A 57,083-nucleotide genomic window follows, 5' to 3' on the forward strand; every position below is an offset into this window, starting at 1 on the left:
AATTGAACCTCGCTGCGCTGGCGGATCCGGATGCGACGACCGTGGTCTATATGGGAAAGCGAACCTTTGCCTCACTGGCGGAAAAGCTGCTGGACGCGGGATTGCCACCCCAAACCCATGCGCTGATTGCACTGGGGGTTTCTACGCCGGAGCAATCCTTGCATTGCCATACAGTTGGCGAGCTGCCGGAGGTGCTGCGCGCGATGGAAACCACCGCACCGGTGCTGATCCTCTATGGCCCGCTTGCCGATCAGCCTGCGGATCCGGCTCATGCCGGGTTGGATGCCCCCGAGAACAGCTGACCTTCACCGGTCGGAGGCAGTGATACGCGCCCGATCCTCTGCTGATCTCTGCTGGTGCCGCGCCCGTGGATATGTGCCAGGCTTTCACGCTGCTGCCGACCTTCCCGGAGGAAGCCTCTGAAGTGCATTTCATTCCGGGCTTCACGCTGTCTCTGATCCCGGATGCGGTGCCTGCGGTTTCTTTCCGGCAGCGGCCAAGACGATCTGTGGCGTCCACTGCTGCGCGTGGGCGACACTGCAACTTTACGACACCGCCTGATCCTTGGCACATGACTGAACCGGCACGGCCCCACCTTAGACGCCGTGTTTTCATTTGAAAGGCCCGCAATGATTGAGCTTACCCTGATTGGTATCGGCACCGGCAACCCGCAGCATCTGACCTTGCAAGCGGTAGAGGCGCTGAATGCGCAGGATCTGATCCTGATCCCCAACAAGGGCGCGGGCAAGGACGATCTGGCAGGGCTGCGCCAAGCAATCTGCGCCGCAGCGATCCGCGAGGGCGGCCCGGACCACCCCGCGCCCCGTATCGTGGAATTTGACCTGCCGGTGCGGGATGAGGCGACGCAGGATTATCGTCAGCGGGTCGATGACTGGCATGACGCCATTGCCGAGATCTGGTGGCAAACCATCACCACCCATCTGCCCGAAGGTGGCAAGATCGGCTTTCTGGTCTGGGGGGATCCGTCGCTCTATGACAGCACGATGCGCATTGCTGACCGGCTCAAGAGGCGGGCCGAGATTGCCCTACGCGTCATTCCCGGCATCACCTCCATTCAGGCGCTGACAGCCGCCCATGCGATTCCGGTCAATACCATCAATGGCCCCTTCACCATTACCACCGGGCGGCAGCTGCGTGATGCGGGCTGGCCGGAGGGGACCGAGACGCTGGTGGTGATGCTGGATGGCGCCTGTTCGTTCCGCTCGCTTGATCCCGCAGGCCTTCAGATCTGGTGGAGCGCCTACGCCGGAATGGAAAATGAGATTTCGATCTCAGGTCCGTTGGGAGAGGTCAGCGATCAGATCATCGAAACCCGCGCCAACGCCCGCGCGGATCATGGCTGGATCATGGATATCTATCTACTACGGCGGGACTGACAGCCGCCGCACGCCTGTGCGGCCCATGACATGAGACAACAGCGGAAACGATCCATAAAAAGACCGCAAGAGATGGGTCGACGAGACACGTTGTCAGGAGTGGCAACCAGCGCTCGAGGCGGCTGGAGTGGCGGGGAGACAGGGATTCGAACCCTGGGAACGCTCTCACGTTCAACGGTTTTCAAGACCGCCGCATTCGACCACTCTGCCACCTCCCCGGTCGGCGCAGGGTTTAGGCGCTGGTTGCCCGTCTGGCAAGAGGGAATTGCATCCTATCCTGTTTCGCGGTGCCCGCCGCCTGTCCCGGATACCCTGCGCCGGGTGCTGACTGTGACGGGCTGGCACAGGGATCCGCAATCGCCGAAAACTTGCCGAGCGCGCTGTGGCAGGGTTTCCTTGCGTTGGCGTGGCGGCTATGCTGCGCCCATCATAAGGGCGCCGGAACAACCGGTACAGGAACAGCTGACGCCGAAGCAATCGGCACGGAGCGCAGGACAGCGCGCATAAGAAGGCGCAAAGCGCCGTCAGATACGGGCAAGGAAGCACACATGGTTCACGCTATGTCGACACGCAAACACAGCGCCAAAGGCCAAGGGTCTTCGCGCCGGGGCCGACGGCTTGCGGCGGCCTTGGCCGGGCTAATGATCCTCGGCGCCTGCGAAGAGGGCCCCGGGTTGGCCTTCCTCAAACCAAAGCCACAGGAAGACGGCGCCGTGACCCCCTCCAGCAGTACCCGACTGGTCGAACGCGAGGTGGAGGCACCGGAGGTGTTTCAGGTGACCGAAGCGGGTCTTTGGGATGGGCGTCCGTCGCTGGGCGGCGTTTGGGTCGCGCATCCGGATGCCGAAGATCCCGAACAGGTGATCATCCGCAATCAGGCCAATGGCAAATTTGTGATCGGTGCGCTGTTCCGGCGTGAGCGGGAAATTCCCGGTCCCCGGCTGCAGGTGTCCTCGGATGCGTCCGAAGCTCTGGGCATGTTGGCGGGCGCACCGGTTGAACTGAATGTAACCGCGCTGCGCAGCGAAAAAGTTGCCGACCCGGAACAACCTGCGGACGTCACCCTTGAGGATGCGGATGTTGCCCTTGCCGATGGCGGCGATATCGACACACAACCGCTGGACCCGATCGCTGGTGCTGCGGCAGCCATCGACGCGGCGGCCCCGACCGCTGTTGCGCCTGCGCAATCGACCACAGCGGCGGCAACCTCTGCGGCGACCAGGGCGGCTGCAGCCAGCTCGCCCCTGACCAAACCCTATATCCAGATCGGTATTTTCAGTGTTGAGGCCAATGCCAAACGCACCGCCGATCAGATGCGCAATGCCGGGCTTATGCCCTCAGTCCTGTCCCAGTCCAGCAACGGCAAACCGTTCTGGCGGGTGCTGGTCGGGCCTGCCCAATCGAAATCCGAACGCAGTCAGCTGCTGAAGAGCGTCAAGGGCGTCGGCTTCTCCGATGCCTATGCGGTCACCAATTGACCTCGCTTGTGCGGCTCTGCCTGACGTGACCAACCGGAAAGACGATCTCGTTATGACCTTTCTCCCCTCTCCGCTTCGCTCTGCTTTGAAACTCACCTGTGCGGCTGGCCTGTTGGTCAGCCTCTCAGCGCTGTCGGCTGCGGCCTTTGATACCCGCGCCCGCGCCGCCTATGTGCTGGATCAGGAGACCGATACAGTGCTGCTGGCCAAGAACGCCGATCTCGCGCTGCCGCCTGCGTCGATGTCGAAGCTGATGACGCTTTACGTGGCGTTTGAGGCGATCCGCGATGGTCGCCTGACACTGGATGAGCGGCTGCCCGTCAGCCAGCATGCCATGAGCTACAAAGGCTCGACCATGTTCCTCAACACCCAGGATCGGGTCCGGGTGGAGGATCTCTTGCGCGGGATTATCGTGCTGTCGGGCAATGACGCCTGCGTGGTGTTGGCCGAAGCGCTGAGCCCGGATGGTACCGAGGCGGGTTTTGCCCGCTACATGACCAAGCGGGCGCAGGAGATGGGGATGGAGAACTCCACCTTCGCCAATTCCAATGGCTGGCCCGCCGCCGGACACCGTATGTCGGTGGAGGATCTGGCGATCCTTGCTGAAAAGCTGATCGAGGATTTCCCGCAGTATTATCCGCTGTTTGCCGAGCGGGAGTTTGAATTTGACGGCCGCGCGCCCTCCAATGTGCGCAACCGCAACCCGCTGCTGGGTCTCGGTATTGGCGCGGATGGTCTGAAGACCGGCCATACCTCGGAGGCGGGCTATGGTCTGGTCGGCTCCGCAGCACAGGGCGACCGGCGGGTGATTTTCGTGATCACCGGTCTGGACAGCACCACCGCCCGCGCAGAGGAGGCTGAGGCCCTGGTTAACTGGTCGTTTCGCCAATTTGCCAAAAAAACGGTGGCTAAAGCGGGTGTTCCGGTCGCGGAAGCCGAGGTCTGGCGCGGGGCAGAGGCAACCGTAGGGCTGGTACCAGCGGAGGATCTGACCGTGTTGCTGCCCGCCCTTGCCGGTCGTGAAATCACTGGCGAGGTGGTCTATACAGGGCCGATTGATGCGCCCATCGAGAAAGGCCAGAAATTGGCAGAACTGGTGCTGCAACCAGATGAGTTGCCGGAGGTGCGTCTGCCGCTGGTGGCGGAGAAGGACATTCCGACCGGTGGCTTCCCGGTGCGGGTGAAGACCGCTGCCGAAGTGCTGGTGAAACGTTTCCTCAGCGGCCCTGAGGCCAGCCAGTGATAGCGGCCAAAACCGGCGTCGCAGTGGACGCCTCCCCTGGCCTGTTCGTGACCTTTGAGGGCATCGACGGTTCTGGCAAATCAACACAATGTCGCCTGCTGGCGGAGGCCTTGCAGGCGCAGGGGTTAGAGGTTGTTCTGACCCGCGAACCCGGCGGTTCAGATGGCGCGGAGGAAATCCGCCGTCTGGTGCTGGAGGGGGACCCCGACCGCTGGTCTGCGGAAACCGAGCTGTTGCTGTTCACCGCCGCGCGGCGCGACCATATGGAACGGCGGATCCTGCCTGCGCTGGCGGCGGGCAAAGTGGTGGTCTGTGACCGCTTTGCCGATAGCACGCGGATGTATCAGGGGCTGTCGCGCGGCGATCTGCGCCAGAGTGTGGATCAGTTGCACAGCCTGATGATCGGCCGTGAACCGGATCTGACCATCCTGATCGACATGGACCCGGCCAAGGGGCTGGCGCGCGCCAAGGGCCGCCAGGGCAGCGAAGAGCGGTTCGAGGATTTCGGTCTGGATCTGCAACAGCAGATGCGCGCCGGGTTTCTCGCATTGGCGGAGGAATTTGCCGACCGGTTTCGCGTGATTGACGGGGACCGCCCGATGGACAGCGTCGCGCGCGATGTGCTGGAGGTTGTCTCCACCGCCCTGCCCGCGTCTGAGGGGGACGCAGGCGCATGAGCAAGGATGAGCCCCCCCTGCGCGCGGATCAGACCGCGGGTGCGCCGCACCCGCGTGAGACGCAGCAGCTGTTCGGACAGGCGCAGGCAGAACAGGATTTCCTGACCGCCTTCAACTCGGACCGGCTGCATCATGGCTGGCTGCTGACCGGACCTCAGGGCGTCGGCAAGGCAACGCTGGCCTGGCGCATTGCGGCGTTTTTGCTATCGCAGCCGCCTGCGGAGGATGCGGGGCTGTTTGGGGCACCACCGCCTGCCACCTCGCTGGATATCGGGATGGATCATCCGGTGATGCACCGCATTCAGGCGCTGGCGGAGCCGGGGCTGGCGTCGATTACCCGCAGCGAGAACGACAAGGGCAAGCTGCGCGACCAGATTGTGGTCGATGACATTCGGGCGCTGAACAAGTTCTTTGGCCTTTCGGCCACAGACGGCGGGCGCCGGGTGGTGATTGTGGATGCCGCAGATGATATGAACACCAGTGCCGCCAATGCGCTGTTGAAGATGCTGGAAGAGCCACCTGCCCGCACAACCCTGCTGCTGGTATCGCATCAACCTTCGCGACTGTTGCCGACGATCCGCTCACGTTGTCGGCTGTTGCGGTTTGCACCGCTGAGCGCTGAGGACATGCAGGCGGCCCTGACGCAGGCAGGCGCTGAGCTGCCAAAGCAAGCTGACCATCTGGCCGCGCTGTCCAATGGCTCGGTCGGGGCGGCGCTGAGGCTGCTGAACCTGGGTGGTTTGCAGGCCTATAGCGATGTGGTGCGGCTGCTGGACAGCCTGCCCCGGCTGGATCGGCAGCGCGCGATGGCGCTGGCGGAACAGGCCGCAGCACGGGGTGGTGCAGAGAAATTTGAGCTGCTGCTCACCCTCATTGATACGGCGCTGGCCCGGCTGGCGCGTACTGGGGCCACGGGAGGCGCACCGCAGCCGGAAGCCGCCCCGCAGGAGGCAGCTGTGCTGTCGCGGCTTTCACCGACGCCGCAAAAGGCGCGTGCCTGGGCGGATCTGGCGGCGCAGGTCACGGCCCGCATGCGCCATGGTCAGGCGGTCAACCTTGACCCCGCAGCACTTGTCCTAGATACGGTTTTCAAGATGCAGGACACTGCGGCGCGCTAATTCGGAGTACCGAGCCCCGCAGGACGCGACAGAGAGCAGAGATGACCGAGAGCCTTTCCCCCACGCCCCCGTCCATTACGGACAGCCATTGCCATCTGGATTTTCCCGATTTCGAAGGCGAATTGGACGCACTGATTGCACGGGCGGCAGAGGCCGGTGTGACCCGTATGGTCACCATCTGCACCAAGCTGCGCAACGAATCCACCGTGCGCGCCATCGCCGAGGCGCATGCGCCAGTGTTCTACGCCGCGGGCACCCACCCGATGAGTGCTGCAGATGAGCCGCTGGTGTCGGTTGATGAACTGGTGGCGCTGGCGCAGCATCCCAAGTTTGTCGGCATTGGCGAGACCGGACTGGACTATCACTATACCGCCGACAGTGCGGAGGTGCAGAAGACTTCTCTCAGAACCCATATTACGGCGGCGCGGGAAACCGGCCTGCCTCTGATCATCCACGCCCGCGCAGCGGATGAGGATATGGCCGCCATCCTGCGCGATGAAATGGCCAAGGGCGCCTATAGCTGTGTGATGCATTGTTTCTCCTCCTCGCCTGAGCTGGCGCGAGCGGCGTTGGATCTGGGATTCTACCTGTCAATGTCGGGCATCGCCGCCTTCCCCAAGAGTCAGGAGTTGCGCGATATCTTTGCCGCCGCCCCGATGGAGCGGATTCTGGTGGAAACCGACGCGCCCTATCTGGCGCCGCCGCCCTATCGCGGCAAACGCAATGAGCCGGCCTATACCGCCCATACCGCCCGCGTGGGTGCCGAGGTGTTTGGTGTGGATTACGCCGATTTTGCCGCACAGACGCAGGCCAATTTTGATCGGTTGTTCTGGAAAGCGGCGCAATATGAGGCCGCCGCCTGATGGGCGTGCTGCGCTTTACCATTCTGGGCTGTGGCTCCTCTGGTGGGGTGCCACGGCTTGGCGGGCATTGGGGGGAGTGCGACCCGGACAATCCCCGCAACCGCCGCCGCCGCTGCTCGCTTCTGGTGGAGCGGGATGGTCCCGATGGAACCACGACAGTGCTGATCGACACCTCCCCCGACATGCGCAGCCAGCTGCTGGACAGCGGCACCGGGCGGCTGGACGGGGTGGTCTACACCCATTCCCACGCCGATCATGTGCATGGTATTGATGATCTGCGGATGATCGTCTTCAACATGCGCGACCGCATTCCGGTCTATGCGGATGGGGATACGCAAAACGCGCTGCTGTCGCGGTTCGGCTATGCCTTTGTGCAGCCCGAAGGCTCCCCCTATCCGCCCATTCTGGACCTGCGCGGTATTGATGGCCCGCTGACAATTTCCGGTCCCGGTGGCGATATCACCCTGCGCCCGTTTGAGGTCAATCACGGCTCCATCGACGCGCTTGGGTTCCGTATTGGCGATGTCGCCTATCTGCCGGATGTGGCCAAGATCCCCGATAGCGCGCTGGCGGAATTGCAGGATCTGGACTGCTGGATCCTTGATGCGCTGCGCCGCAAACCACATCCCACACATCTGTCGCTGGACGAGGCGCTGGAATGGATTGAACGCATGGCGCCGAAGCGCGCGGTATTGACCAACATGCATATTGATCTGGACTACTCGCAGGTCGCTGCAGAGACCCCTGAACATATCGATCCCGCCTATGACGGGATGGTGATCGAATACCCAATCTGAGCCGCCACATCAGGCGCCCACGATCCCGCCCATAGGAAGGCACATCATGTTTCAGAGCCTGATCGATGTCATCCTGCCGGTGTTTCTGGTCATTGGGGCGGGCTATGTCGCCACACGGCGCGGATATTTTCAGGCCGGCCATGTAGATTCGCTGATGAAGTTCACGCAGAGTTTTGCCATCCCCTGCCTGTTGTTTCGCGCCATTGCGACGCTGGATCTGTCAGACAGTTTCGATCCGCGTTTGCTGATCAGTTTCTACACCGGCGCGGCGGCCTGTTTCTGTCTGGGGATGACTGGCGCGCGGCTGATTTTCAAACGCGACTGGGAAGACTGCGTGGCCATTGGCTTTTGCTGTCTGTTCTCGAACTCGGTGCTGCTGGGGCTACCGATCACGGAACGCGCCTATGGTGCCGACAATTTGACCAGCAACTACGCGATCATCGCCTTCCACTCCCCGTTTTGCTACGGGCTGGGGATCACAGTGATGGAGGTTGTGCGCAACAAGGGCGCAGGTGGTATCGCTACGGTGAAGTCGGTTTTCAGCGCGATGTTCAAGAATGTGCTGATCCTCGGCATCGCTCTGGGATTTGTGGTGAACCTCTCGGGCCTGTGGATCCCTCAGGTGGTGGATGAAGCGCTGGCGCTGGTCATTCGCGCGGCGCTGCCGACGGCGCTGTTTGCGCTGGGGGGCGTGCTGGTGCAATACCGCCCTGAAGGCGACCTGCGTGCCATCGGATTTGTCTGCGCGATCTCGCTGATGGTGCATCCGGCGCTGGTCTGGAGCATGGGCAGCGCCTTGAAGGTGCAGCCGGATCTGTTCCGCTCAGCCGTGCTGAACGCGGCGATGGCGCCGGGGTTCAACGCCTATATCTTTGCCAATATGTATGGGCGCGCAAAGCGGGTGGCGGCCTCCTCGGTGCTGATTGCCACGGGGGCCTGTATCCTGACGGTCTGGCTTTGGCTCCTGATCCTGGGCTGAGCCACGCAAAAGGGGCGCCGCAGCGCCCCCCCGTGATCTGTTCCCATGGCGACGATCAATCGCCATCTGCCACCCCACGCTGACGCAGCCGCGCTCGGCGGGCCCGGTAGCTGGGCAGGATCACCAGAACCGCCGCCAAGCCCAAGAGCCCAATGGTCATCGGGCGTTCCATCAGGAAGCCAAGCCCATCATAGAGCTGCATCGAGCGGGAGAAGTTATCCTCCAGCATGGATCCCAGAATGAAGCCGATCAGCAAGGGCGCCAGCGGGTAGTCGGCAAAGCGCAGCACCGTGGCGCAGATCCCCAGGCCGACGAGGATCAGCAGTTCGGTCGCATTGTTCTGGCCGATATAGGCCCCCATCAAGGTGAAGAAGAAGATGAAGGGGATCAGATAGTTGCGCGGCACCGCCAGAACCTTGGCGATATAGGGGATCAGCGGCAGGTTCAGGATCAACAGGATCAGGTTGCCGACATACATTGAGATGATCACCGCCCAGAAGATCTCCGGCTCATCCACCATCAGGCGCGGACCGGGCGAGACATTGAGCGCGATCAGCGCCCCCAGAAGGATTGCCGTGGTACCCGAGCCGGGGATGCCAAGCGTCAGCAATGGCACAAAGGAGCCTGTGCAGGCGGCGTTGTTGGCACTTTCCGGCGCGGCGAGGCCTTTGATGGCGCCCTTGCCGAACTCCTTCTGCTCCTCCTTCGGGGCGATATTGCGCTCCACCGCGTAGCCAAGGAAGGAGGCGATGGTGGCCCCGGCCCCCGGCAGCACACCGATCAGGAAGCCCTGGATCGACTGGCGGCCAATCACCGGCGCGATGGATTTGGCCTCAGCTCTGGTGATGCGCAGATCCTTGATCTCATTGCTGCCGCCTTCGGTCTTGGAGCGACCGGGATCCAGCACCAGATACAGCGCCTCTGGCAGGGCAAACATCGCCATGGCCAAGGTAATGAAGCCAAAGCCAGATTGCAGGTCCATGATGCCCATGGTGAAGCGAGGCATATTGAACAGCGCGCCCTCACCTACCGTGGCCATGATCAGGCCAAGGACGGTCATCAGCAGCGCTTTCACCACCTGACCGGTGCCTGCAAAGGCGGCGATGGCGGAGAGCCCGACGACCATCAGCGCGAAATACTCCGCCGAGTGGAACAGCAGGGCGACGCTGGCCAGTGCCGGGGCAAAGATCATCAGCAGCACCGCACCGATGCTGCCGCCACAGAAGGACGAAATCGCAGCCACGGTCAGCGCCTTGCCCGCCTTGCCCTGTCGCGCCAGCGGATAGCCGTCAAATGACGTCGCCACGGTTGAGGCAACGCCCGGCGCGTTGATCAGGATGGAGGAAGTGGAGCCACCAAAGATGGCACCATAATAGACACCCGCCAGCAGGATCAACGCGGCAGAGGGATCACCGATGGAGATCGCCACCGGGATCATGATGGAAATGATGCTCATCGGGCCGAGACCCGGCAACATGCCGATGAAGGTGCCGATGAGGCAGCCGCCGATCACCATCAGGATGTTACTGAAAGAAAAGGCCGTGCTGAGGCCGATCAGAATACCGTCCAGCATATCAGCCCCCATGTCCCAGGAAAAAGGGCAGCGGGCGCAGGTAGATACCCAGCACCTGCTGCACCAGATACCAGACCACACCCGCCGCGATGACCGCGATGGGGATCAGGATATGCAGCTTGCGCTCGCCCAGGATCATGGCGCTGATCACCAGAAACGCGACGGTGGAGATCAGAAAACCAACCGGACGCAACGCCAGCGCGTAAACCACCATCATCGCCAGAAGCGACAGCGCTTGCGCCAGTTTATAGTCCAGCAGGCGGCGGTAATCGATGTCACCTGCCTTTGGACCTGTATCCGCCTTCTGCGGTGATAGCAGGATGATCAGCGCGCAGATCACCGCCATCACCGACAATCCCTTGGGGAAGGTGCTGGGCCAGATGGCGTTGAATTTCATGAACGGCGGCAAGCCTTCGTCCATGGTGAAAAAGGCCGTGTAGCCATAGGCGAGGCTGATCATCAGAATGACCAGCGCGATCCATCGGTCGAGCGCCATCGGGCTCTCCCCCCTTTGATGAGATATATCGAGCGTGAAACCGGATGGCGGCGCGGCCTCCTCCTAAAGATGCGCGCCGCCGGTTTCTGGTGTCAGAGGTCGGGCGCCCGGCACAACTCGGACCGGACGCCTGTCTGCTCTGCCAGACTTAGAGGAAGCCGAGTTCCTGCATCAGGCTTTTGATGACCTCTTCCTGACCTTCGAGGAATGTCACGAAGTCATCGCCGCTGTTGTGGATGTTCACCCACCCGTTGCGGGCGCGAACCTCTTCCCATTCGGGGGTGTCATACATCTTGGCCAGGGCCGCACGATAGGCTTCGACCTTCTCCTCCGGCAGACCGGGGGCGCCAAAGAAGCCGCGCCAGTTGACGAAAGTGGCATCAATCCCTTGTTCTTTCATCGTCGGTGCATCGGCATAAGCGGGCACGCGGTCCTCGGCGGTGACGCCGATGATCTTCACCTCGCCTGCGTTGGCCAGATCAATCGCCTCGGAGAAGCCGGTGGAGAGTGCGGCGATTTCACCTGAGAGGAGTGCCGCCATGGCCACACCGCCTGCATCATAGGGGATGTATTTCACCGCTGTCGGCTCTTCGCCTGCGGCTTTCATCACCATGGCAGCAACGAGGTGATCCATGCCGCCGGGGACCGAACCACCGCCGATGGCGGTCTTGCGCGGATCGGCCTGATAGGCGGCGATCAGATCGGACATGGAGTTGATCTGGCTGTCCTTGCCCACAACGATGGCCGCGTAATCGCCAATGGTGCCTGCGACCATGGTGAGGTCCCGGAAGTTATGCGGGAAGACACCGGTGAGCGAACGGATCACAATCGGGGTGGAGTTCACCATCAGGGTGCCGTGGTTGCTCTCGGCGTTCTCAATCAGATAGCCGATCGCCTTGCCGCCGCCACCGCCGGACATGTTTTCAAAGGACGCGTTGCCGACAAGGCCCGCCTTGGTCAGCGCCTCACCAGTGCCACGCGCGGTGCCGTCCCAGCCGCCGCCTGCGCCGCCGGGGATCAGAAAGTGGATGCTGTCCACCATCTCATCCGCAGAAACCGGCGCAGCAAAGGCCAGCGTCGTTGCGGCGGTCACGGCCATCAGGGCGCGCCGGGTCAAAGTCATTTTCATCTGTTGTCCTCCCATTTGACAAATGGCGGCTTGGCCGCTCATGACTGGAAGGGAACACGTTAAGCTGACACAAACCTGTCACACCGCAATCTGCCGCCACCTGCCCTGCCCCTCCCACGGATAGAACCGATGCGTTTCCTGCTGGTCGAAGACAATCTGAGCCTCGCTGCCGCCATTGAAGACCGGTTGCAGATGGATGGCCATGTGGTGGATCATGCCCCGGATCTGGCCGTGGCAGATGAATATGCCGCGACGGCGGATTACGATTTGATTTTACTGGATATTATGCTGCCAGACGGGGATGGTCGAAGCTTTCTTAAGTCCCATCGCAGCCGCGAGGGCACAACACCGGTGATCGTCCTGACCGCGCGGTCCGAAGTTTCTGACCGGGTTGGTGTGCTGGATCTGGGCGCGGATGATTACATCACCAAACCCTTTGACTTTTCCGAACTGGAAGCGCGCTGTCGCGCCGTGTTGCGGCGCCATGGTGGCGGCAGTTCCAACCAGAAACGATTCGGGGCGCTGGTGTTTGATCCCTTAGCTGGCACGCTGATGGTGGGCGACAAGACCGTTTCCCTGCGCAACAAAGAGTTGCGATTGCTGGAGGTTTTCGTCAATGCGCCGGACAGGATCTTTTCCAAATCGAAACTGGTGGACCGGCTGTTTTCCTATGACGAAGACGTCTCGGAAAACGCGATTGAGGTTTATGTGGGACGGCTGCGCAAACATCTGGCGGGATCTGATGTGGAGATCACGACGGTGCGCGGGCTTGGCTATCGGATGTCGCTTGCATGAGCCGCGCGCTGCCGACCAGCGGATCCATCCGGCGGCGGCTGACGTTGCAGCTGGTGGGCAGTGCCGCTTTTCTCGCCTCCTTGTTGTTCTTCATCGTGCTGGTCTTCACACGGGATGTGTCGCAGCGCACCCATGACAGTATACTGCAGGCCTCGGCCACGTCGATTATGGACTCGGTGTCTGTACGGTCGGGCGACGTGACGGTCGATATCCCCTATTCGGCGCTGTCGATGCTGGGCAATGTCAGCGATGATCGGGTGTTTTACCGGGTCGCGCAAAATGACCGTATGCTCACTGGCTACGGCGACCTGCCGCTGCCTGATCTGCTGCCCCAACGAGGGCAGCCGCGATTTGATACTGCGCCCTACAAAGGCGATAGCATCCGCATGGTGACCCTGGCGCGTCGGGTGTCGCTGAACGGTCAGGTCTCCGATGTGGTGATTTCCGTGGCGCAGACCCGTGAAGGACAGGCCGCGCAATTGGCGGAGCTGACGCGCACCGCGCTACAGCTTGGCCTGGGTTTCTTCATGATCGCGGCGTTTTTGGCGATCTGGGCAGCACAGTCCAGTATTCGACCGCTGGCCGAACTGGCCGAAGCGGTGTCGCGCCGTGGACCGAAGGATCTGCGCCCGGTGCACCGACCGGTACCGTCGGAGATGATCCCGCTGGTCACATCCTTGAACCGGTTTATTGAGCGGCTGCGGATTTCCCTCTCTCGGTCAGAGGATTTCATCGCAGAAGCCGCGCACCGGGTGCGCACGCCGCTGGCCACGGTGCGCACGCAGGCCGAGATCACGCTGAGACGGGTCGAGCGGGACGAAAACCGCGCCTCGCTACGTGAGATGATCCGCGCCATTGATGAGAGCTCCCGCGCGGCGGGGCAGCTGCTGGATCATGCGATGGTGACCTTTCGCACCGACAGCCTCTTGCGCGAAGAGGTGGATCTGGGGGCCCTATCGCGCGATCTGCTGAACCGGCTCCGCCCCATTGCGGAACTGAAAGACATTGCGCTCCATTCCGACCTGCCGCAAACGCCGCCACTGTCCGGCGATCCAATCCTCATCCAGAACGCGGTGCGCAACCTGTTGGACAATGCGATCAAATATGCGCCTTCCGAGAGCGATATTCAGGTCATTCTGCGCAGGGAGGGGGCAGAGCTGCGGCTCAGCATCATTGATGAGGCGGGCGGGTTTCCCAGCGGCGATACCGATGCGCTGACGGCACGGTTTGCGCGGGGCAGCAATGCCGAGGGGACGATTGGGTCGGGCCTTGGCCTCACCATTGCGCGCGAGGTGGCGGAGGCCCATGGCGGCCGGTTGACGATTGCATCCAGCCAAGCCACCAATGGCCCCCCTGCCGCATCTCCAAGGCGGGAGGGATCATGCGTTTCCTTGTGTTTTCCAGTGTCATGACAGGCCTGATCCGCGCAGTCTGGCTGGTGGTTTTGACTTTGGCTCTGCCAGCGTTCTCCGCACAAGCGTTTGAGGTGGAGGATCAACGCCGGTTCGGCCCCGCCGCCGGTGAGGCGAGTGCGGATGTGTTGCGGGTTCTGTCCACCACGGACACCGATCTGCTGGCCCCACTGGTTAAGAGTTTTCTGCGTACCCGTCCGACGGTGGTGGTAGACTACGTCACAGTCAGCAGTTCAGAGCTTATGCGGGCAGTGGTCGAAGAAGATGCGGGGTTCGACCTCGCCGTATCCTCGGCACTGGATTTGCAGACCAAGCTTGCCAATGACGGGTACACCCGCGCGCATTCCCCCGCTGGGCGGCTGCGGATCCCGGATTGGGCGGTCTGGCGCGATCATGTCTTTGCTTTCTCGCAGGAGCCCGCGTCGATCGTGTTGTCGCCTGCCGCCTTTGACGGGCTGGAGATGCCGCGCAGCCGTCAGGCGCTGATGTCGCTCCTGCGCCGCTACCCCAACCGGTTTCGGGGTCGCATTGGCACCTATGATGTCGAGAAAAGCGGGCTTGGCTATTTGTTTGCCACGCAGGATCTGCGCACCTCGGAAAGCTTCTGGCGAATGATGGAGATTTTCGGCAGCCTTGATTTGCGGCTCTATTGCTGCTCCGGCGAGATGATCGAGGCGGTGGCGCGCGGGGAGCTGGCCATCGCCTATAATGTGCTCGGCAGCTATGCGCGTGCGCGGGACGATCTGGCGGAGCGGATCGAGATCGTCGATCCGCAGGACTATACCAATATGATGCTGCGCACGGCTGTCGTGCTGAGAGGGGCCGAGCGGCCCGATTTGGCGGGGGCGTTCATCGACCACCTGTTGCGCGCCGCCTGGGGCAATGGGCGCGATCCGGACTATCCTTTCCCGCGGTACGCCACCGCCGAGACCACCCCCACCGCCGCCTTGCGCCCGATCCAGATGGGACCGGGGCTCTTGGTGTTTCTGGACCGGTTGAAACGGGCGCGGTTCCTTGAGGAATGGCGCAGCACCGTCCTGCAGAAGTAGCGCGAGCACTTAACGATAGAGCAGCGACTGGCCGTTGTGAAAGAGATGCAGCTTTGCCGGGTCGGCATAGAGCCGCACAGAGGAGCCGCGCAGCCCCTTGTGAATGCCGGGGAGTTTGGCAATCAGCGGGTCCTTGCCCTCTCCCGCAGCGATGTAGAGCACGGTGACCTCGCCCAGGGCCTCCACGATATCAACGCGGCTGTCGATCAGCGCGCCGCCAGTGCCCTCCTCAACCAGATCCTCGGGCCGGACGCCGACGTTGACGGCCAGTCCCTGATCCTCCTCCGTAGTGGGGATATCAGCCGCGACCTCCTCCCCAGTGGTGAGCCGCACCGTGGTGCGCGGCCCCGTGGCGATCACTGTTCCGGGAATGAGGTTCATGGCAGGCGAGCCGATGAACTGGGCCACGAACTCATTCTCGGGCCGCTCATACAGCTCAAGCGGAGTGCCGACCTGCGCGATGCCCTTGTTGGCAAGGACCACAATGCGGCTTGCCAGCGTCATCGCCTCCACCTGATCATGGGTCACATAGATCATGGTGCTGTCGGGCATCGCCTCTTTCAGCTGGGCAATTTCGATCCGGGTAGCGACCCGCAGCGCCGCGTCCAGATTTGAGAGCGGCTCGTCAAAAAGATAGACCTTCGGATCGCGCACGATGGAGCGGCCGATGGCGACCCGCTGCCGCTGCCCGCCCGACAGCGCCTTGGGCAGGCGATCAAGATAGGGTTCCAGCTGGAGGATCTTGGCCGCACGGTCGATGGCGGCGTCGATCTCGTCCTTGCTTTTCTTCGCGATCTTCAGCGCAAAGGCCATGTTGTCGCGCACCGTCATATGCGGATAAAGCGCGTAGGACTGGAACACCATCGCAATGCCCCGCTGGGCGGGCGGGATGTCATTCATCACCGCATCGTCGATTTCCAGCGTGCCACCGCTGATCCGCTCCAGCCCCGCGATCATCCGCAGCAAGGTGGATTTGCCGCAGCCGGAGGGACCAACGAAGACGATCAGCTCGCCTTGCTTGATATCGAGATTGATATCTCTCAGGACCTCGACACCGCCCCCGTAGGTTTTGGCCACATTGGTCAATTTCAGGTTTGCCATCTACTGGTCCCTCCCTTGCTCGTCGTTTCTGTCAGACCCGCACCGCGAGGCAGGCCTGCCAAGGTGCCAGTGCAACCTGCCTGCCGCCGTCTGGCAGATCAGCCAGCGCGATGTCGGTCTCAGGCTTGCGCCACATGCCTTCCGGCAAGGAAATCTCTGCCGGGGTGTCCCCCAGATTGAAGGCGCAAAAGATCACCTCGGCGCGGTCCTGACGGGTGAAGAAGGCGACATTGCCCTCTGCCCGCAGCTGATCATGGGTGCCCACTGCCAATGCGGGATGCGTCTTGCGCAGGGCAATGGCGCGGCGGTAGTGGTGCAACATCGCCTCTGGGTCGGCCTCCTGACTGGCCACGCTCAGGTTCAGATGTTCGGGCGAGACGGGCAGCCATGGCTTGCCTTCGCTGAAGCCACCCTCGCCATTCGACGGCTCCCAGACCATGGGCGTACGGCAGCCGTCACGGCCCTTGAACTCCGGCCAGAACTCAATGCCATAAGGGTCCTGAAGGTCTTCAAAGGCGATGTCTGCCTCCGGCAGGCCCAGCTCCTCGCCCTGATAGATGCAGGCGGTGCCACGCAGGCACATCATCATAGTGGTGAACAGACGTTGTGCCGCCGGGTTGAGGCCCCAGCGGCTGCTGTGGCGGATCACATCATGATTGGAAAACGCCCAGCACGCCCAACCATTTGCGGCAACACGATCTACCTCGGCAAAGACCTCGGCCAGACGGGAGGCGGTCAGCACATCCTTGGCCAGAAGTTCGAAGGCATAGCACATGTGAACACCGGTGTTGGCCGCCGTGTAGCTGCCCATGATCTCAAGCCCGCGCTGCGCGTCGCCCACCTCGCCCACGGCGGCCTTGGCGGGGTATTCATCCAGCAGCGCACGAAAGCGGCCAAGGAAGGCCAGGTTTTCCGGCTGGTTCTTGGAGTAGAGATGTTCCTGGTGATTATAGGGGTTCACCGAGGGGGCGATGGTGGCGTTGCGTTGCTCCGGCGGCAGGGCCGGGTTCGAGCGCAGCTCTGCATCGTGGAAATAGAAATTGATCGTATCAAGGCGGAAGCCATCAACGCCGCGCTCCAACCAGAAGCGGGTCACATCCAGCAGCGCGTCCTGTACCGCAGGGCAGTGAAAATTCAGATCCGGCTGCGAGACAAGGAAGTTGTGCAGATAATACTGCTCACGCCGTGGATCCCACTGCCAGGCGGAACCGCCAAAGATTGACAGCCAGTTGTTCGGCGGCGTGCCATCGGGTTGCGGATCGGCCCAGACGTACCAATCGGCGCGGTCATTGTCGCGGTTCTGACGGCTTTCGCCGAACCATGCGTGCTGGTCGGAGGTATGCGACAGCACCAGATCAATCATCACACGCAGGCCCAAACGGTGGGCAGCGGCGACCAGTTGGTCAAAGTCGGACAGGCTGCCAAACATCGGATCAACATCGCAATAATCCGAGACGTCATAGCCAAAATCCTTCATCGGGGAGGTGAAGAATGGCGAAATCCAGATCGCATCCACCCCAAGCGCGGCAATATACGGCAGGCGCTGGGTGATGCCCCGAAGGTCGCCAATGCCGTCGCCGTTGCTGTCCTGATAGCTGCGCGGATAGATCTGGTAGATCACCGCACCGCGCCACCAATCGGGGTCAGCGGCGAGAACCTGGGCCGGGTCGAGTTGAGCTTGAGCGTTCATGTCAGCTGTTTCCATAGTCTTAGAGTAAGGGGCAGTGCCGGTCTGATCCGGCCTGCGGATCAGGTCACTTGACCGAGCCTGCAAGGAGGCCACGGACGAGGTATTTCTGCATCGCGAAAAAGACGGCGAGCGGCACCGCAATCGAGACGAAGGCGGAGGTTGCGAGGATTTCCCAATTGCCGCCACGGGTGCCCAGCAGCTCAACAATCTGCTTGGTCATCACCGTGGTTTCTCCGGTCGCGTCGATCAGGAACACCATCGCCACCAGAAGGTCGTTCCAGGTCCACAGGAACTGGAAGATCGCAAAGGAGGCCAGTGCCGGGAAGGAGAGCGGCAGGATGATGCGGACAAAGATCATGAAATCCGTAGCGCCATCCACGCGGGCGTTTTCGATGATGTCGCGCGGAATGCCGACCATGTAGTTGCGCAGGAGGTAAATCGCGAGCGGCAGGCCAAAGCCCGTGTGTGCCATCCAGACGCCGATGTAGCCCTTGCCGATGCCAATCTCATTGTGGAACTTCAGCAGCGGGATCAGCGCCAATTGCAAGGGTACCACCAACAGGCCGACAATCGCCGCCACCAGAAGGGCGCGGCCCGGAAACTCCATCCACGCAAGCGCATAGGCGGCAAAGGCCGCGACGAGGATCGGGATGATGGTGGCCGGGATGGTGACGGTCAGCGTGTTGAAAAACGCCTTTGCCATATTGTCTGTCGCATTGCCGGACACCAGCACGGTCTCATAATTTTCCAGCGTGAATTCCGGTGGCACGGTTGCCGTGACGAACACGCGGGGGCCGCGTTTGCCACTGATTTCCTCGGTGCTTTCAAGCCGGTAGGCGCCATCTTCGGTGACTGTCAGGGTGCCACCACGGCGCAGCTCTGCCGTTTCACCGGGCTGGTAAGCGGCGGGTTCGCGTGCCGAGGTGCCCCAGGCGGAGATCTCGCTCTCGGTGCCTTCGGCAAAGAGACGCCCCTCGATCACATAGAGATCGCCCTCCTGCACCTGTGCGCTCGGCGGATCGGTGCGCAGGGTCAGGTTCTGCTCACTCGGGAACATCGCGCGCCACCAGCCGCTGGTTGCGATCTGGTCAGAGGTGCGGAAGGAGGACACCAACAGACCCAGCGTCGGGAACAGCCACAGCCCCACCAACAGCACCACAGACAGGCGCAAGGCCCAGATCAGCGCAGGTTTTTCTCCGGCAATCATATTCATCGCGGTCTCCTCAGCGCATTTCGCGGCGGGCGTTGTAGACGTTCCAGACCAGGATCGGCAGCACCAGCAGCATGATGACCATGGCGCTGGCAGAGCCGACGCCCCAGTCATTGGCACGGAACAGTTTGTCGTACATGTAATTGGCCAGAACCTGCGTCTCCCACTGGCCGTTGGTCATGGCAAAGACGATGTCAAAGACCTTCAGAACGACGATGGTGATGGTGGTCCAGACCACAACGATGGTGTCCATGATCTGTGGCACTTTGATCTTGAAGAAGATCTGAAACGGTCCGGCCCCATCCACGATGGCCGCCTCCACGGTTTCTTCGGGAATGCCGCGCAGGGCTGCCGACAGGATCACCATGGCAAAACCTGTCTGGATCCAGATCAGCACCATCATCAGAAAGAAGCTGTTCCAGAACGGGATTGTCAGCCACTGCATTGGTGCGTCGCCGCCGAGGTAGATGTAGACCGCATTCAAGACGCCGATCTGGTCGGTGCCTTCGGGGCGGGCGTCATAGACCAGTTTCCAGATCACCGCGGCGCCAACAAAGGAAATCGCCATCGGCATGAAGATCAGAGATTTTGCGATATTGCCCCAGACCAGCCGGTCCGTCAGCTGCGCCGCCAGCAAGCCAAAGGCGGTTGAGGCCGCAGGCACAACGAGGAGCCACAGGAAGTTGTTCTGAAGCGCCTCCCAGAATTTGGCCTCTGCCAGCATCTGCTGGTAGTTGGCAAGGCCAACAAATTCCGACCCGCCCCCGGGCACACGTTCGGTCACCGACAGGCGCAGGGTTTCGACCACCGGATAGGCCAGGTAAAGCCCCAACGCGAGCAATGCGGGCAAGAGGAACAGCCAGGGCCGGATCATATTGGCGCGGCGGATGTTGCGGGCAATATGCACGCCCCGCGCTGGAAAGATCACCCGGTCCAGCACCAGATTGGAAAAGTAGAAATAGCCGACACATCCCCCGACGCCAAAGGCGATGGTCAAGAGGCCCTGAATGGCTGGATGCATGGGATATCTCCCTTTTGGGGTGCGTTGTGGATAGCGGACCCTGATCAGGCGGGCGCACCACGGTCCAACGCGGGCGCACTGATCACGGGGAAGGACAATGGAAAAGGCCGGGCCGACGCGCCGGGGGTCGGCCCTAGAGCGATCTTACTTCAGAGCATCCCAGGAGGACTGGATCTCGGCTGCGACCTCTTCCGCGGGGGTGCCGCCGGCATAGCCGACCATACCGGTCCAGAAGGAGCCCGCACCGACACCACCCGGCATCAAATCTGATGCATCAAAGCGGAAGGTATCGGCAGACAGGAGAATCTCCCCCATCTTCTTCAGCGTATCGGTGGCATAGACATCGGTGTTCACGCCCTTATGCGGGGTCAGGAAGCCCTGCTGCGCCATCCAGACCTCATGTCCGATGGGGGATTTCAGGAACTCCATCAGCGCGCGTGCGCCTTTGCTGTCATTGGTGATCGACCACAGGGTACCTGCGCCGAGAACCGGGCTGCCCAGATCCTTTTCCGCATAGGCCGGGAAGTAGAAGAAATCTGCATCCAGCCCCACTTCTGTCCCCTCCGGGAAGAAGGCCGGGATGAACGACGCCTGACGATGCATCAGACACTGCGGCGGGCTGGCGAACAGGCCTTTGGGGCTATCGCGGAAGTCGGTGGAGGCCACCGCCCCTGCACCGCCGGAGACGTAATCGTCATTGCGGGCGAAATATCCGAATTCCTCGATGGCATTCACAACACGCGGATCGGTGAAAGGAATTTCATTCGATACCCACTGGTCATAAACGCCCGGATCCTGCGTGCGCAGCATCATGTCCTCAACCCAGTCGGTTGCAGGCCAGCCAGTGGCACCACCAGATCCCAGACCGATGCACCAAGGCGTGTTGCCATCGGCGACCATCTGATCGGTCAGCGTCTTCAGCTCCTCCATCGACTGGGGAATGTCGTATCCGAAATCTTCAAAGGTTTCAGGTACGTACCAGACAAGAGACTTCACATCGACCTTGTAGAACAGGCCAAAGACATCGTCATTGCCGTCCGGCCCCGTGAAGGTACTGAGATCAACCCAGGAATCGCCGGCGGCATAGTTTTCACGGACCCAGTCTGCGGTCTCGCTGCCCAGGGGCGCGATGAATCCGCGCGCGGCCATGTCGGACACAAGTCCCGGCTGTGGGAAAACGGCGACGTTGGGCGCGGAGCCTGCCTCCGCATCGACCACGATCTGCTGTTCAAAACTGTCCGAGCCAGTGTAACGCACGTCCGCACCGGTAGCTTCAGCGAAATACGCGAGCACCTTTTCGACGACCTCCTGATCCGGGCCAAGCCATGGGCCAAAGACTGTGACCTGCTCCCCCGACAGATCGGTTGCCTTCAGCGCCTCGAAGCTCTCCCAGTTAAACTCTCCCTCGCCGACCGGAAAGGTCAGCGCGCCTTCGGCCTGCGCAAGACCAGCAGACAGAGCCAGGACGCCGGCTGCCGCCAAAAGACTGCGTTTCATAATATCTCCTCCCGAGTGTTCAACGCGCCCGCCGCTTGCCACGACTTCAAAGTTTTCAAAGCGCTTTGGATTTCAGCAAAATCCCGGATTCGGATGCAACTGTCAACAATTTCCCGTCATGTTGCCAAACAACTATAAAAAACATAGGGCTTGTCAGCCTATCCCCTGCCCTGCCATAACTGCGCAGATGGCCCGTGATTGCTCTGGTCGCAGACATTGGAATCAAAGCGCTTTGGAGTTTTCCGCGAATGAACCTGAAGGAATTGGCCGCATATCTGAACCTGTCGCAGACGACAGTGAGCCGTGCGCTCAACGGCTTTCCCGAGGTGAGCGAGGCGACCCGAAAACGCGTGGCAGCCGCGGCCGAGCAACATAACTACCGCCCCAACACGCGCGCCAAAGCACTGGCCACAGGGCGCGCGATGGCGATTGGTCACGTGATCCCTCTGTCGTCGCAGCATGAGATGGTGAACCCGATTTTTGGCGACTTCATTGCGGGTGCTGGCGAGAGCTACGCCGCGGCTGGCTATGACATGGTGTTGTCACTGGTTGAGGATAAGAAACAGGAGAAAGCCTATCGCGAGATGGCCTCCAAGCGGAATGTTGACGGCATTGTCCTCCATGCGCCGCGCATGTCGGATCCCCGGATCGGATTGTTGCGTGAAATCGGCCTGCCCTTTGCCGTGCATGGCCGCGCCTCTGACCTTGCAGGAGAGTACTGCTGGCTCGATGTGAACAACAAAAGCGCCTTTGACCGGGCGACACGGTTTCTCATCGACCTAGGACACCGGCGGATCTGCCTTGTGAACGGATTAGAGAGCATGGATTTCGCCTGGCGCCGTCGGGCGGGCTATGAATACGCGCTAAAGGCGGCAGGCCTGCCGCTGGATCCCGCGCTGATGTATGCGGAGGAAATGACCGAGAGCTACGGGTATCGCACCGTTGCGAAAACCCAGGCGATGGCGGATCCGCCCACCGCCTATCTGGTGTCGTCGATCATCCCCGCCATGGGGGTGCGCCGCGCGATCGAGGATTCAGGTCGCCAGATGGGGCGCGATATCTCGGTGATCACCCATGACGATGATCTGTCCTATCTGCGCAACGGCGATGAGGTGCCGCAATTCACCGCCACCGTCTCCTCCGTACAGGAGGCAGGCCGCCAACTGGCCAATCTGCTGTTGGACCAGATCCGCAACCCCGGTCAGCCGCTTCCGACCCGTCTGCTTGAAGCGCAGCTGACCGTTGGCGGCTCCACTGGTCCTGCACCCTCTCCTCGCTGATTGATCCCCCCACAGGAGCCCTGCCTATGTTCCGCAACAGCCGTGCTGATTTCCCCAAAGGCTTCCTCTTTGGCACCGCCACCTCTGCCTATCAGATCGAAGGTCACGGATTTGGCGGCGCGGGGGCCACCCATTGGGACAGTTTCGCCGCAACGCCGGGCAATGTGGTGCGCGCCGAACATGGCCAGTGGGCCTGCGACCACTATCATCGCTACGCCGAAGATCTTGATCTGGCGGCGGCAGCCGGGTTTGACTGCTACCGGTTTTCGACCAGCTGGGCGCGGGTCCTGCCAGAGGGGCGCGGCGCGCCGAACCCTGAGGGGCTGGATTTCTATGACCGGCTGACGGATGAGATGCTGGAGCGCGGGTTGAAGCCCTGCGTCACGCTGTATCACTGGGAACTGCCACAGGCGCTGGCGGATCTGGGCGGCTGGCGCAACGGCGATATCGCCAAATGGTTTGGCGATTATGCCGAGGTTATCATGCGCCGGATCGGTGACCGGATGTATTCCGCTGCCCCGATCAATGAGCCGTGGTGCGTGGGCTGGCTGTCGCATTTTCTTGGCCATCACGCGCCGGGTCTGAGGGATATCCGCGCCACCGCACGGGCCATGCACCATGTGATGCTGGCCCATGGCACCGCCATTCAGGTGATGCGCGCCCTTGGCATGGGCAATCTGGGCGGTGTGTTCAATCTGGAATGGGCCACGCCCGTTGATGACAGCGCAGCCGCGCAACAGGCCGCCGCGCGCTATGATGCGATCTACAACGGCTTTTTCCTTGGTGGGGCCTTTCACGGGCGTTACCCGGATCTGGCGCTGGAAGGGCTGGAGCCGCATCTGCCGCAGGGCTGGCAGGATGATTTTGCCACCATCACCGCGCCCGTCGACTGGTGCGGGATCAACTATTACACCCGCAAGCGGATTGCGCCCGACAGTGGCCCCTGGCCGCACTATGCCGAAGTGGACGGTCCGCTGCCGAAGACACAGATGGGCTGGGAGATCTATCCGCAGGGGCTTTATGATTTTCTGACGCGGACCGCGCGCGACTATACCCGTGATCTGCCGCTGGTCGTGACGGAAAACGGCATGGCCAATGCGGATGTGGTGACGGATGGCACAGTGCAAGACAGCGCCCGCATTGCATTTGTGGACGACCATCTGGACGCCCTACGCCGCGCCATTGCTGACGGGGTGCCGGTGCAGGGCTACTTCCTGTGGTCGCTCTTGGACAACTACGAATGGGCGCTTGGCTATGAGAAACGCTTTGGACTGGTGCATGTGGATTTCGACACGCTGAAACGCACGCCCAAGGCGTCGTACCATGCGCTGCAATCTGCACTATCGGACGCGCTTTAAAGGGCTGGCATCACTCCGCCAGCCGCCCTGCCAATCGTTGCAGCATCGTCAGACCTTGCGACAGCTGATCCAGCGACAGGTATTCATCTGCCTTATGTGCCTGCGCGATGGAGCCGGGGCCGCAGACAACCACATCCATGCCAAGCTCCTGAAACAGCCCTGCCTCGGTGCCAAAAGGCACCAGCTCTGCGGCGTTGCTGCCCAGCAGCTCCGCCATGAGTTCGCGCGCCTCGTTTTGGGTGGTGGGGATGAGCCCGGCCACCTCGCCCACCACCTCGGTCTCGATGCTGGCCTCCGGGTAGATCGCCTGCATCGCGGGCAAGAGCGTGTCGCGGCAATAGCGCGCCATCGTGTCCTTCACATGATCCGCATCCGAGGGCTGCACCGGCCGCATTTCCCAATCCACCTGCGCCTTTGACGCGATGACGTTATGGGCGCTGCCGCCGTTGAGGGCGCCAATGTTCAGCGTTGTCCAGGGTGGATCAAAGCGGCTGTCCGGTGGGGTACGCTGTTGCAGGTCGCCACGCAGATCCAGCAGACGGCTCACATAACGGGCGGCATATTCCACCGCATTGACGCCCCGGCCCGGATCGGAGCCGTGCCCCTCAAGCCCTTGAAACCTTGTGCTGTATTCGTGGCAACCTTTGTGCCCTTCGACAACGCGCATGCTGGTGGGTTCGCCGATGAGCGCCAGTCGTGGTTTCAACCCGCGCTCGCGCAGGGCCTGCACCAGATGACCGGCACCAATGCAGCCTACCTCCTCATCATAGGTGAAGGCGAAATGGATGGGGCGGGGGCTGATCTGCGCGGCGAACTCTGGCGCCATGGCAAGTGTCGCGGCAATAAACCCCTTCATGTCGCAGGTGCCCCGCCCATAGAGCCGCCCGTCCCGCTCCACCATTGCAAAAGGATCGCTGCTCCAGTCCTGATCGGTCACCGGCACCACATCGCTGTGGCCCGACAGCACGATCCCACCATCGGTTTCAGGGCCAAGCGTGGCAAAGAGATTTGCCTTCTGCCCGCTGGCATCAAACATCACATCCACCCGTGCGCCGCAATCCTCTAGCCGATTGGCCAGATAGGCAATCATCTCCAGATTGCTGTCGGCTGAGGCCGTGGGGAAAGCGATGAGATCGGAGAGGATCCGGGTGGTGTGCTCTATCACCGGCTCAGTCCTTCACAAACAATTTGCGCTCCACGGTGCAGAGCGGCTCGGCAGCGCCTGTGTCGCGGATCAGTAAGGTTTCGGTGGTTTCCAGCCCCCATGTGTCCATCCAGAGGGCCGGCATGAAGTGGAAGACCATACCCGGTTGCAGTACAGTTGTGTCTTCACTGCGGATGGAGGCCGTGCGCTCCCCCCAGTCAGGTGGATAGGAGAGGCCAACCGGGTAGCCCATTCGGCCCGAACGCTCGATCCCGTGTTTGGCCATTACGGCCATAAAAGCATCCGCGATATCGCAGGTGCGATTGCCCGCGCGCGCGGCCTCTATTCCGGCGGCAATCCCTTCGATCTGGGCCGCCTCGATCCGCACGATATCTTCCGACGGGGTGCCCAGAAACACCGTACGTGACAGCGGCGCGTGGTAGCGGCGATAGCAGCCGGAGAGTTCAAAGAAGGTTGCTTCGCCCGCGCGCATGGACGTGCCATCCCAGGTGAGATGAGCCGCTGTCGCATCCAGCCCAGAGGGGGTCAGCGGCACAATGGCCGGGTAATCCCCCCAGTCGTCATCCACCCCGGTCACTCCGGCATGCAGGATATCGGCCACCAGATCGTTTTTACGCACGCCCGGTGCAGCCCGTTCGATGGCAGTCTGGATCACCTTATCGGTGATCCGCGCGGCCTTGCGCATAAAGCTGATCTCGGCATCGGATTTCACAAGCCGCTGCCAATTGACCAACGCGGTGGCATCTACCAAACCCGCCTGCGGAAGCTCTGCCGTCAATACGGCATGAGCCTTTGCAGAGTAGTAGTAATTCTCCATCTCAACACCGATCCGGGCGCGGTCAAGCCCGAGAGCGCTCAGATGCTCGGCAAGATCCTGCATCGGGTGGTGGTCGCTTGACTGGACATAGTAGTCGCCGTAGCCCAGCAGCCTGTCCTGCGCCATCCAGCAGGTGCGGCGGGCGCCCATCATATCCATGTACCGCCCCCACCAGATCGGATCGCCGTCTTTCGGGATGATCACCCCCTGATGCACGTAGAACGACCAGCCATCGTAGCCGGTAAGCCAGGCCTGATTGGACGGATCCGTAACAAAGAGCGCATCCAGCCCCGCAGCCGCCATTGCGGCCCGGGTCTTTGCCAATCGTCGTTGATATTCGGAGTGTTCAAACGGGATATTCAAATCTGTCATCTCGCCGCCTCCTCTCGTCAGCCCAGAACTGCCGTGACAGCACGCTGTGTCGCTGCGACCACCTGATCCGCCTCCTGTCGGGTCAGGCAGAAGGGCGGCGCAAAGCCGAGGATATCGCCCTGCGGCATGGCCCGCGCGATCACTTTGTCCTGCTCCAGAAGCTTGGCGGCTATCTGCGGGCCGATCTTGTCGCTGGCGTCAAACAGGCGGTGGTCGTCCCGATCCGCCACGAATTCCACCGCGCAGAGCATCCCCTCCCCCCGGACATCGCCCACATTCGGATGGTCGCCCAGCGCCTTGCGCATTTCGTCGTTCAGATAGGTCCCAACGGCACCAGCGTTTTCTACAAGGCCAAGCTGGTCGATCAGGGCGAGGTTAGCGACCCCGGCGGCGGCTCCGACAGGATGCGCCGAATAGGTCCAGCCATGACCAATCGGGCCGTTTTCATCCGTGCCGCGCTCCAGCACCTGCCACATCTTGTCGGACACGATAGAGCCCGACAGCGGCGCATAGGCAGAGGTCAGCCCCTTGGCGATGGTGATGAGATCGGGGCGCATGCCGTAGTGATCAGAGCCGAACATCGTGCCCAACCGACCAAAACCAGTCACCACCTCATCCGCGACCAGCAGGATATCGTGCCGGTCAAGCACCGCCTGAATGGCAGGCCAGTATCCTGCGGGCGGGGGCACTATGCCCCCGGTGCCCAGAACCGGCTCCCCGATGAAGGCGGCGATGGTATCGTCCCCTTCCCGCGCGATCAGCGCCTCCAGCTCTGCCACGCAATGGGCAACAAAATCGGCCTCGCTTTGACTGCGATCGCTGCGGCGGAAATAATAGGGCGCCTCGGTGTGGACCACCTGAGCCAGTGGCAGGTCGAACTTATTGTGGAACAACTCCAACCCTGTGAGCGAGCCGGTCATCAGCCCGGACCCGTGGTATCCCCGCCAGCGGGAGATGATCTTTTTCTTCTCGGGGCGGCCCAGAATGTTGTTGTAGTACCAGATCAGTTTGATGTTGGTTTCATTGGCGTCCGAGCCGGAGAGGCCAAAGTAGACCTTGGACATATGGTCCGGGGCGCGATCCATGATCATCTTCGCCAGTGTAATGGACGCCTCAGTCCCATGGCCCACATAGGAGTGATAATACGCCAGCTCGCGGGCCTGATCGGCAATGGCTTCGGCGATCTCAGGTCGGCCATAGCCAACGTTGACGCAGTAGAGCCCGGCAAAAGCATCCAGCAGCCGGTTGCCGTCGCGGTCCTCAATGTGGCAGCCGCTGCCACCGGTCACCACCCGCTGAGGCAGATTTCCGCGAGCGAATTCAGCGAGATGCGTTGAAGGATGGAAGAAGCTTTCGCGGTCCCATTGGTCGAGTTGGTCATTGTGAAGCATGGCTCACTCCTTGGCTTCGGCGGCGCGCCGCCTTTGGTCACATGAAGGGAGCCAGTTGCACGCGACAGACCAAGAGGCGGTCCGTTTTTGAGCGAAAAAGGCTCCGCCCACCCGGACAGCAGCGCGCAATGCCTTTATTGCCAGGGTTGTGCAGCAGTTGGAGCACGACCGGACGGCCGATGGCAACAGATTTTTTGTCAGCAGGCGGGTTAGCCGGTAAGAACGCGTACTATCTGTTGGACCGCCGCGCCAAGGACTGACGCGTGACAAGAGTGGTATTGATGCAGACCGACTGTCCTGCGGACCGGCCTTCGACGATTGCAATCAACTCTTGCGCCGCCTTGCGCCCCATCTCGCGGTGCGGGACATGCACGGTTGTGAGAGCGGGGCTGACGATTTCTGCCAGTTCAATATCATCGAATCCGGTGATGGAGACATCGTCGGGCACGGCAATCCCACGGCTTCGCGCCTCGCGGAGCGCCCCAGCCGCCAGAACGTCATTGCCGCACATCACCACGGTCGGACGGGGCGCACGCGACATCAGCTCTGCAAAGGCTGCGGCCCCTTTTTCAATCTCATAGGGGGTTTCGATCAATGTGAGCGTAGCCGGGTCGAGCCCCCTGGAGCGCATGGCATCCTGAACACCGCTGACGCGATTTTGGGCGCGGTCGTTGCCCTGCAGGATACCGGAGATCATCGCAATGTGCCGGTGCCCGGCGTCCACCACCGTTTGGGCAAGATCGCGCATCGCGCCCTTGTTGCTGAACCCGACCGACGGCTGCGGCCGTTCCGGAGCATAAGACCAGGCCACAAGGACCGGAACCCGATGTTTCTCCAGATACTGGTAGATCTGCTCCTCCCGGTCGTGGCCAATCAGCAGCAAGCCATCTGCGCCACGCGCAACCAATGTGCGGATCTGCTCCTTCTCGACCTCGGGGCTATAGGCGGAGCTGGACACCAAAAGGGTGTAGCCATCCTCGCGCAGCTGATCCTGAAAGGCCTGCAAGCCGCGGGCAAAGATCGCATTGTCCATGGTGGGGATGATGGCCCCAATGGTGAAACTGCGTTTGGCGGCCATCACGCGGGCTGCAAAGTTCGGCGTGTAGCCCAGCGATTCGACCGCCTCCATCACCCGCTGGCGGGTTGTCTCGATGACACGGTCCGGCGAATTCAAGCAGCGCGACACCGTGGCGGTCGAAACACCCGCCACCTTGGCAACATCGTTAAGTGTCGGAGCTGAGGGGGTTTTTCCCATGTTGTACCTGCCATGCCTTTGACGCATCTTAGCATAAAAACCACCCGCTGCCAGCCGTCAATGTAAACGCTTGCATTATTGATGTAAGCGCTTACAAATGATGTTGAGATAACAAACCGGGATCTTTCGATGTTTCTGATGGCGTCTGTTTGCGTGTTTGCCGTGTTCTTTGCCAATGTCGCCCTCGGCGCTTTTGGCAGCGGTGGTTTCCTCAGCGATGTCGGCGAGATGGTGATCCTGTTTGCGGCTTCCATTCTGTTTGTGGCGGCCATTCTCAAACGCGAAGCTGACCAAAAAAACCAAGACGGCAGCTGACGGATTTCCAAGGGAGGAAGACAATGACGAATGGCAAGGATGGCCTCAAATCTGCTGAGCGCCGGAATTTTCTGAAACTGGCCTCAACCGGCTCTTTCACCGCTGCTCTGGTTGCCGGGGCTGGAGGTGTGCTTTGGTCGTCTGAGGCTGTTGCCCAGACAGCCAAGGAAGAGAAAGAGCGCGAGCGCGCAGCCGCGCATATCATGACCGTTGCCACGGCCTATGTGCTGGGCGCGTCGCGCAGCTATCCGATCATGCAGCTGGATCTGAAGGAAAACATCCAGAACGCCACCAACGGCAAGGTCTACGTCAAGCTGGCCCCCGGCGGGCAGTTGGGTGCAGGTGGCGCCCTAGTGCAGAAGGTTCAGGGCGGCACCATTCAGGCGGCGCAGCATTCGCTGTCGAATTTCGCGCCTTTCGCCTCCACCGTTGACCTGATCAACATGCCTTATCTCTGCGGCTCCAATCAGCGATTCACCAATCTGGTCACCTCCGATTTCTGGAAGAGTGAGGTGCACCCCAAAGTGGAGGCCAACGGATTCAAGGCTTTGTTCTATGTGAACATCGACCCTCGTGTGGTGGCCGTGCGCAAGGGCGGTAACGCGGTGATGTCACCGGGCGACATGTCCGGTGTGAAGTTCCGGGTGCCCGGTTCCAAGATGCTGCAACAGTATTACCGCATGGTCGGTGCCAACCCGACACCCGTAGCCTGGGGTGAAACACCTTCGGCCATCAAGCAGGGCGTGGCCGATGCGCTGGATCCCTCGGTGGGCGCGCTGTATGTCTTTGGCTTCAAAGACATTCTGAGCCACGTGACCTTCACCCAGGCGGTGCCGGACAGTCAGGTCTATTCGTGCAATCTGGAATGGTTCAACTCTTTGCCAGCCGATGTGCAGGACGGCGTGATGTGGGGCTCGGAAATGACCGCGCATCAGAACCTCTCCAAAGTCCCCTCCGCGCGCGCTTATGCAATGGCAGAGCTTGCGAAGGCCGGTGTCGAATTCCACACGCTGAGCGGTGACCAGCTGGGCGAATGGCAAGAGGCCGGCGGCTACCAGCGCAGCGAATGGGATAGCTTCAAGACCGAGCTGGCAGGCTCCATGGACAATTTTGCCAAACTGGAAGAGGCCGCAGGCACCCAAGGCAAATACTTCGTCCACGACGCCTGAGCCGCAGCGGGCGGATGCTACGCGTCCGCCCCTGCCCCATCTTCAACAGCCATCTTCGCAACAGCCCTCAGGGCTGGCTGCGGAGGTGTGCCTGAACCACGGGACTGCCAATGCACATCCTGCGAACCATCGACAAGAATGCAGAACGCTGGCTGCTGCTGGCCTTCTACGTGATGCTGGTCATCACCATGGCGGTTGAAGTGATCCGACGCGAACTCTTTGCCTATTCTTCGATCTGGGGCGAGGAGATCGTCCGCTACTCCTTCATCTATCTCGCCTGGATCGGTGCTGCTGCTGCGGTCAAGGAACGCGCCCATATCCGCATTGATGTGCTCATGCACTACCTCGGGCCACGGCCCAAGGCGCTGCTTTATATCTTTGGTGATCTGGTGATGTTCGTTGTCGCTCTCGTGGCGCTCTACTGGTCGTTTGAAACGGTGCTGGTGTCGGCGAAATTCGGATCGGTCAGCCACGGGCTGCGCATTTCCATGGTCTGGTTTCTGATGGCCGTGCCTGCGGGCTTTGCCCTGATGGTCTGGCGTCTGCTGCAATCCTTCCTGCGCGACTGGCGCAGCCTTCGAGACGGCACACCCGTCTTTGAAGGTGACAAATTGTTTGATTGAGGGCCTGAGCGATGTTGTGGAATTCACTCAACCAGACAGTCGAATTGGGCTGGGACTTCTATCTGCCGGTCATTCTGTTCGTGGCGCTGATCGCGCTGGCAGTACCGGTCTGGGCGGCGATCGGCGCTGCTGCGATCACCATGCTGGTAATGTCGGGCGACCTGCCGCTCAGCGCCATCGGCGAAAGCCTGTTCACCGGCATTGATGCCTTTGCACTAACGGCGGTGCCCCTGTTCATCCTGACCGGTGATGTGCTGGTCAGAACCGGGCTGAGCAAGAAATTCCTTGATGTGGCGGAGGCGCTGACCTGCTGGACGCGGGGTGGTTTCGGATCGGCCACTGTGCTGGTCTGCGGCATGTTCGCGGCGATCTCCGGCTCTGATGCGGCGGGTGCGGCTGCGGTCGGGCGGATGACCATCAACCGGCTGGTCGAAAGCGGCTACCCCCGCCCCTATGCCTGCGCGCTGGTAGCGGCCGGCGCCTGCACCGGCATCCTGATCCCGCCCTCCATCGCCTATATCATCATCGGGCTGGTACTGGGTATTTCCGCCTCCACCCTGTTTCTGGCGGCGCTGATCCCGGGCATTGCGATCCTGGTGTCGATCCTTGTCACCAATATCATCATGAACCGGCTCTATACCTATGAGACCGGCGGCAATATGGGGCTGGGGGAATGGCTGGGCAATCTGGGCCAGTCACTAAAATCCGGCTGGTATGCCTTCATCGTGCCCGGCATCATCTTCTACGGCATCTTCTCCGGACGCCTGACCCCGACTGAGGCCGGCGCCACCGCCGTGGTGGTCACCATCCTGATGGGGTTCATCCTTGGTACGCTGAAACTGTCGGACTTCCCGGCGATGCTGGTCAGCTCGGCCAAGGTAAACGGGGTAATCCTGCCGATTATCGCCTTCTCAGCGCCTTTGGCGGAGGCACTGGCCATCATGGGCGTGCCACAGGGGTTTGTAACGGCCGTGACCGGGCTGACTGACGATCCGGCCATGCTGATCCTGTTGATGATCTGCATCCTGATCGCTGCGGGCTGTGTGATGGAGACGACGCCCAATATCGTGATCCTGGCACCGATCCTGAAACCCCTCGCCGACAACATCGGCATGAACGAAATTCAGTTCTGCATCATGATGATCACCGCGCTGGGGGTTGGCTTCATCACCCCGCCGCTGGGGCTGAATCTCTTCGTTGTCTCCGGCATTACTGGCGAGTCCATCCTCAAGATCGCCGCCCGAGCCATCCCCTTTGTTCTGACCATGCTGATCGTGGTGCTGCTGATTGCCTATATCCCGGCGATTTCGACCACGCTGCTTCCTGATATCTACAAGTAGGACCCCTGATATGACCCGAGAGTATCTGAAGACGGCTGCCCTGACCCCAAAGTCGGATGCCTCCGAGACCCATAAGATCGTTCAGGACATCCTCGACGATATTGAGGCGGGCGGCGATGCAAAGGCGTTAGAGTATGCGGCCAAATTCGACAAATACGACGGCAACGTCCTCCTGACAGCGGAAGAGATCGAGGCCGCCTGCGCGCTGGTCCCGGAGAAGCTGAAAGCCGACATCCGGTTCGCGCATGACAATGTGCGCCGCTTTGCCGAGCTGCAAAAAGGTACGATGCAGGATGTGGAGACCGAGATTTCCCCGGGCTTCATCACCGGGCAAAAGGTAATCCCGGTCGATGCGGCAGGCTGCTATGTGCCCGGCGGGCGCTACAGCCATATCGCCAGCGCGATCATGACCGTGACCACTGCCAAGGTGGCTGGCTGCAAACATATCACCGCCTGTTCGCCGCCCCGCCCCGACACAGGCGTGGCCCCGGCAATCGTCTATGCCGCGCATATCTGCGGCGCTGACAAGATCATGGCGATGGGTGGTGTGCAGGGCGTTGCGGCAATGACCTTTGGCCTCTTTGGCCTGCCCAAGGCGAATATCCTCGTCGGTCCCGGCAATCAGTTCGTGGCCGAGGCCAAGCGCATCCTGTTTGGCCGTGTCGGCATCGATATGATCGCAGGCCCCACCGATAGCCTGATCCTGGCCGATAGCACGGCGGATGCCCATATCGTCGCGACCGATCTCGTCAGCCAAGCGGAACATGGTTACAATTCCCCGGTCTGGCTGGTCACGGACGACCGCGCTCTGGCCGAAGACGTGATGCATCTGGTACCCGGCTACATTGACGACTTGCCCGAGGTGAACCGCGACAATGCCGCCGCTGCCTGGCGAGATTATGCGGAGGTGATCCTCTGTGCCAACCGCGAAGACATGGCCGCCTGTTCCGACGAATACGCGCCCGAGCATCTGACCGTGCAGGCCGAGGATCTGGACTGGTGGCTGGGGCAGCTGACCTGCTACGGCTCCCTGTTCCTGGGTGAGGAAACCACGGTCTCCTACGGTGACAAGGCGGCGGGCACCAACCACGTGCTGCCAACCTCGCGCGCGGCCAGCTACACCGGCGGCCTGTCGGTCCATAAATACATGAAGATCGTCACCTGGCAGCGCGCCACCCGCGAAGGCTCCAAACCGGTGGCAGAAGCCACGGCGCGGATTGCCCGGCTGGAGGGGATGGAAGGCCACGCCCGCGCCGCCGATGTGCGTTTGGCCAAGTATTTCCCGGATGAAACCTTTGACCTGACCGCCAATGGTTGACCCGCGCGCCCTGTTTGATCTGACAGGCAAGACCGCCTGTATCACCGGCGCCAGCTCCGGTCTGGGGCGTCGTGCAGCGATTGCGCTGGCCGCTGCCGGTGCGAAAGTGGTCGCGGTGGCGCGCCGGGCCGAGGCGTTGGAGGGGCTCTGTGCTGAGATAGGCGTCAATGCTGCCTCTGTGGTGGCAGATGTAGCAGACCGCAGCAGGTTGGACGCGCTGCGTGAAAAGGTTTCAGCCCCCTTCGGGGCACCCGATATCCTGATCCATGCGGCGGGTGTGAATACCCGGCAAACGGCGGATGACGTCACAGCCGAGGGCTGGGAGCAGACTATCGCACTGAACCTCTCTGCACCCTTTTTCCTCAGCCAGGCCCTGGTGCCGGCGATGAAGGACCGGGGCTGGGGGCGGATCGTCAATTTCGCCTCGCTCCAAACCACGCGCGCCTTTCCCGGCGGTATCGCCTATGGCGCCAGCAAGGGTGGGATCGGCCAGCTGACCCGAGCCATGGCAGAGGCCTGGTCGCCCCATGGCATCACCGCCAACGCAATTGGGCCGGGGTTCTTCCCGACCGAACTGACGCAGGCCGTGTTCGATGATGGGGACCGTGCGGCCCGCAACGCCGCACAGACCTGCATCGGCCGCAATGGCCGGCTGGAGGATCTGGACGGACCGCTGCTGTTTCTGTGCTCGGATGCCTCCGCCTATGTCACCGGTCAAATCCTGATGGTTGACGGGGGGTTCACAGCGAAATGAAAGCCTTGGTTTATGAAGGGGTTGAGACGCTGGCGTTCCGCGATGTGCCGATGGCAACCGGACAGGAAGGCGAGCATCTGATCCGCATCCACGCCTCTGGTATCTGCGGCTCGGATATGCATGCCTATCTGGGCCACGACAGCCGCCGCCCTGCCCCGCTGATCCTGGGGCATGAGGCTGCGGGCGTCATCGAGGACGGGCCGCAAGCGGGTCGCCGGGTGACGATCAATCCACTGGTGACCTGTAGCAACTGCACGGCCTGCACCTCGGGGCGGGAAAACCTCTGCGCCAGCCGCCAGATCATCTCCATGCCGCCGCGCGAGGGGGCTTTTGCCCAGTTTGTGACGATGCCCGAGCGCAATCTTGTGACCGTGCCAGAGGATACCCCGCTGGAGAAGGCCGCGTTGGCTGAACCCCTGGCCGTGAGCTGGCACGCGGCCCGACTGGCCCTGGAGGCCCTGCACCCGGAAACCGAACGTCGCGCGCTGGTGATCGGCGGCGGTGCCATTGGTCTGGCGGCGGCGCTGGCGCTTAGGGCGATGGGGGTTGAGGACATCACCATCCAGGAACCAAACGAAGCACGCCGGGCCTTCCTAATGGACCATTGCGGTCAGCAGACAGTCGCGGAGTTTCAAGGCATGGTGCCGCTGGTCGTCGATGCGGTGGGCTATGCCGCTACCCGCGCCGCCGCCTCTGCCGTGGCCGCTCCCGGCGGGGTGATTGCCCATGTCGGGCTGGGCGAGGATACGGGCGGTCTGGATATCCGCCGCATGACGCTTCAGGAAATCACCTTCATCGGGACCTATACCTATACGGCGCAGGATTTCCGCGACACAGCGCAGGCGATTTTTGATGGCCGATTAGGAGCACTGGAGTGGCCCGAGATCCGCCCCTTGTCAGAAGGAGCCGCCGCATTTCGCGACCTGCGGTCTGGCGCAGTGGCCGCGCCGAAGATCATTCTAGATCCCTGGGCCTAAGCCCTGAGCTGAGCAAACGGAGAGCACCATGTATGACAAGATCCTGGTTCCCATGGCCCTGGACCACGGGGTTTCTGGTATAACGCTGAAAGCTGCTGCGACCCTGTGCAATCCCGGTGGGCAAATTACCGCGCTGCATGTTTATGAGGCACCACAAGGCTCTGTCAGTGCCTATTTGGATGAGGACGCCGTGCGGGAAGGGCTCGATAAGGCGCGCCAACAGCTGACCAAGAAAACCGCTGATTATGGCGATGTCACCGCCGAAATTGTCAAAGGCCGCTCGTATCGCGCCATTGTTGAATATGCAGAACAGCACGGCATGGATTGTATTGTCGTTGGCTCACATAAACCCGGGCTCAGCGACTTTTTCCTCGGCTCGACAGCCGCCCGCGTGGTGCGCCATGCGCCCTGCGCCGTGCATGTCTGCCGCACCCTCTGACCCAACACCGAGACCTGAAGCAAAGGCAACCGACCATGAGTATAGACAACAGGATCGCTGACGATCTGGCGGCCAATGACGTGTCCTTCGTCACCACCGTCCCCTGTAAACAGCTGGCCGGGGTGATTGAAGAGATCGACCAGCGCGAGGATATCTTCCACATCCCCTCCAACAAGGAAGACGAGGGCATGGGGCTGTGCGCCGGTGCTTGGATGGGCGGCAAACGTCCCGCGATCATCATGCAAAACACGGCCATCGGGGTCACTATCAACACGCTGGCGACGCTGACCCAGTATTACCGGATGCCGCTGCCGATGCTGATCTCTTACCGTGGTGAGCTGCGTGAGCCGGTTGCCTGTCAGGTAGAAATGGCCGTGCATACAAAGGCGCTATTGGCGCAGCTCAATATCCCGACCTACCACTTCCACTGGCAAAAGGACGTCGAAGAGTTCGACAACATCCTGAAATACACCTTCATGTGCAACAAACCTGTTGCCATTCTGACCGATGCCAATTTCTGGGGAGGCTATGGCGACCAATGATCCGTTCCGAAATCCTGAAAGAGATCGCCCCTATCCTGCGTGACCAGCTGGTGGTCTGTAATATCGGTATTCCATCACAGGAATTACATGCGATCGACGACCAACCCAGCAATTTCTATATGCTGGGCACTATGGGACTTGCCTCCTCCATCGGGCTGGGGTTGGCGCTGGCCCAGCCGAAACCGGTGATCGTGATCGACGGGGATGGCTCGATCCTGACCAACCTTGGTACCTTGCCCACGATTGGCAACAACGCGCCCGGAAACTACATCCTGATGATCATCGACAATGGTTCCTATGGGTCTACCGGCGATCAACCCACCTATACCAGTCAGCGCACCGATCTGGCTGCCATGGCGCGCGCGGCTGGCTGTGGCCGGGTGATTGAGGTGCAGGACAAGGACACCGGCCCTGCGCTGAAACAGACGCTCGCAAGTGGTGAAGCCACGGTGCTGGTGGTGAAATGCGACAGCGGCAACGCTAAGATGCCAGTGATCACCATGGACCCGGTGGTGATCCGCGACCGCTTCATGAAGGCCGTGGCCGACTGATGGGCACAGACGCTATCCATTCGGCTGAGGATGCCCGCCGTCTGGCCCGGCGGCGGCTGCCCTGGATGGTGTTTGACTATATCGACGGGGCTGCGGGACAGGAAACCGGGGCCGCGCGGAACCGCGCGGCTCTGGATGCCATCACCCTGCGCCCCCGTATCCTGCGCAATGTCAGCCAGCGCTCGCTGGCGACAAGGATCTTTGGCGCGGAGGCAGACCGCCCGTTCGGCATTGCCCCCATGGGCATGTGTAACCTCGCCGCCCCCGGTGCCGATCTGATGCTGGCGCGGCTGGCGGCGCGATACCGGGTGCCGCATGGGGTCTCCACAGTCGCCTCGACGCCACTGGAAACCATTCTGGAGGCAGCGGAGGGCTATGCTTGGTTCCAGCTTTATTTCAGCGGGGACGGTAGCGGCAGTTTCAAACTGGCTGAACGGGCGCGTGCCGCCGGATATCAAACCCTGGTACTGACGGTCGATGTGCCAGAAGTCGGCCGCCGCCCGCGCGAGCTGCGTCACGGTTTCAAGATGCCGTTCCGTATCGGGCCACGCCAATTCATCGATTTTGCCCTACATCCGCGCTGGTCTCTCACCACTGTGTTAAAAGGCAAGCCAGTGATGGCGAACTTTGAAATGGAAGGCTATGACTTTGACCGCACCGAAAGCCGGGCGCGGGCCACCTGGGGCACGCTGGCCCGGCTGCGCGATTTATGGCCCGGAAAGCTGGTGGTGAAAGGTGTGCTAGACGTTGAGGATGCCCGCGCATTGGTGGCTGCGGGGGTTGATGCCATTCAGGTCTCCAGCCACGGCGCCCGGCAACTGGAGGCTGCCCCCGCCCCGATAGAAATGCTGGCGAAAATCCGGGCCGATCTTGGATCAGAGTTTCCGGTTTTCTATGACAGCGGCATCCGGTCGGGGGAAGACATTCTGAAAGCGATCACAATGGGCGCTGATTTTGTGTTTCTGGGCCGTATCCTGCAATATGCGATTGCCGCGAGAGGCGAGACCGGGCTGGAACAACTGTGGCATGCGCTGAGCGAAGAGCTGAGCATTGCGATGGCACAAAGCGGGCGCGTCTCCCTCAGGCATTAAGGGGCGCGCTAAAGCCGCCGCGGCGCACAGTCACGCTGCGTTTGCGTCGCTGCGCTGGCCCTTCGCATCAACCGTCAAATGGTAGGCCTGACAGATTTCGCCGCCGGCTTCGAACCTCGGGCCCGCCGAGGTGATCGATAGGCGCGCCCGGCGCATCAGCAGCGCAGCTGTGACCGAGGTAATGCATAAGAAAGCGCTGATATTCCACTCTTGCGCGAGCCGGGTCAGGCCTCGCTCCAGATGACCACGCACATCCATACGGTCGCGCGCGCTGAGCGTGTCCTCGACGAAAAACCGGCTAACTTCCCAGATTGCGGCGTCCTGCGGCGCCGAATGATCCAGGACATTCGACGGCAATCCGGGCAGCAGCCCCAACTGCGCATCACGCAACATGTAGCTGGTTGTCATGCACTGTGCCGTAGTCGGGGTCATCCGGAAACCACCGAGAACTCTTTTCTCTTCATGTACAGTACAGTAGATACTCTCCGGGGTGTCGTACTGGTCGAACTCTAACCCTCGCACATTGGGCAAATTCCAGCGGCGCAACTGAACAAAATGGCGATATCGCGCGCGCAGCATCTCAGTGAAGAGCCCACCGGTCTCCGCAAAATTGTCGAATGTAATTTCTGTCGACTGCATCGTCGGCCCGGTCGGTTGTTCCAGCCCGAATGCAAACGTACATTCCGGCAATTTATCGAAAATTCGACTCAACCTATCCGGAAAGCGTAAATTTTGAATTAATTCACAACGGCGGCTCCGTTTTGCGACGGTTTCTCCCATCCGGAGTGCGTCAGTCGCAAATAACTATGGGCGCCCGAAACTAAACAGTAGCGTCTGCCTCATATATTGCACAGCGGTCAGGCAGAGCGCACTGCCGGTACAGATGTAATCCTGCAAATTTCCGATAGCAGCACCGATTTTTTGACCGGTTTAGACAGATAACTCACCGCGCCTAGCCGCAGGAACAGCTCCTGTTCTTCCGGAGCGGCGTTCGCCGTCAGCATCACCACTGGCGTCGCCCCAATCCGCCCGCCCCGTCGCAGCATTTCCGTCAGGGTTTCACGGCCATCCATCACCGGCATTTTCATGTCCAAAAGCACCAGATCAAACGAGTGTCGCTCTAAGGCCTCCAAAGCCTCGGCCCCGTTTTCTGCATCGGTAATCCGGACACCGCTGTTTTTTAAAAACGCCCGGACAACCAGGCGATTGGAGGTCGTATCATCGACCAGAAGAATGGACAAATCGCCGAGTTCGCTGGTCTCTGCGCGCACTGCCTGCTGCGGCAGGACCTCCACCTCAGAAGCATCCAGCGCGGTGATGGGACAAAAGAACGTAAAACAGCTGCCCCAGTCGCGGCCGGTCTGCACCGTGATATCGCCCCCCATAATGCGGGCCAGATGGCGGGCAATCGCCAACCCCAACCCAGTGCCTGGCACGTTGGGCGCATTTTTGTCCTTGGCACGGTAAAAATCGGTGAAGAGCTTGGCGCTCTGCTCTGGTGTCATGCCCCGACCAGTGTCGGAGACTGCAACACGCAACATCGTGCACCCGTCAACATCTTCACAATCAGCAACCACCTCAATCTGACCGGTTTCAGTATACTTTACCGCGTTGGACACCAGATTTCCGATCACCTGGCGCAACCGCAATGCATCACATTCAGCATAGTCGGGGATACTCTGCGTTAGGCTGACAGTCAGGCTGAGCCCCTTTTCATCTGCCCTCGCGCGATACATTTCGACGGCGCTAGAGATCTCCTCCTGTGGGGAGGCGGTGGCCAGATTCAATTCGAACTGGCCGGACTCGATCTTGGCGTGATCAAGAACATCGTCAAGAATACCGGTGAGCGCCTGAGACGATTTGCGCAGCAGTTGCGTTTGCTCCCGCAGCGTATCAGACTCAGAGTTTTCTTCTTCAATGAGTTCGGACATGCCACAAATCGCATTCAGAGGTGTGCGGATTTCATGGCTCATCGCGGCGAGGAACCGGCTCTTGGCGCGGCTCGCGGCCTCCGCTGCGCTTAGCGCTTCGCGCAACTGCGCGGTCAACCGGTGCTGCACCCACATCGCGTGCACCATATAGGCGGCTCCCAACAAGAGAATGACCGCAGCTATGATCATTTCAACGGGACTTGCGACCCGGAGCAGCGTCGCACAGACCATATACCCCACGGTACAAAGAATCGGTACCGCAGTAATGATCCCAAAATAGAACCACGCAGATCGAGCGACGACCGAATGGTTGAGCGCGATGATCAGCAGCATCGCCCCCATCAGTTTCGGGAAGGGTTCAGGATGCAGGAACAACAGCAGCGACAGCGAATTGAAAACGCAGACACCGACAAACGCGGAACTGGCAAAGAGGAAGATGCCGCCGGGCGTCACGCCCGAAGACAACCGCCGGTAAACTCGCAGACCAACCAATTCGACAAAGACGTAGGCCGCATAGACAACGGCAACGGTCTGCAAGGACAGAAAATAGAGGGACAGCAGCGACACCAGGGTGATCGAGGCAAATCGGGACGGAAGGTCAGACCGAACAAGCTTGTTTTGGCTGGCAACGGAAGTCACGAGGTCTGGCGATAATGAAAACAAACGCATCCTCCTTTCCGGTTTTCCCTGGCCATCTCCCCGCCATCGCGTTCACGCGTCAAAGGCGAGTCTCACCTAATTTGACAACAGCTATCCGATTCGCTCATACCGTCAAATTGCGTTCAAATGGTGACAGATGACTTAATATTGCCGGGCGGACCTTAGCGACAGGCTGATCAAACTCAACTTTTAATGAGAAAGACACCCCCCACACCAGATAGGAGCACTTCGCTGTCAAATGCTCAACCTTGGCGAGGTTGAGCCACGCGATATGTCACAAATCCCTTTTCGCAAAGGGCATAAAACAGCAACTGCTTCTAGACAATATTCGGTCGCAATCGTCACCTTGGCTAGACGTCACGACGGACGCTGGCCGCTGTCATCGCCGCGCATGTGAAAAGAAATCACCAGAAAGCGCATCCAGAAAATGCACTCTAACAATGCTAAATTGGAAAATGGTGCCCCCACACGGACTCGAACCGCGGACCTACTGATTACAAATCAGTTGCTCTACCAGCTGAGCTATAGGGGCCTTGAGCAGCGAGATAGCGCCTCTCGCGAAGGGGTGCAAGACGAAAAATTCGCCTTGTGGCCGAGAATATCATAGCAGCACTTGAATCGCTGATCGTGCATATTTCTCCATGATCGATCCAGCTCCCAATGCAGCCGGTTACAGAGCCTGTGAGGTCGGAACCCCTACAGTTCAAACGATTAGCCTGACGTTGGCGGCAGCATCCATCTTGGCTGACCTTTTGATCATGACAGCGTTGCGGTCGGGTCTCAAATGTCAAATCGATCCAAAGACATGCTGGTGACCGCTGCAGAAATATATGATCATGCCATCAACACGATGATAGGGGCTGTCGCGTTCCAGCGAAGGCGACGTGCTGACCGCCCCGAGCAACCGGAAGCAGCCGTATGACGGGAACACGTTTCAATATCATGATCGTCGGACAGGCGGGGCGGTTGCAATATGAGGCGGTGCTGTTTGCGGCCTCGCTGCGCCAATACGCACCTGAATTTACAGGGCGGCTCTATGTGGCGGTCCCGCAGTCAGGCGCGCTCTGGACCAAGGATCCCAGCATTCACAACAAACCGGTGTTGGACGCGTTGGAGGCCTTGGGGGCGGAGATCCTACCGTTTCAATCCGCCGCCTTTGGCGAGAGCTACCCCTATGGCAACAAGATTGAGGCGCTTCTGGCCATGCCAGAGGGCGAACCATTTGTGTTCTTTGACACCGACACGCTAATCACAGGTCCGCTCGACCAGCTACCGTTGGATTTTACCCGCCCCTCGGCGTCCCTGCGCCGGGAGGGCACCTGGCCGAAGCCAACGCTTTATGGTCCCGACATGACCGGAATTTGGCGCGCATTATATGATCGCTTCGGTCTGGATTTCGACAAGAGCCTTGATCACAGCCAGCCTGAAAATTTCTGGCGCCGCTACCTCTATTTCAATGCCGGCTACTATTACGGCAGCTGTCCACACATCTTTGGCCAGCGGTTTCTTGAGTATGCCCTGTCCATCCGCGACGATCTGCCAAAGGCATTGATCGGCCAGTCGCTGGACCCCTGGCTGGATCAGATCGCCCTGCCATTGGTGATTCACAGCCTTGGCGGGGGGCGGGCGACACTGCCCGAGGGCTATCTTGATGGGGAGATGAGTTGCCATTACCGCAATTTACCCCTGCTTTATGCGCGAGAAAGTGATGATGTCGTCGCCGCGCTGGAGACAGTGGCCAGCCCGAACAAGATCAAAAAAGTTCTGAAACAATATGAGCCGATGAAGCGCATGATCTATCAGGGGCGCGGCGCCAAGGTACGCGCCATGTTTGATCGCGAGAACCTCCCCCGCAAGGAACAGGCCTTGCGCAACCGGATAAAGTCTGCCGGTTTCTGGATGCGATAATCAGCCTCTTGGACCAACGGCCTCTGCAGAAGAATGCCTTGTGTGCCCAGGCCGGATCCTGCGCCACATGAGGGCGACGAAAAATTGCAGCTTGCCTTACGGATCGTGGCAGAGTGTTCTTACGCGCGAAACAATTTCCGACCAGTAGGGTCGACCATCCAAGGGAGCACATCCAATGTCTGAAGCGCCAAGCTACGGGTTCGACACATTGCAAATTCATGCCGGCGCCAAGCCCGATCCGGCCACCGGTGCGCGTCAGACGCCGATCTACCAGACCACCGCCTATGTGTTTCGCGATGCAGATCATGCGGCGGCCCTGTTCAACCTTCAGGAAGTCGGCTTTATCTACTCGCGCCTGACCAACCCGACAGTGGCCGTGCTTCAGGAGCGCATTGCGACCCTGGAAGGCGGCGTTGGGGCGGTCTGCTGTTCTTCCGGCCATGCGGCCCAGATCATGGCGTTGTTCCCGCTGATGGGACCGGGATGCAATGTGGTGGCCTCAACCCGGCTATACGGAGGCACCGTCACCCAGTTCAGCCAGACCATCAAACGCTTTGGCTGGTCGGCCAAATTCGTGGATTTTGACGACCCTGAGGCGGTGGCCGCAGCCATTGATGACGACACGCGGGCGGTGTTTGGCGAATCTGTTGCGAACCCTGGCGGCTATGTCACGGATATCCGCTCCATTGCGGATGTTGCGGATGCGGCGGGTGTGCCACTGATCATCGACAACACCTCTGCCACGCCTTATCTCTGTAATCCGATTGCTCATGGGGCGACGCTGGTTGTGCATTCCACAACAAAATACCTGACCGGCAACGGCACCGTGACCGGTGGCGTGATCGTGGACTCCGGCACATTTGACTGGTCGGCAAATGACAAATTCCCGTCGCTGTCGCAGCCCGAGCCGGCCTATCACGGACTGAAGTTCCACGAGACCTTTGGCGGTCTGGCCTTCACCTTCCATGGCATTGCCATCGGCCTGCGCGATCTGGGCATGACCATGAACCCACAGGCCGCGCATTATACGTTGATGGGGATCGAAACCCTCAGCCTGCGGATGGAACGCCACTGCGAGAATGCCAAAACCGTGGCCGCCTGGCTGGAGCAGGACCCGCGCGTGGACTATGTGACCTACGCCGGGCTGCCATCCTCACCCTATCATGATCGTGCGAAAGAACAGTATCCCAAGGGCACCGGCGGGCTTTTCACCTTTGCTGTGAAGGGCGGGTATGACGCCTGTGTCAAACTGGTGAACTCACTGGAAATTTTCAGCCATGTTGCCAACCTTGGCGATACCCGGTCGCTGATTATCCACTCAGCCTCAACCACCCATCGCCAGCTGACGCCTGAACAACAAGAGGCGGCTGGCGCCGGTGCGAATGTTGTGCGCGTCTCTATCGGCATTGAAAACGCCGATGACCTGATTGCCGATCTGGATCAGGCCCTGAGCAAGGCGAGCAGCTAACCCGCTGATATCGCGCCAGTGTTACATCATAAGGAAAAGGCCGGGACATCCCGGCCTTTTCTAGTTCTCAGTCGTTTGTCGGCAGTTTGATATCGTAAACCACGGAGACGCTGTGGCTGAAATTCAGCTCCCCCGCCTCAATTGGCATCGGGGCGCTGCGGGCCATCTCCATCGCCATCATCGGCTGACCACCACCGGTGTCGCGGTCGTGAATTGACCGCACAGGGCCCAGCTCAACCCCGGCGGCCTCCGCCAGCTGGGCTGCCTTGCGCCGTGCATCCTTCACAGCGGCGCCGCGGATCTGGTCCTGCACTTTGCCCGGATCGGCGACACCGAAATTCAGCCCCCGGAAATCATTGGCGCCAACTTTCAGCACTTGATCCAGCACCTCGCCCAGTCGATCCAGATCGCGGATGCGCAGGGACAGGGTATTGGAGGCGTTGAACCCGGCGATTTTGCGGCGGCCATCCGAATAGCTGCGGTCCTGAGACCAGACAGGGTTCAGCGAAATCTGCTGGGTCTGCATGTCCTCCGCTGCGATACCAGCCGTCCGCAATTCATCAACCACCGCGACCATTTTGGTGGAGACGGCGGACATGGCGAGCGCGGCCTCTTCGGCCTCTTCAGTGACGCCCAGGGTGATTGTCGCCAGTGTCGGGGTGACCGCGATACGCGCCTCACCGGTAACCGAGATCTGGCGATCCACCGGGGTTTCCTGCGCATGGGCGAGCCCTGTTGCCAGCAGAACCGCCAGCGCCGAGGCCAAGATATGTCTAGCTTTCATCGAACTGCTCCTTTTTCTCCAGTGTAACATGGGGATGGCAATTGACCGCCTGCAAGGGGGAAATCGTGTCTTTTCCTTTCCCTTGGGCGCGCTCTGCCTTATGGTCTGCGCCAAGATCGCCCTGCCACACAGGGGTATGGGCATACTAAAGCTGAAGGCGTGTTTGCATCATGAAACCGGGGTTTGCACTTTCTCTGTCCTCCACCGGCGTTGGCCTATTGCAACGTGCCGCCGGGGGCTGGCGCCAGATTGGCACAGTCTCGCTGGATGTCGACGATCTGAGCGCCGCGCTGGCGGATCTGCGCCAATTGGGCGAACGCCATGCGCAGGGGCCAATCGCGTGCAAACTGATCATCCCGAACGATCAAATTCGATATTTGACGCTTGAGACCGGGGCCACCGATCCCGACAGCCGCCGCGCCGCTGCTGAGCAGGGCCTGGATGGGGCCACTCCCTATCAGGTGGATGAGCTGGCCTTCGACCTGAGCGAGGATGGCGCACAGACGCATGTGGCCGCCGTCGCCCGCGAGACCTTGCAAGAGGCGGAAGATTTTGCGCTGATGCATGGATTTCTGCCGGTGAGCTTTGTGGCCATGCCGCAGGACATGAACTTTCTGGGGGAGCCATTTTTCGGCGCATCTAAGACCCTGCTGGAATCCGGCGAAGCCCCGGTTGAGCCTGACGGTATCGCGGTCGTTGATATAGGCCCTGCCGACCCGCCGCCCGCTATTGCTGACGCTGATGTGGATGCCGAGACAGATGCTGACACGCGCGTAGAGGAGAACGCATCTCCCAACGCACCCCTCTCTGATGATACCGTCGCTGCGCCCCCTGCCCCCTCAACGCCTGAAGACGTATCTGTTGATGACAATTCTGTTGATGAGATTGGAACGAACGAGGCCAATGCCAAACCGATCGAAGAGACCCTAGCTGACCCGGATCCCGTCCCTGAAGACCCCCCTGTTGCCGACGGCGAAGATACACCGCCACCCGCTATCGCTGCGAGCGGGTTTTCGACACGACGACGCAAGGGTGGGGAACTGCGCGCGCAGAAAGCGCCTGTACCAATGGCATCAGCTGAACCGCCAAAGGCCCCTGCGGCAACTAAAGCCGGTGCCGAGACCCGTACTGCAGCGCCGGATATTGATCCCAAGCCAAAGGATGGCCAACGAGTGGTGCCCCATGCTGCCTTTGGCTCTATCGCGCTGGCCGACAGCCCGGCGGCGACGAGAGAGGGCGACACGAAAGTCCGGCCACTTTCCGCACCGACGGATGGGCCGGAGGCACCGTCCTCCGCCGCCAAAGGTGGTATTCCGGCCGCTCCAAAGGCATCAGGCCCGGCACCGGTTCTGCCCCGTGATGACATCGCGGACATCTCACTCCCGGAGGCGCCTAAAGACAAGAAATCTCTGCATGAGGCGGGCAAGGCATCCCTGCTGGCCGGTGTCTCTAAGCAAAAGGTCGGCGGCAAGCCTCGGTTCCTTGGCTTGGCGCTGGTGAGCGGCTTGCTGATTTTCATGGCGATTGTGGCAGCCTGGGCAATCCTCGCCGACAGGCAGTCCCGTAACGCCGTCAGTGATGCGACCACAGCGCCCTTGGACAGCCCAGACACAAGTGGTCCCGGTGATATCGCCCCCCAAGTCAGCGCGATACCAGATCAACCTGACGAGGGCCCGCTGTTGCCACTGGATGCAACGCCAGACGGCACCTCCCCCAGTGACGCAGCTGCCGCTTCGGACGATACTGAGGAACTTTCCAGCACGGATACCGCGGTTCTGGACGCGCTGCGGCTGGAGCAGGACAACGCACCGACGGCAGATAAAACACTGACGGAGGATCTGGACCGGGCCGAGCTGGCCCCGGAAGCGGATGAGGCCGGGGCTGCTGCAGATCAGGACACCCCTCTCACACGCGCGGCCCAATATGCCGCAACCGGCATCTGGCAACACGCGCCTGAAACGCCCGAGACCCCGGGAACAGATACGCTTGAGACCCTCTATGTGGCCTCAATTGACCCGACCGATATCTCCGAAGATGCAACAGCCCTGCCTGATCAGACCCTGTTCGCGACGGACCTGGAACTGGGCGCGATCAGCACACCGACTGCTGCCGGACAACAGTTTGACCTGGATGAGCGCGGATTGGTCAAGGCCACCCCAAATGGGACACTGAACCCGGATGGGATCATGGTGTTCCTCGGCCGTCCCGAAAAGATCCCTCCACCGACCCCTGCCCGACCAGACCCGGAGGTCGCCGCCGCAGCGGAGGAAGCAGCGCGTCAGGCGATCCTCTCGGAACTTCGCCCCAAACAGCGCCCAAACGATCTGGTTGAACAGAATGAGCGCGCGCGGCTTGGCGGGTTGAGCCGTGCTGAACTGGGCGCACTTCGCCCCCGCAGTCGTCCACCGGGATTGAAACCCCCAGAAGAAAACAGCCTGCCCGCAACGGCACAGGCGATTGCACGCTCCGTTGTGCCCCGAGGGCGGCCAGCCAATTTTGCCAATCTCGTCGATCGTGCGAAACGGAACCGTCAACGCAACGCGGAGCCCAGCATCTCAGAGGCGGTCGCCAGCGCCCCGCCCCGGACAGTCACGCCGCGGATCCCATCCAGTGCATCGGTTGCGCGGCAAGCGACCGTCGACAACGCGATCAATCTGCGCCGCGTGAACCTGATTGGTGTCTACGGCACCCCGTCAAATCGCCGCGCGCTGATCCTGATGCCCAATGGCCGCTACAAGAAGGTAAAAGTCGGAGATCGGATCGATGGCGGGCGTGTTGTGGCCATTGGCAACAGCCAGCTACAATACCAGAAGGGCAATCGCAATCTAACGCTGAAAATTCCCAGCAGTTAAGGCCCCCCCGCCGGAACGATACGACCACCGCGCAGAAGGTGCCCCAAATATCGAACCAAATCGAAAAAGCCGGACCACTCTAGGCCCGGCTTTTGTCGTTTTGGTCTGCGAATGGTTAGTCACTCAGCCTCTGCAAGCTCCCCAGTGGCGATCTGCTCACGCTCGATCGATTCAAACAGAGCCTTGAAATTCCCCTCGCCAAAGCCTTCATCCCCCTTGCGCTGGATGAATTCAAAGAAGATCGGGCCAATTACGGTTTTAGAAAAAACCTGCAGCAGGATCTTGGTCTCGCCACCGCCAACGACCCCCTCGCCGTCAATCAGAATGCCGTGTTTCTGCATTCGATCCAGCGGCTCTTCATGGCCCACAACACGCTCATGACTCATTTCATAATAGCTGGGAGGTGGCGCGGGCATAAAACTGATACCGCGTTCCGCGATTTGGTCCGCGTCGCCGTAGATATCTTCAGTCCCGACAGCAATGTGCTGAATGCCTTCCCCTTTGTATTTCTTCAGATAGGACACGATCTGACCCGTCTCACCACGATCTTCGTTAATCGGAATGCGGATACGACCACAGGGCGAGGTCAAGGCACGGCTTCTTAAACCAGTATACTTGCCTTCGATGTCAAAGAAGTGGATTTCGCTAAAATTGAACAGCTCACCATAGAACTTGAACCACTTGTCCATGTTGCCCTGGTAGACATTGTGGGTCAGGTGATCCAGATAATAGAAACCCACACCGCGCGGTTTCGACTGGGCGAGCCACTCGAATTCAGTATTGTAGGGCGAGGTGTCATAATACTGGTCGATAAAGTAAATCAGCGAGCCACCAATTCCCCTGATCGCAGGGACGTCCATCGTCTTGTCGGCCCCCTCATAAGCTTCTGCCCCCTTAGCGACAGCATGTTCGAAGGCCTTTTGCGCATCGACAACACGCCACCCCATGGACGGCGCACAAGGACCATGATCCGCAACGAAGCGCTCCGCGAAACTACCTTTCTCGGCATTCAGGACATAAGTGATGTCCCCCTGCTGCCACAGTTCGATACCAGGCTTGGTCTTGTGGCGCGCCACCAGCTCATACCCCATACGCGCAAAGAGGTCGCGCAGCTCCTGTGGGTTGGGGTGGGCAAATTCGACAAATTCAAACCCATCGGTTCCGGCCGGATTCTCTGGGCTGATGACGGATTTCGGGGCGTTATGCGGGAACGGGCCCATGCGGCTTCCTCCAAATAGGGAATAGTGTAGCTGCATCTAGAATACCGCAATTCAGATGCTTGTTTTGCGCATAGTTTAGGGTATGCAAGAGTATAAGTGCGCAAATCACGCGCATAATCCAGAATATTTGCGAAAGTCCCGCACATGTTAGACGCAACTGATCAGAAACTGCTCTCCGCGCTGCAAAAAGACGCCCATTTGACGGCACAGCAGCTCGGGGAACTGTTGAATCTCTCGGCAAGCCAAGCCGGGCGGCGCCGACAACGTCTGGAGGCAGACGGCTACATCCGCAGCTATGAGGCACGGCTGGATCCTGACAGGCTAGGGTTGAGTGTGCAGGGGTTTGTGCAGGTCCATCTTGAAAGTCATGGACCCGAACAATCTGAACGATTTTCACGGCTGGTCCGGATGCGCCCCGAAATCACCTCAGCCTGGACCATGACCGGCGAAGCCGATTATTTGCTTAGGGTATTCTGCACTGATCTTGCAGCGTTAAACCGGCTTTTGCATGAAATTCTGCTGCCCCACCCGACAGTCGCACGGGTTCAGAGCCAGATTGTGATGGCACAATTAAAAAGCGATGGGCCGCTGCCGACTTAAGGTTCCGTGAACACTCGTGCGCTATACAAACACGGTACAGACTTAGAGATTGGATAGAGACCGTGTCCTTTGTAGATCGTCGCATTGAAAGCCGCCCCACCCGCGGCGAGGCTCCATTTGGGCTAAACGAGGTGTTTTTTTCCCGCACCGACAGCCGGGGGGTCATCATCGCCGGCAACTATGTGTTCCGCAGGGTGTCCGACTACGACTGGGAGGAACTGCTAGGCGCGCCACATCGCACTATTCGCCATCCCGACATGCCCAAGGGTGTGTTCCAATTGTTCTGGGACACCATCAAGAGCGGCCAGACCATGGGCGCCTACGTCAAGAACAAATCGAAAGATGGGCTTTACTACTGGGTGTATGCGGTCGTAGTGCCTTGCGCTGACGGTTACTTGTCGGCACGAATTAAACCCAGCAGCAAGATGTTCGACGATGCCCGAAATCTCTACGCCAAGTTGCTTGCGGCGGAGCAAAACGAAGGGCTGACACCGGAGGAAAGCGCCGAACGCCTGAAGGCCTGGATCGTCGATCATGGTTTTGACGACTATCGGCAATTTGCGACCAAGGCGATGAGCGAGGAACTGATCGCGCGCGACATCGGACTGGACAATGAGCCGGATCAAATGATTGTCGATCTGTGCCAGATGCTGGACAACGCCAAGACACTCGTCGGCGAGACCGAAGGCCTGATCAAGGATTTCGACGCCATGCATACAATCCCGCATAACCTGCGGGTCATTGCGTCGCGTATCGAACCCTCAGGCGGGCCCGTCACTGTCCTGTCGCAGAACTATGGCGCAATGTCGCGCGAAATGTCTGACTGGTTTGCAGCGCATGTCATGGGCAAGGACAGCAATTTCGCGGTGATTGAGGCAGCCGTGGACGATTCCCTGTTTGTGGAGTGCATGGTACGTGTCCTGAAGGAATGCGACATCCAGCTTCAGAAGGAACGGCGCAATCTGGGTGAAATTGACATGCAGGGAGAACGCGACATGCTGGCCCAATTGGTGGCCCAGCAACTGGAACGCGCAGGCAAGGGGCTAGACCAGGTGGAACGCGAAGCTTCACGTATCATGCATGCCTGTCAGGTTATGCACCGCCATTTTCTGGGCCTCAGCTCGACTCGTGTTCTGTGCAAAATCGAAAGTGCCCGCCTACCAGAGTCGGGCGAAACGCTGGCGGATATCATCGACCAGCTTGGCGTCTTTCAGGAACGTATCTCCCAACGGCTGGAGCGTATCGCGAAACTCAGCAATGAGATCCGGTCCCTGGAACGCTGACGCCAAGCGCATAGGTGATGCACAAACCCTGGACATGACCATCGAATCTACCAGAGGCGGTCTGTCTTATTAATCCCCGGTGAGACGTAGAGCCGCAGGAATAGCGGCTCTATCTCAAGCGCCTGTGAGGCCGCTCAGGAGCGATAACAGCCAGTTCATGACTGCTCCTTTGAGCTTCAAAACCTCGGCATTATCGCCCTTAGCGGGTCAGCGGCGCTGAATTAGCAGAGTCTAGCCCAGTGAGCCCTCTTGCAGCCTCAATTATGTGAGTGCCCAATGTTTCGTGTGAAGCTCAACCGGCCCTGCTCAACGGTCAGGCAGTACGGTACAGGTCGCTCTTTCGGACGAATACGCTGCGGTCGCGCCAACGGCAGCACCGCCACACCGACCCGCGCTGCCATCGCATGTTAACCGTTGCCAAGCCGGGCAGCGCTTGCGATACCAAAACTTATGGATGCATTTCTCTATCAAGCAACGATCTACCTTGCAGCCGCGGTGATCGCCGTGCCGATTGCCGCACGTCTCGGGCTTGGGTCCGTCTTGGGCTATCTGGCTGCCGGAATCATTATCGGACCAGTGTTCGGGTTCGTCGGCAGCGAAGCCGAAGATCTGCGCCATTTCGCCGAGTTCGGCGTCGTCATGATGCTCTTTCTGATCGGCTTGGAACTGGAGCCGCGCGCGCTTTGGGCGATGCGGCACAAGCTGCTTGGCCTAGGCGGCCTGCAGATCCTAGTCAGCACGATCGCCCTGATGGGGGCAGCCATGCTGGCAGGGGAGACCTGGCAGGTGGGTCTGGCCATTGGCCTGGCGCTCTCGCTGTCCTCAACGGCCATCGTCCTGCAAACCCTTTCTGAAAAAGGGTTGATGCGGACCGGTGGGGGGCGGGCGACATTTTCGGTTCTGCTCACGCAGGACATCGCAGTCATCCCCATCCTTGCCTTACTGCCGCTGCTGGCAGCCCAACATGGTGCGCAGATCACCGGAAATGGATCCATCGCGCGCGCCGCGGATGACGCCCATGGCGCATCCAGCCACGCTACACTGTCGCTGGTCGAAGGGCTGCCGGGGTGGGCTGTGACCCTGGTGACCCTTGCCGCAATCGGATCAATCGTGCTGGCCGGGGTCTATCTCGCGCGTCCGGTGTTCCGGTTCATCCACGCCTCCAATCTGCGCGAAATGTACACGGCGCTGGCGCTGATGATCGTTGTTGGCATTTCTTTCCTGATGACGCTGGTCGGCCTTTCACCTGCGCTTGGAGCCTTTCTTGCTGGAGTGGTTCTTGCCAACAGTGAATTCAGGCATGAGCTTGAGAGCGATCTCAACCCCTTCAAGGGGCTACTGCTTGGTCTGTTCTTTATCACTGTCGGTGCCGGTATCAATTATCGCCTGTTTCTGGCCGAGCCGGGCGATCTCATTGGTCTTGCCCTGCTAGTCATCGTAGCAAAAGGCGCCGTGCTCTACTTTGTGGGCAAAGCCTTCGGCCTGAAGAAACGTGATCACTGGCTCTTTACGCTGGGCCTTGCGCAGGCAGGTGAGTTCGGGTTTGTCCTGCTGGCATTTTCCCGGCAGCTCAATGTGGTGCCACCTGAACTGTCCGAGAAACTGCTTCTGGTGATCGCCCTGTCGATGCTGATCACCCCGCTGTTGTTCATTCTCTATGACCTGCTGTCAAAGTACAGCAAGGACAGCCCCAAGGAACAGGCCGACGACGAAATCGACGAAGAAGGCCCGGTCATCATTGCCGGAATTGGGCGCTTTGGTCAGATCGTCAATCGGCTGGTCCGTGCCAGCGGGTTCAATACCGTTGTTCTGGACAGCAATATGGCATCCGTGCAGCTGATGCGGCGGTTTGGCGTCAAGAGCTTCCTCGGTGATCCGACCCGCCCCGAACTGTTGAAAGCCGCTGGCATTGCAAAGGCCAAGGTCCTCGTTGTGGCGCTCGACGACAGAGAGGCAGCCCTCAGGTTGGTTGCCCATGCCCGTCGTGGTTATCCGGATCTGCACATCATTGCGCGCGCTTTTGATCGCAACCATGTGTTTGAACTCTACAAGGCGGGGGCGAATGACATTGTGCGTGAGATGTTCGACAGTTCCCTGCGCGCCGGGCGCTATGTTCTGGAGCAGATCGGGCTGAGCGAATATGAGGCGGCGCAAGCCGAGCAGATGTTCTATGCGCATGATCGTCAGACGGTGCGCGAACTGGCGGGTCTTTGGATTCCCGGAACACCGACTAGCGAAAACCCGGCCTATATCGCCCGTGCCCTTGAGCTGGAAAAAGATCTGGAAACAGCGCTCTTGGAGCTTGCAGAGGCCAAGAAATCCTCAGACCAGAAATCAGCCTGACCCTCCGTTGCGTCGTCCTGCCTGTCAAAAGGCAGGACGGCAAAGCGGCATCAGTGGCGCATAGTGCCAGCTCAGCTGCCGGAAACGCCCGCTTCCTCAAAGGTTGCCATACCGCTGTGGCACGCGACAGCTGCCCGTAGCACCTGGATCGCCAAGGCCGCACCGGACCCCTCTCCAAGGCGTAGATCCAGTGACAGAAATGGCGGCTTGCCAAGATGGGTCAGCAATGCGGCGTGGGCGCTTTCGGCGCTCTGGTGACCTGCGACGACATGATCCAATGCTGCCGGATGAGTGCGCATCAAGCAAGCGGCCGCAGCACAGCAGATAAAGCCATCCAGAATGACCGGGATTCTCATCATCCGGGCCGCGGTCATCGCCCCGGCCATGGCGGCAATCTCACGCCCGCCGAGACGGCGCAGCGCCTCAACACCGTCGGTGATGGCCGGGCCATGCAACGCCACCCCTTCCGCCACAACCCGAGTTTTATTCGCCAGGCCGGTATCATCAACACCGGTCCCACGTCCGGTCCAATCCCCGGCGTCGCCGCCGAACAGCGCACAGGCCAGCGCTGCGGCCGGTGTCGTATTGCCGATACCCATCTCACCAACTACAAGCAGATCGGCGGAGGGATCGACCGATTTCCATCCCGTCTGCAACGCGCTGAGCAGTTCAGCGTTGTCCATAGCCGCGTCTTTGGTAAAGTCCTTCGTTGGCCTCTCCAGATCGAGGCTATGAACATCAAGACGAGCGCCCGCCAGCTTTGCCAACTGGTTGATCGCGGCGCCGCCGTGTTTGAAGTTGGCGACCATCTGTGCCGTCACTTCGCTCGGAAAGGCAGAGACCCCCTGCTGCACGATGCCATGATTGCCGGCAAAGACGATTACCTGCGGCGCTCGGATCACCGGGCGCTCTGTACCGCGCCAGCTTCCGTACCAGATCGCCAGATCCTCCAGCCGTCCGAGCGAGCCTGGCGGCTTGGTCAATTGACTGTTGCGTTCGGCCGCGGCTGTTTCAGCCCGTTCGTCCACGCCCGGAGCCTGCGCGAGCTGCGCACGAAAGTGATCAAGCGAAAAGAGCGGTGACAGCATGGAAAGCCTCATTGCATCGAAGGGGTCATCGCAGGTAAAGCGGATCATCCGTATGTACCGGTTCATCTTGACACCGCAAGCCCTCCGTGAGGCCCGCAAATGCGAAAAAACGACATATCTGGTGTAGATTTTCTGCTTGTGTTGATCTTGTTGACACGTTTGCCCACGCCAAGGTTGCAAAAACAACAGTTTGCGCGACATGCGCACGCGGTTTGGGCATTTCCCTTTGCCGGGGTTGCCGTTGCGGTACCGGCGTGCCTGTTGGCGGTCATCGCGCAGGGAATGGGATTATCTCCGATGCTGGCGGCTGGGATCGCGCTGCTCACGCAGACACTTCTGACGGGCGCCATGCACGAGGATGGGCTGGCAGATACCGCGGATGGGTTTTGGGGTGGTTTCACCCGTGAGCGGCGGTTGGAGATCATGAAGGACAGCCAAATCGGCACCTATGGTGTACTGGCGCTGATCCTGACATTTGGTCTGCGCTGGGTCGCCTATGCGAGCCTGCTGGCGGCTGACGCGGCATGGCCGCTCTTGCCTGTGGCCATGCTGAGCCGGGCGATGATGCCAGTCGTGATGGCGGCGCTGCCGAATGCGCGCACCACCGGCCTGTCGTCCTCCGTTGGGCGGCCTCCCTGGCGCAACTGCGGATTGGGGCTGGCGATTGCAACCCTGGCCGCCGTTCTGACCCTTGGCTGGGCCGCCTGGGGGCCCTTGCTGGCGATGTGTGTAGTCGCTGCCGCGATCGCTGCCACAGCCCGCACCAAGATCGGAGGGCAGACCGGAGATGTCTTGGGCGCCACGCAGCAGCTGTGTGAGCTTGTCGCGCTGCTCTGCCTGTCCGCCATCCTCGGCTGAAGCCCGCTGCCGCTTACTCCACGCCGCTGGTGCGGATCTTCAGCTGTCCGCCACAGTGCTTGCAGTGCACCGCATCCACATCGTGGCGGGTTAGCCCACATTGGCTGCAGGTATAGCGCACACGCTGCGGATTAAAGATCGCCTGCGCCAGCCGCACAAACAAGGTCACCCCCACCACCATGACAAAGACCGAAAAGGTCTTGCCGGCAGGAGTCGCCATGGTGATATCGCCGAAACCAGTGGTGGTCAGCGTCGCGACCGTAAAATAGAGCGCATCAATATAGGGGTAGTCGCTGCCCGTAGTATCCATGAAAAACACCAGAGCCGTCATCGACGTCACAAAAACAAAGATGAACAAGTTGATCCCGGCGATGATTGCATCCTCATGGCGACGAAAGAGCCGGCTGTCACGCCGCAGATCCTGCAGTAGATGGTAGGAGTGGATCAGTCGTAAACCGCGCAAGATGCGTAGGAACGCCAGCCCTCCTGGCAGAATGGCCTCCAACAACAGCGATACCAGTACAATGATGTCAGCGAGCGTATAAATGCGCCAGAACAGCTTGCGCCGGTTTCTGCTGATCCAAAACCGTGCTGCCAGATCCAATGCGATGATCAGCCCGACCAGCCAGCTCAGCCCGATCAGCCAAGGCCCATGGGGAATATGCGCGGTGGACATGAAAAACAGGATGGTTACTGCGTCAAAACCGATCAGCCCATAGCGAAAGCGGACGGAAGCGCTATCAGCCCCGCGATAGAGATCGGTCAGGCGAGTCTTTAGATCCGTCATAGGTATTCTCTGCTCGTTTTTGGCCGTGGTCGGGCGCATCATCCTGTCAGAGATACGCAGTGACATCGGGAGGGGCTAAATCATAGCCCAAAAATAAAAAAGGCCACGCCCTGAAGCGCAGCCTTTGTTTTTGATTTTCGAATATCAGCTGGCTAGATCACCGCTGTTTCCGGGTAAAGATCACGCTGCAGCACGTGAGGTCAGTACCTCGTCAACCTGCTTCGCGGCAGAGATTTCATCGCCACCAGAAACGGCTGCAACCTCACGCGTCAGACGCTCAAGCGCGGCCTCATAGAGCTGACGCTCCGAATAGCTCTGCTCGCGCTGATCATCGGTGCGGTGCAGGTCGCGGACCACTTCCGCGATGGAAATCAGATCACCCGAGTTGATTTTCTGCTCATACTCTTGGGCACGGCGCGACCACATCGCGCGCTTTACTTTCGCCTTACCCTTGAGCGTGGTCATCGCCTTGGCGATCACATCGGGGGAGCTGAGCGACCGCATACCAATTTCGGTTGCCTTGTTGGTCGGCACCCGCAGGGTCATCTTGTCCTTCTCGAAGGTGATCACAAACAGTTCCAGCGCGAAGCCGGCCACTTCCTGCTCCTCGATCGAAATGATCTGGCCAACGCCATGGGCGGGGTACACAACATAGTCGTCGGGGCGGAATTCAGGCTTCTTCGATTTAGTCATACAGGTCTTTCCTCGCTATGTGCCGATTCAGGATCGGCTGGGCTGCCACAGGTCCACGCACGCGACGATCCGAAGACCCGCATCTATAGACATGCCGCAGGAAAACCGCCAACAGACCCATGCGACATGAGGCGCACAGCCAAGGCGGACATCCGTGATTGGTCATTTGCTGACTGAGTATATCACATTTTTTGCCTTACAAAAAGGCGAGGACCCGTGAAACCTCATGGTGGCGGGCTATCAGACTATAGAAAACACCGCAAAACGGGCTGATCTTCCAGCGCCTGCCTGGCAGCAGCGCCATGAACAGCAGAGGTGAGTCGGCA

The 57,083-nt window shown here is 60.4% G+C and carries 50 protein-coding genes, 2 tRNA genes and 1 pseudogene (1 of these 53 running past the window's edge); 32 read left to right on the forward strand and 21 right to left on the reverse strand.

The window, feature by feature from the left end; translation table 11 throughout:
- Both cobA and cobF read left to right on the forward strand, forming a co-directional pair.
- A protein-coding gene (gene cobA / locus GAL_RS13120) for a uroporphyrinogen-III C-methyltransferase (RefSeq protein WP_024098053.1) crosses the window boundary here: on the forward strand, positions 1-302 show its 3' portion. The gene continues 463 nt to the left of window position 1, outside the view; 302 of the gene's 765 nt are visible here — the last part of the coding sequence; its start codon lies beyond the left edge, outside the window; the stop codon is at positions 300-302.
- Positions 303-629: 327 nt separating this feature from the next.
- A complete protein-coding gene (gene cobF, locus GAL_RS13125) occupies positions 630-1,397 on the forward strand; it encodes a precorrin-6A synthase (deacetylating) (RefSeq protein WP_024098054.1) in 768 nt (255 codons plus the stop codon).
- Positions 1,398-1,525: 128 nt separating this feature from the next.
- Here cobF and GAL_RS13130 read toward each other — a convergent pair.
- Positions 1,526-1,615, reverse strand: a tRNA-Ser gene (locus tag GAL_RS13130).
- Positions 1,616-1,945: 330 nt separating this feature from the next.
- On the opposite strand from GAL_RS13130, the gene GAL_RS13135 reads away from it, so the two are divergent.
- The 7 genes from GAL_RS13135 to GAL_RS13165 are packed head-to-tail and all read left to right on the forward strand — an operon-like array spanning position 1,946 to position 8,552.
- Positions 1,946-2,875 (forward strand): SPOR domain-containing protein, encoded by a 930-nt coding sequence (locus tag GAL_RS13135; RefSeq protein ID WP_024098055.1) that lies wholly within the window; start codon positions 1,946-1,948, stop codon positions 2,873-2,875.
- 52 nt (positions 2,876-2,927) lie between these two features.
- The gene (locus GAL_RS13140) at positions 2,928-4,118 is read left to right on the forward strand and encodes a D-alanyl-D-alanine carboxypeptidase family protein (protein ID WP_040104090.1); all 1,191 of its coding nucleotides are present in this window, start codon (positions 2,928-2,930) and stop codon (positions 4,116-4,118) included.
- A complete protein-coding gene (tmk, locus tag GAL_RS13145; RefSeq protein ID WP_024098057.1) occupies positions 4,115-4,795 on the forward strand; it encodes a dTMP kinase in 681 nt (226 codons plus the stop codon). Before GAL_RS13140 ends, tmk begins: the two co-directional genes overlap by 4 nt.
- A complete protein-coding gene (locus GAL_RS13150) occupies positions 4,792-5,913 on the forward strand; it encodes a DNA polymerase III subunit delta' (protein WP_024098058.1) in 1,122 nt (373 codons plus the stop codon). The genes tmk and GAL_RS13150 overlap by 4 nt, the downstream gene beginning before the upstream one ends.
- 41 nt (positions 5,914-5,954) lie before the next feature.
- A complete protein-coding gene (locus GAL_RS13155) occupies positions 5,955-6,776 on the forward strand; it encodes a TatD family hydrolase (RefSeq protein ID WP_024098059.1) in 822 nt (273 codons plus the stop codon).
- Positions 6,776-7,573: an MBL fold metallo-hydrolase gene (locus tag GAL_RS13160; RefSeq protein ID WP_024098060.1), complete on the forward strand. Its 798-nt coding sequence runs from the start codon at positions 6,776-6,778 to the stop codon at positions 7,571-7,573. The genes GAL_RS13155 and GAL_RS13160 overlap by 1 nt, the downstream gene beginning before the upstream one ends.
- 46 nt (positions 7,574-7,619) lie before the next feature.
- Positions 7,620-8,552 (forward strand): AEC family transporter, encoded by a 933-nt coding sequence (locus tag GAL_RS13165; RefSeq protein ID WP_024098061.1) that lies wholly within the window; start codon positions 7,620-7,622, stop codon positions 8,550-8,552.
- Positions 8,553-8,607: 55 nt separating this feature from the next.
- Here the strand turns inward: GAL_RS13165 and GAL_RS13170 are convergent, their stop codons facing one another.
- The 3 genes from GAL_RS13170 to GAL_RS13180 all read right to left on the reverse strand — a co-directional run bounded on the left by GAL_RS13170 (position 8,608) and on the right by GAL_RS13180 (position 11,750).
- Positions 8,608-10,125, reverse strand: coding sequence for a tripartite tricarboxylate transporter permease (locus tag GAL_RS13170; RefSeq protein WP_024098062.1), 1,518 nt, complete (start codon positions 10,123-10,125; stop codon positions 8,608-8,610).
- A 1-nt stretch (position 10,126) separates the two neighbouring features.
- Positions 10,127-10,621, reverse strand: coding sequence for a tripartite tricarboxylate transporter TctB family protein (locus tag GAL_RS13175; protein ID WP_024098063.1), 495 nt, complete (start codon positions 10,619-10,621; stop codon positions 10,127-10,129).
- A gap of 148 nt (positions 10,622-10,769) precedes the next feature.
- On the reverse strand, positions 10,770-11,750 hold the full coding sequence (locus GAL_RS13180) for a tripartite tricarboxylate transporter substrate binding protein (RefSeq protein WP_024098064.1): 981 nt from the start codon (positions 11,748-11,750) through the stop codon (positions 10,770-10,772).
- A gap of 129 nt (positions 11,751-11,879) precedes the next feature.
- Between GAL_RS13180 and GAL_RS13185 the strand changes: the two genes are divergently transcribed.
- Genes GAL_RS13185 through GAL_RS13195 form a run of 3 tightly spaced genes read left to right on the forward strand, consistent with a single transcriptional unit; the run spans position 11,880 to position 15,006 of the window.
- The gene (locus GAL_RS13185; RefSeq protein WP_024098065.1) at positions 11,880-12,545 is read left to right on the forward strand and encodes a response regulator transcription factor; all 666 of its coding nucleotides are present in this window, start codon (positions 11,880-11,882) and stop codon (positions 12,543-12,545) included.
- Positions 12,542-13,957 carry a sensor histidine kinase gene (locus GAL_RS13190; RefSeq protein ID WP_024098066.1) on the forward strand — a complete coding sequence of 472 codons (1,416 nt, stop codon included), beginning with the start codon at positions 12,542-12,544 and terminating at the stop codon, positions 13,955-13,957. The genes GAL_RS13185 and GAL_RS13190 overlap by 4 nt, the downstream gene beginning before the upstream one ends.
- Positions 13,927-15,006, forward strand: a complete 1,080-nt coding sequence (locus GAL_RS13195) for an ABC transporter substrate-binding protein (RefSeq protein ID WP_024098067.1) — start codon at positions 13,927-13,929, stop codon at positions 15,004-15,006. The genes GAL_RS13190 and GAL_RS13195 overlap by 31 nt, the downstream gene beginning before the upstream one ends.
- A 9-nt stretch (positions 15,007-15,015) precedes the next feature.
- On the opposite strand, the gene GAL_RS13200 is transcribed toward GAL_RS13195, so the two are convergent.
- The 5 genes from GAL_RS13200 to GAL_RS13220 all read right to left on the reverse strand — a co-directional run bounded on the left by GAL_RS13200 (position 15,016) and on the right by GAL_RS13220 (position 21,525).
- Positions 15,016-16,107: an ABC transporter ATP-binding protein gene (locus GAL_RS13200; RefSeq protein ID WP_024098068.1), complete on the reverse strand. Its 1,092-nt coding sequence runs from the start codon at positions 16,105-16,107 to the stop codon at positions 15,016-15,018.
- A gap of 31 nt (positions 16,108-16,138) precedes the next feature.
- Entirely contained in the window at positions 16,139-17,797 is a 1,659-nt protein-coding gene (locus GAL_RS13205; RefSeq protein ID WP_024098069.1) for an alpha-amylase family glycosyl hydrolase, read from the reverse strand.
- A gap of 64 nt (positions 17,798-17,861) precedes the next feature.
- Positions 17,862-19,010: a carbohydrate ABC transporter permease gene (locus tag GAL_RS13210; protein WP_024098070.1), complete on the reverse strand. Its 1,149-nt coding sequence runs from the start codon at positions 19,008-19,010 to the stop codon at positions 17,862-17,864.
- A 10-nt stretch (positions 19,011-19,020) separates the two neighbouring features.
- Complete coding sequence (locus GAL_RS13215; protein WP_024098071.1) at positions 19,021-20,028, reverse strand: carbohydrate ABC transporter permease; 1,008 nt, start codon at positions 20,026-20,028, stop codon at positions 19,021-19,023.
- A gap of 144 nt (positions 20,029-20,172) precedes the next feature.
- A complete protein-coding gene (locus tag GAL_RS13220; RefSeq protein WP_024098072.1) occupies positions 20,173-21,525 on the reverse strand; it encodes an ABC transporter substrate-binding protein in 1,353 nt (450 codons plus the stop codon).
- A gap of 248 nt (positions 21,526-21,773) precedes the next feature.
- On the opposite strand from GAL_RS13220, the gene GAL_RS13225 reads away from it, so the two are divergent.
- Together GAL_RS13225 and GAL_RS13230 are read left to right on the forward strand one after the other, a co-directional pair.
- On the forward strand, positions 21,774-22,805 hold the full coding sequence (locus tag GAL_RS13225; RefSeq protein WP_024098073.1) for a LacI family DNA-binding transcriptional regulator: 1,032 nt from the start codon (positions 21,774-21,776) through the stop codon (positions 22,803-22,805).
- A 26-nt stretch (positions 22,806-22,831) separates the two neighbouring features.
- The gene (locus GAL_RS13230; protein WP_024098074.1) at positions 22,832-24,163 is read left to right on the forward strand and encodes a GH1 family beta-glucosidase; all 1,332 of its coding nucleotides are present in this window, start codon (positions 22,832-22,834) and stop codon (positions 24,161-24,163) included.
- Positions 24,164-24,173: 10 nt separating this feature from the next.
- On the opposite strand, the gene argE is transcribed toward GAL_RS13230, so the two are convergent.
- The 4 genes from argE to GAL_RS13250 all read right to left on the reverse strand — a co-directional run bounded on the left by argE (position 24,174) and on the right by GAL_RS13250 (position 29,163).
- Positions 24,174-25,328, reverse strand: a complete 1,155-nt coding sequence (gene argE, locus GAL_RS13235; protein WP_024098075.1) for an acetylornithine deacetylase — start codon at positions 25,326-25,328, stop codon at positions 24,174-24,176.
- A gap of 4 nt (positions 25,329-25,332) precedes the next feature.
- The gene (locus tag GAL_RS13240; RefSeq protein WP_024098076.1) at positions 25,333-26,517 is read right to left on the reverse strand and encodes a M24 family metallopeptidase; all 1,185 of its coding nucleotides are present in this window, start codon (positions 26,515-26,517) and stop codon (positions 25,333-25,335) included.
- Between the two features lie 17 nt (positions 26,518-26,534).
- Entirely contained in the window at positions 26,535-27,908 is a 1,374-nt protein-coding gene (locus GAL_RS13245) for an aspartate aminotransferase family protein (RefSeq protein ID WP_024098077.1), read from the reverse strand.
- A gap of 229 nt (positions 27,909-28,137) precedes the next feature.
- Complete coding sequence (locus GAL_RS13250) at positions 28,138-29,163, reverse strand: LacI family DNA-binding transcriptional regulator (protein ID WP_024098078.1); 1,026 nt, start codon at positions 29,161-29,163, stop codon at positions 28,138-28,140.
- 129 nt (positions 29,164-29,292) lie between these two features.
- Here GAL_RS13250 and GAL_RS13255 point away from each other — a divergent pair, with 129 nt between their 5' ends.
- From GAL_RS13255 to GAL_RS13305, 11 genes and pseudogenes are all read left to right on the forward strand, one after another.
- Positions 29,293-29,478 carry a hypothetical protein gene (locus GAL_RS13255; protein WP_024098079.1) on the forward strand — a complete coding sequence of 62 codons (186 nt, stop codon included), beginning with the start codon at positions 29,293-29,295 and terminating at the stop codon, positions 29,476-29,478.
- Between the two features lie 23 nt (positions 29,479-29,501).
- A complete protein-coding gene (locus GAL_RS13260; RefSeq protein WP_024098080.1) occupies positions 29,502-30,647 on the forward strand; it encodes a TRAP transporter substrate-binding protein in 1,146 nt (381 codons plus the stop codon).
- 110 nt (positions 30,648-30,757) lie between these two features.
- Complete coding sequence (locus GAL_RS13265; RefSeq protein WP_024098081.1) at positions 30,758-31,270, forward strand: TRAP transporter small permease; 513 nt, start codon at positions 30,758-30,760, stop codon at positions 31,268-31,270.
- A gap of 11 nt (positions 31,271-31,281) precedes the next feature.
- Positions 31,282-32,610, forward strand: a complete 1,329-nt coding sequence (locus tag GAL_RS13270) for a TRAP transporter large permease (RefSeq protein WP_024098082.1) — start codon at positions 31,282-31,284, stop codon at positions 32,608-32,610.
- Between the two features lie 10 nt (positions 32,611-32,620).
- A complete protein-coding gene (gene hisD / locus GAL_RS13275; protein WP_024098083.1) occupies positions 32,621-33,928 on the forward strand; it encodes a histidinol dehydrogenase in 1,308 nt (435 codons plus the stop codon).
- The gene (locus tag GAL_RS13280; protein ID WP_024098084.1) at positions 33,921-34,682 is read left to right on the forward strand and encodes an SDR family NAD(P)-dependent oxidoreductase; all 762 of its coding nucleotides are present in this window, start codon (positions 33,921-33,923) and stop codon (positions 34,680-34,682) included. The genes hisD and GAL_RS13280 overlap by 8 nt, the downstream gene beginning before the upstream one ends.
- Entirely contained in the window at positions 34,679-35,659 is a 981-nt protein-coding gene (locus tag GAL_RS13285) for an alcohol dehydrogenase catalytic domain-containing protein (protein WP_024098085.1), read from the forward strand. The genes GAL_RS13280 and GAL_RS13285 overlap by 4 nt, the downstream gene beginning before the upstream one ends.
- 28 nt (positions 35,660-35,687) lie before the next feature.
- Positions 35,688-36,098: a universal stress protein gene (locus GAL_RS13290; RefSeq protein ID WP_024098086.1), complete on the forward strand. Its 411-nt coding sequence runs from the start codon at positions 35,688-35,690 to the stop codon at positions 36,096-36,098.
- A gap of 35 nt (positions 36,099-36,133) precedes the next feature.
- Positions 36,134-36,640, forward strand: coding sequence for a thiamine pyrophosphate-binding protein (locus GAL_RS13295; RefSeq protein ID WP_024098087.1), 507 nt, complete (start codon positions 36,134-36,136; stop codon positions 36,638-36,640).
- Complete coding sequence (gene comE / locus GAL_RS13300) at positions 36,637-37,191, forward strand: sulfopyruvate decarboxylase subunit beta (RefSeq protein ID WP_024098088.1); 555 nt, start codon at positions 36,637-36,639, stop codon at positions 37,189-37,191. The genes GAL_RS13295 and comE overlap by 4 nt, the downstream gene beginning before the upstream one ends.
- A pseudogene (locus tag GAL_RS13305) lies at positions 37,170-38,282 on the forward strand (alpha-hydroxy acid oxidase); the annotation flags it as partial. The gene comE and the pseudogene GAL_RS13305, both read left to right, overlap by 22 nt.
- Positions 38,283-38,312: 30 nt before the next feature.
- On the opposite strand, the gene GAL_RS13310 reads toward GAL_RS13305, so the two are convergent.
- From GAL_RS13310 to GAL_RS13320, 3 genes are all read right to left on the reverse strand, one after another.
- Positions 38,313-39,062 carry an acyl-homoserine-lactone synthase gene (locus GAL_RS13310; RefSeq protein ID WP_244462760.1) on the reverse strand — a complete coding sequence of 250 codons (750 nt, stop codon included), beginning with the start codon at positions 39,060-39,062 and terminating at the stop codon, positions 38,313-38,315.
- A 77-nt stretch (positions 39,063-39,139) separates the two neighbouring features.
- Positions 39,140-40,882 carry an ATP-binding protein gene (locus GAL_RS13315; RefSeq protein WP_024098091.1) on the reverse strand — a complete coding sequence of 581 codons (1,743 nt, stop codon included), beginning with the start codon at positions 40,880-40,882 and terminating at the stop codon, positions 39,140-39,142.
- A gap of 447 nt (positions 40,883-41,329) precedes the next feature.
- A tRNA-Thr gene (locus tag GAL_RS13320) sits at positions 41,330-41,405 on the reverse strand.
- Positions 41,406-41,791: 386 nt separating this feature from the next.
- Between GAL_RS13320 and GAL_RS13325 the strand changes: the two genes are divergently transcribed.
- On the forward strand, positions 41,792-42,781 hold the full coding sequence (locus GAL_RS13325) for a hypothetical protein (RefSeq protein WP_024098092.1): 990 nt from the start codon (positions 41,792-41,794) through the stop codon (positions 42,779-42,781).
- Positions 42,782-42,956: 175 nt separating this feature from the next.
- On the forward strand, positions 42,957-44,249 hold the full coding sequence (locus tag GAL_RS13330; protein ID WP_024098093.1) for an O-acetylhomoserine aminocarboxypropyltransferase/cysteine synthase family protein: 1,293 nt from the start codon (positions 42,957-42,959) through the stop codon (positions 44,247-44,249).
- Positions 44,250-44,316: 67 nt separating this feature from the next.
- On the opposite strand, the gene GAL_RS13335 is transcribed toward GAL_RS13330, so the two are convergent.
- On the reverse strand, positions 44,317-45,033 hold the full coding sequence (locus tag GAL_RS13335; protein ID WP_024098094.1) for an SIMPL domain-containing protein: 717 nt from the start codon (positions 45,031-45,033) through the stop codon (positions 44,317-44,319).
- A gap of 170 nt (positions 45,034-45,203) precedes the next feature.
- Between GAL_RS13335 and GAL_RS13340 the strand changes: the two genes are divergently transcribed.
- Complete coding sequence (locus tag GAL_RS13340; protein WP_024098095.1) at positions 45,204-47,885, forward strand: hypothetical protein; 2,682 nt, start codon at positions 45,204-45,206, stop codon at positions 47,883-47,885.
- Positions 47,886-48,004: 119 nt separating this feature from the next.
- On the opposite strand, the gene hppD is transcribed toward GAL_RS13340, so the two are convergent.
- Positions 48,005-49,105, reverse strand: a complete 1,101-nt coding sequence (gene hppD, locus GAL_RS13345) for a 4-hydroxyphenylpyruvate dioxygenase (protein WP_024098096.1) — start codon at positions 49,103-49,105, stop codon at positions 48,005-48,007.
- A gap of 144 nt (positions 49,106-49,249) precedes the next feature.
- Here hppD and GAL_RS13350 point away from each other — a divergent pair, with 144 nt between their 5' ends.
- The 3 genes from GAL_RS13350 to GAL_RS13360 all read left to right on the forward strand — a co-directional run bounded on the left by GAL_RS13350 (position 49,250) and on the right by GAL_RS13360 (position 53,331).
- Positions 49,250-49,705: an Lrp/AsnC family transcriptional regulator gene (locus tag GAL_RS13350; RefSeq protein ID WP_024098097.1), complete on the forward strand. Its 456-nt coding sequence runs from the start codon at positions 49,250-49,252 to the stop codon at positions 49,703-49,705.
- A gap of 62 nt (positions 49,706-49,767) precedes the next feature.
- Complete coding sequence (locus tag GAL_RS13355; RefSeq protein WP_024098098.1) at positions 49,768-50,988, forward strand: PAS domain-containing protein; 1,221 nt, start codon at positions 49,768-49,770, stop codon at positions 50,986-50,988.
- A gap of 450 nt (positions 50,989-51,438) precedes the next feature.
- A complete protein-coding gene (locus GAL_RS13360) occupies positions 51,439-53,331 on the forward strand; it encodes a monovalent cation:proton antiporter-2 (CPA2) family protein (protein ID WP_024098099.1) in 1,893 nt (630 codons plus the stop codon).
- 71 nt (positions 53,332-53,402) lie between these two features.
- Here GAL_RS13360 and cobT read toward each other — a convergent pair whose 3' ends face one another.
- A complete protein-coding gene (cobT, locus tag GAL_RS13365; RefSeq protein ID WP_024098100.1) occupies positions 53,403-54,419 on the reverse strand; it encodes a nicotinate-nucleotide--dimethylbenzimidazole phosphoribosyltransferase in 1,017 nt (338 codons plus the stop codon).
- Between the two features lie 99 nt (positions 54,420-54,518).
- Between cobT and cobS the strand changes: the two genes are divergently transcribed.
- A complete protein-coding gene (cobS, locus tag GAL_RS13370; protein ID WP_024098101.1) occupies positions 54,519-55,277 on the forward strand; it encodes an adenosylcobinamide-GDP ribazoletransferase in 759 nt (252 codons plus the stop codon).
- A gap of 13 nt (positions 55,278-55,290) precedes the next feature.
- On the opposite strand, the gene GAL_RS13375 is transcribed toward cobS, so the two are convergent.
- On the reverse strand, positions 55,291-56,064 hold the full coding sequence (locus GAL_RS13375) for an ion channel (protein ID WP_024098102.1): 774 nt from the start codon (positions 56,062-56,064) through the stop codon (positions 55,291-55,293).
- Positions 56,065-56,244: 180 nt separating this feature from the next.
- Positions 56,245-56,757 (reverse strand): CarD family transcriptional regulator, encoded by a 513-nt coding sequence (locus GAL_RS13380; RefSeq protein WP_014873844.1) that lies wholly within the window; start codon positions 56,755-56,757, stop codon positions 56,245-56,247.
- Positions 56,758-57,083 lie beyond the last annotated feature (326 nt).

Origin of the sequence: Phaeobacter gallaeciensis DSM 26640 (assembly GCF_000511385.1) — a bacterium.
Lineage (GTDB): Bacteria > Pseudomonadota > Alphaproteobacteria > Rhodobacterales > Rhodobacteraceae > Phaeobacter > Phaeobacter gallaeciensis.

Excerpts from the sequence above, each read along its gene's own strand:
- cobF (WP_024098054.1), top strand. The coding sequence starts at position 630 with ATGATTGAGCTTACCCTGATTGGTATCGGCACCGGCAACCCGCAGCAT.
- GAL_RS13135 (WP_024098055.1), top strand. The coding sequence starts at position 1,946 with ATGGTTCACGCTATGTCGACACGCAAACACAGCGCCAAAGGCCAAGGG.
- GAL_RS13140 (WP_040104090.1), top strand. The coding sequence starts at position 2,928 with ATGACCTTTCTCCCCTCTCCGCTTCGCTCTGCTTTGAAACTCACCTGT.
- GAL_RS13150 (WP_024098058.1), top strand. The coding sequence starts at position 4,792 with ATGAGCAAGGATGAGCCCCCCCTGCGCGCGGATCAGACCGCGGGTGCG.
- GAL_RS13155 (WP_024098059.1), top strand. The coding sequence starts at position 5,955 with ATGACCGAGAGCCTTTCCCCCACGCCCCCGTCCATTACGGACAGCCAT.
- GAL_RS13160 (WP_024098060.1), top strand. The coding sequence starts at position 6,776 with ATGGGCGTGCTGCGCTTTACCATTCTGGGCTGTGGCTCCTCTGGTGGG.
- GAL_RS13165 (WP_024098061.1), top strand. The coding sequence starts at position 7,620 with ATGTTTCAGAGCCTGATCGATGTCATCCTGCCGGTGTTTCTGGTCATT.
- GAL_RS13170 (WP_024098062.1), bottom strand. The coding sequence starts at position 10,125 with ATGCTGGACGGTATTCTGATCGGCCTCAGCACGGCCTTTTCTTTCAGT.
- GAL_RS13175 (WP_024098063.1), bottom strand. The coding sequence starts at position 10,621 with ATGGCGCTCGACCGATGGATCGCGCTGGTCATTCTGATGATCAGCCTC.
- GAL_RS13180 (WP_024098064.1), bottom strand. The coding sequence starts at position 11,750 with ATGAAAATGACTTTGACCCGGCGCGCCCTGATGGCCGTGACCGCCGCA.
- GAL_RS13185 (WP_024098065.1), top strand. The coding sequence starts at position 11,880 with ATGCGTTTCCTGCTGGTCGAAGACAATCTGAGCCTCGCTGCCGCCATT.
- GAL_RS13190 (WP_024098066.1), top strand. The coding sequence starts at position 12,542 with ATGAGCCGCGCGCTGCCGACCAGCGGATCCATCCGGCGGCGGCTGACG.
- GAL_RS13195 (WP_024098067.1), top strand. The coding sequence starts at position 13,927 with ATGCGTTTCCTTGTGTTTTCCAGTGTCATGACAGGCCTGATCCGCGCA.
- GAL_RS13200 (WP_024098068.1), bottom strand. The coding sequence starts at position 16,107 with ATGGCAAACCTGAAATTGACCAATGTGGCCAAAACCTACGGGGGCGGT.
- GAL_RS13205 (WP_024098069.1), bottom strand. The coding sequence starts at position 17,797 with ATGAACGCTCAAGCTCAACTCGACCCGGCCCAGGTTCTCGCCGCTGAC.
- GAL_RS13210 (WP_024098070.1), bottom strand. The coding sequence starts at position 19,010 with ATGAATATGATTGCCGGAGAAAAACCTGCGCTGATCTGGGCCTTGCGC.
- GAL_RS13215 (WP_024098071.1), bottom strand. The coding sequence starts at position 20,028 with ATGCATCCAGCCATTCAGGGCCTCTTGACCATCGCCTTTGGCGTCGGG.
- GAL_RS13220 (WP_024098072.1), bottom strand. The coding sequence starts at position 21,525 with ATGAAACGCAGTCTTTTGGCGGCAGCCGGCGTCCTGGCTCTGTCTGCT.
- GAL_RS13225 (WP_024098073.1), top strand. The coding sequence starts at position 21,774 with ATGAACCTGAAGGAATTGGCCGCATATCTGAACCTGTCGCAGACGACA.
- GAL_RS13230 (WP_024098074.1), top strand. The coding sequence starts at position 22,832 with ATGTTCCGCAACAGCCGTGCTGATTTCCCCAAAGGCTTCCTCTTTGGC.
- GAL_RS13240 (WP_024098076.1), bottom strand. The coding sequence starts at position 26,517 with ATGACAGATTTGAATATCCCGTTTGAACACTCCGAATATCAACGACGA.
- GAL_RS13245 (WP_024098077.1), bottom strand. The coding sequence starts at position 27,908 with ATGCTTCACAATGACCAACTCGACCAATGGGACCGCGAAAGCTTCTTC.
- GAL_RS13250 (WP_024098078.1), bottom strand. The coding sequence starts at position 29,163 with ATGGGAAAAACCCCCTCAGCTCCGACACTTAACGATGTTGCCAAGGTG.
- GAL_RS13255 (WP_024098079.1), top strand. The coding sequence starts at position 29,293 with ATGTTTCTGATGGCGTCTGTTTGCGTGTTTGCCGTGTTCTTTGCCAAT.
- GAL_RS13260 (WP_024098080.1), top strand. The coding sequence starts at position 29,502 with ATGACGAATGGCAAGGATGGCCTCAAATCTGCTGAGCGCCGGAATTTT.
- GAL_RS13265 (WP_024098081.1), top strand. The coding sequence starts at position 30,758 with ATGCACATCCTGCGAACCATCGACAAGAATGCAGAACGCTGGCTGCTG.
- GAL_RS13270 (WP_024098082.1), top strand. The coding sequence starts at position 31,282 with ATGTTGTGGAATTCACTCAACCAGACAGTCGAATTGGGCTGGGACTTC.
- hisD (WP_024098083.1), top strand. The coding sequence starts at position 32,621 with ATGACCCGAGAGTATCTGAAGACGGCTGCCCTGACCCCAAAGTCGGAT.
- GAL_RS13280 (WP_024098084.1), top strand. The coding sequence starts at position 33,921 with ATGGTTGACCCGCGCGCCCTGTTTGATCTGACAGGCAAGACCGCCTGT.
- GAL_RS13285 (WP_024098085.1), top strand. The coding sequence starts at position 34,679 with ATGAAAGCCTTGGTTTATGAAGGGGTTGAGACGCTGGCGTTCCGCGAT.
- GAL_RS13290 (WP_024098086.1), top strand. The coding sequence starts at position 35,688 with ATGTATGACAAGATCCTGGTTCCCATGGCCCTGGACCACGGGGTTTCT.
- GAL_RS13295 (WP_024098087.1), top strand. The coding sequence starts at position 36,134 with ATGAGTATAGACAACAGGATCGCTGACGATCTGGCGGCCAATGACGTG.
- comE (WP_024098088.1), top strand. The coding sequence starts at position 36,637 with ATGATCCGTTCCGAAATCCTGAAAGAGATCGCCCCTATCCTGCGTGAC.
- GAL_RS13310 (WP_244462760.1), bottom strand. The coding sequence starts at position 39,062 with ATGGGAGAAACCGTCGCAAAACGGAGCCGCCGTTGTGAATTAATTCAA.
- GAL_RS13315 (WP_024098091.1), bottom strand. The coding sequence starts at position 40,882 with ATGCGTTTGTTTTCATTATCGCCAGACCTCGTGACTTCCGTTGCCAGC.
- GAL_RS13325 (WP_024098092.1), top strand. The coding sequence starts at position 41,792 with ATGACGGGAACACGTTTCAATATCATGATCGTCGGACAGGCGGGGCGG.
- GAL_RS13330 (WP_024098093.1), top strand. The coding sequence starts at position 42,957 with ATGTCTGAAGCGCCAAGCTACGGGTTCGACACATTGCAAATTCATGCC.
- GAL_RS13335 (WP_024098094.1), bottom strand. The coding sequence starts at position 45,033 with ATGAAAGCTAGACATATCTTGGCCTCGGCGCTGGCGGTTCTGCTGGCA.
- GAL_RS13340 (WP_024098095.1), top strand. The coding sequence starts at position 45,204 with ATGAAACCGGGGTTTGCACTTTCTCTGTCCTCCACCGGCGTTGGCCTA.
- hppD (WP_024098096.1), bottom strand. The coding sequence starts at position 49,105 with ATGGGCCCGTTCCCGCATAACGCCCCGAAATCCGTCATCAGCCCAGAG.
- GAL_RS13350 (WP_024098097.1), top strand. The coding sequence starts at position 49,250 with ATGTTAGACGCAACTGATCAGAAACTGCTCTCCGCGCTGCAAAAAGAC.
- GAL_RS13360 (WP_024098099.1), top strand. The coding sequence starts at position 51,439 with ATGGATGCATTTCTCTATCAAGCAACGATCTACCTTGCAGCCGCGGTG.
- cobT (WP_024098100.1), bottom strand. The coding sequence starts at position 54,419 with ATGCTGTCACCGCTCTTTTCGCTTGATCACTTTCGTGCGCAGCTCGCG.
- cobS (WP_024098101.1), top strand. The coding sequence starts at position 54,519 with ATGCGAAAAAACGACATATCTGGTGTAGATTTTCTGCTTGTGTTGATC.
- GAL_RS13375 (WP_024098102.1), bottom strand. The coding sequence starts at position 56,064 with ATGACGGATCTAAAGACTCGCCTGACCGATCTCTATCGCGGGGCTGAT.
- GAL_RS13380 (WP_014873844.1), bottom strand. The coding sequence starts at position 56,757 with ATGACTAAATCGAAGAAGCCTGAATTCCGCCCCGACGACTATGTTGTG.